The sequence below is a fragment of the Blautia sp. AM47-4 genome, from assembly GCF_003479865.1.
Taxonomy (GTDB): Bacteria; Bacillota; Clostridia; order Lachnospirales; family Lachnospiraceae; genus Fusicatenibacter; species Fusicatenibacter saccharivorans.
In genome coordinates, this window is the sequence record NZ_QUHY01000001.1 from 1 (window position 1) to 57,671 (window position 57,671).

A 57,671-nucleotide genomic window follows, 5' to 3' on the forward strand; every position below is an offset into this window, starting at 1 on the left:
AGCCACGTAAGTTGTTGCAGGTTGTAGGTCATACACCTATGGATGCAATTACGAAAGAGGGAAATCTGATTAGCACGGATGTGTTTTCAACTTACAGAGATGGAAAGCCGATTGGAACAGAGGAGTTCCTCTTGCTCGATACAGTGACATGGGAATACTGCGGAATTAAGATGTAGAATCCGATACGTAATTGGATGCATATTATAACAGACATTATTACGATGATGTCCGGGGAACGAGTGAAAGTAAAAACGAAATCGTATCAGAATGATATGGTGACATTTAAAAATAAAGATGACGTTTTAACTGCACTGATTCACTTAGGCTATCTGGCATACGATCGAAGAGAACAGATGGCGTACATTCCAAATGAAGAAATCCGCAGCGAGTTCACGGATGCGGTAAAAGAACATCAGTGTATCATTGAGAAGTATGAAAAATAAAAAGGAGTATGAAAAAATGTATTACGTACCAGACGGAACCAAAACATGTGGTTATTATGAATGCAAGAAATGCGGCAACCGCTTTTTATCCCTTCAGACGATGGAAAAAATCCCATGCCCGGACTGCGAGGCGGAGGTGGATTATGAAATCGGACCTGGCGAATCTTTGGAGGATGTGCTGGACACCGCAGTGCTGCTGCAAAAAATTGAGGGCGAAGAGGAAGTGGAAAAGATGGATGCACTCTTAAGTCTTGCGATTACCGGCGGAGATTTTGACTGGATCTGACATAACAGAGCTTTTTTCAAACACGCTCCAGACAGGTAGCGGATATTTGATGAATGCCAAGTCTGGCGTTCGCTCTGAATTTTCACAGAATTTTACCGGAGTTTTTCCGCGATTTTAAAAGAAAACAAAGAAATTTCAAAGGTTCATGAGAAAAATGTTCAGAAACAACCGAAAAAATATCGGTGAAATTGTGTAAAATTGACAGAACCGATGCAAAAGACCGGAAATCATCGAAAAATTTAAGGATTGACAAAAAGCGGGAATTCCGCTAGAATGTGCCTATGTTGAAAAACAGCAGAGAAAAAGAATAGAGTAAAGATAACGCAACGGAGCGGTTCTGGGAATAGAATCGCTCCGTTTGTAATTTTCTCCCTTTCTCCAAGGTTTTATTTCTCCCAAAAAACACTCTCAGAAAACCGGAAAACGCTCTGTCTGTTTTTCAAGATAAACTCCATATAAGTAATGGATTCGCGAAGGCGCGGTACGAAGGGAAAGCTTCGTGCCGCGTTTTTCAATCCAAAGGAGAAACGTCAGTAAAGAGTTCGCAACGGGGCGATCTGGAAGGAAGACTTCCAGGTCGCCTTTTGATTTTACCGGAAAGGAGAAAGTCCGATGGAAAACACAAACGTCTTATTTGACCGAAAGCGTCTGGTCCGGCTGATCGTTCCCTTGATTGTGGAACAGGTGCTGGCCGTTACCGTCGGTATGGCAGATATGGTGATGGTATCCGGGGCCGGTGAAACGGCTGTTTCCGGAATCTCACTTGTCAATACGATCTGTGTACTGCTGATCGTGATTTTCACATCGATGGCAAGCGGCGGTTCCGTTGTCGGAGCACAGTTCCTCGGAAGCGGGGATAAGAAAACAGCGTGTCACGCAGCCGAACAGCTCGTGATGATCTGCGGACTGATTGCACTTGTTATCTGCGGCATTTCCTTTTTCGGAAACCGTTGGATTCTCCGGGTAGTCTACGGATCGGTGGAAGAGCAGGTTATGGCCTACGCGGTGGAATACTTCTTCATTACATCGCTTTCGTTTCCGTTTCTTGGAATCTACAATGCGGGGGCGGCGCTTTTCCGGGTTATGGGAAACTCAAATATTTCAATGGTTACTTCCATCGTGATGAATGCGCTGAACATCATCGGAAATGCTGTTTTTGTTTTCGGCTTTGACATGAAGGTCATCGCAAACAGCCGTCACAAAAAGACGGGGCCGCAGTATGACGGCATCGAGCAGGTCAGCATGGAAGAAATTTTCGAACGGTCGGATGTGATCTCCATTCACTGTCCGCATACGAAGGAAACAGAAAACCTGCTGAACCGTGAAGCATTTGCCAAAATGAAGGACGGTGTCATCATTATCAACACCGCACGGGGAATCATCATCGATGAGGAGGCGCTTCTTGAGGCGCTGGAATCGAGAAAGGTTTATATGGCAGGACTCGATGTTGTCGCAAATGAGCCGCCGCAGTATCAGATTCCGCTGATGCAGTCGCCGTACACCTTTATTACTTCCCATATCGCCTGGCAGCCGAAGGCAGCAAGACTCCGCGCAGTAGATCTGGCGGTGAAAAACTTCCGGTCTTACCTGGAGGGAATGCCGACGAGTGTGATTAATTAAAAACAGCGGATTGTGAAAACAGCTGCAAAAAAACGACTGTAAAAACAGCAGAGCTGCGGAACAGTCCAGGCATGAAAGAAGAGGTTAGAAAATCTGTCAGAAAACAGATTTCTATATAGAAGCAGCAGAGCCGGTAAATGAATGGAAGAGAAAACCGGGAAGGCGGATAAAAAAGAAATCCGCAGCCGGAAAAATCAGAAGCTGTACAGGAGCCGGTTCGGAAAGGGAGGGAAAATCATGAAAAAGCTGGAAATTGTAATTCGTCCGGAGAGCCTCGAAAACCTGGAGCTACTCCTCGAGGAGCAGAAGGCAAACGGTATGATGATCACAAATATCCTTGGATATGGAAACCAGAAGGGATATCGTCAGATGTACCGTGGAGCGGAAATCGTGGCCAAAATGCTTCCGAAAGTTAAAGTGGAGACCGTTGTGGAGGACGACAAGGCTCCGAAAATCGTTGATTTTGTTGTGAAAAACCTGTCAACCGGAAACTACGGCGATGGAAAAATTTTCGTTTACGATGTCGAAGATGCAGTGCGGATCCGGACAGGTGAGCACGGCGAACAGGCACTTTAAAAAATCTGAAAGCTACCGTTTCAAGATGACCGTTTCAGAAGATCTGCAGACGGGAACAGGTAAGATGGGAATGAGGAGGAACTTATTATGGAAAACACACAGGTATTACTCAATATCGTATGGACCATGGTCGGAGCCTTTCTGGTGTACTTTATGCAGGCCGGATTTGCCATGGTGGAGACAGGATTTACAAGAGCGAAAAACTCCGGAAACATTCTGATGAAGAATATGATGGATTTCGTGCTCGGCTCTATTTTCTTCTTTATCATCGGATTTGCGCTGATGTTCGGAGGAAGCAATGCTTTTATCGGAACAGCAGGTTTCTTTAACCCGAAATCGCTGGCAGATGCAGATGGCATGTTCAACGGACTGCCGATCGGCGTATTCATGATTTTCCAGACCGTGTTCTGTGCAACATCGGCCACGATTGTATCAGGTGCTATGGCAGAGAGAACCAAATTTATCTCTTATCTGATTTACTCTGCAGCGATCAGCGTTTTCATTTATCCGATCACCGGACACTGGATCTGGGGCGGCGGCTGGTTAAGCCAGATCGGGTTCCATGATTTTGCAGGATCTACGGCAGTTCATATGGTCGGCGGTCTGTGTGCCCTTGCCGGTGCAAAAATGGTCGGACCTCGTATCGGAAAATACACAAAAGAGGGAAAACCGGTTGCTATTCCTGGTCATAACCTTCCGCTTGGAGCACTTGGTGTCTTTATCCTCTGGTTCTGCTGGTTCGGATTTAACTGTGGATCGACCACAGCAGCAACCTACAACCTTGGCGATATTGCCATGACCACAAACCTTGCGGCAGCAGCAGCAACACTTGTTACCCTGATTGTTACCTGGGTACGTTATGGAAAACCGGATATCAGTATGACAATGAACGGCGCACTGGCCGGACTGGTAGCTATTACAGCAAGCTGTGATGTAGTGAACGACTACGAGGCATTGTTCATTGGAGCAGTTGCAGGTGTCGTTGTTGTATTCGCAGTTGAATTCTTTGATAAAGTCGTAAAAATCGATGACCCGGTTGGTGCAATCAGTGTACACGGTGTCTGTGGAGCACTCGGAACCTTATTTACCGGTATTTTCGGCGAGGGATGCAGCTTTATCACCCAGCTGATCGGTTTTGTAGCAGTTGCGGCATATACCCTGATCCTGGCGTTCATTCTGTTCTTCGTCCTGAAAAAGACCATCGGACTTCGCGTAACCGAGAAGGAAGAGATCGACGGACTGGATATGCACGAGCACGGATGCAGCGCTTATGCAAACTTCCACTTCCACAATGACAAATAAAAAGAATCGATGAAAAAGGATCAATAAAAAGGTGGTGCGGATATGAAAAAGCTGACAGTTATTGTCAAACCCGCGAACCGGGAGGATGTCATCGACATCATGGAATCGTGTGCCGTGTACGGCGTGATGGAAACGGATATCACCGGATATGGAAACCAGAAGGGTTACCGGGTGATGTACCGCGGAACCATGAGCGGACCGAATGTACTGATGAAATGCAAATTCGAGACCGTCGGTGACGATAAGACAATTGAAGTATTAAAAGGCTTCCTGGAAAAGAAGCTGTGTACCGGAAATATCGGAGACGGAAAGATTTTTGTCGAGAAAGTGGCAGACGTCATCCGGGTTCGTACCGGCCAGCGCGGCGAGGAAGCATTATAAAAACAAAAGACAGTAAAAAGGTGCAAAGAGGCAGCCAGAACAGATCGTTCAGCTGCCTCTTCTGAGTTAAAAAAGCCGGAACGGGAGGAATGCTGCATGGTAAGATACATCATAAAACGTTTATTCATTGGAGTGGTGACGATCTGGGCACTGATCACCATTACCTTTTTCCTGATTCGGATTATGCCGGGCAGCCCGTTCGAGGCAGACAATCTTTCCCAGAGCGCCATTGAGCAGCTCGAATCGACCTACGGGCTGGATGAACCCATGTGGAAACAGTATATTCTTTACATGGAAAATCTGATGCACGGAGATCTCGGCATTTCCTATAAAAAGAACGTTTCTGTTAATACACTGATCGCAAGAGGATTTCCGTACACGCTAAGCATCGGACTTCTCTCTATCGCGGTATCCGCTTTCATCGGTATTCTGATGGGTATCTGGATGGCGACGAGCAAGCGGCTGGCAGTGAAAAACACCTTGCTTGGAATTGCGACGCTGGGGGTCAGTATCCCGGGATTCGTCACAGCGATCCTGCTGATGATGGTTTTCGGTGTCTGGTGGCCGGTACTCCCGATCGTCGGTCTTGGTTCTCCGGCCAACTACATTCTTCCGGTGGCAGCACAGTCATTCGGACAGATCGCTTCGATTGCCAGACTGACCAAGAGTACGTATTCCGAGGCGATCCAGATGGATTACGTAACGATGGCAAGAGCGAAGGGACTTAGCAATCTGTACATCACCGCGCGTCACGTCCTTAAAAATGCACTGATCCCGGTTGTCACCTATTTCGGACCGGCCATCGCATTTCTGATCACAGGAAGCTTTGTTGTAGAATCTATTTTTTCCATTCCCGGAATCGGACGTGAATTTACGAATGCGATCACGAACCGTGATTATACCGTAGTCCTTGGCTTCAGTGTTTTCATCGGTGTGATTATCACCGTTGCCAACCTGGCGGTGGATATCATTTGTTCCCTCATTGACCCGAGAATCAAACTGACAAACTAGGAGGTGACTGTTATGGACTGGTTTTCACCGATTGATCCATCCAAAAAGAACAGCGAGTTTATTGCCGTGGAGAGCAAAAGCTTCTGGAAAGCGGCATGGGGAAGATTTAAGAAAAATCCAATGGCAGTTCTCGGACTGGTCGTCATCCTCCTTCTGGCGGTGGTTTCCATTTTCGGACCGATGATCAGCCCCTATGCATACGATGCACAGGACGCAGCCAATCAGTACGCGGGCTTTTCGGCACAGCACATTTTCGGAACCGACAAATTCGGCCGTGATGTATTTACAAGACTCTACTACGGAGGCCGCATCAGCCTGGCGATTGGTTTTGGAGCAGCCGTCATCAACACCGTACTCGGTGTGGTGATCGGTGGACTGTGCGGCTACATTGGTGGAAAATTTGATAACTTTGTGATGCGTATTGTGGATATCATCTACGCAATGCCATCTATGATCTACGTTATTCTGATCATGATGGTTCTCGGATCGAATGTACGAAGCATTCTGATCGGTATCTGCATTCCGGGCTGGATCGGCATGGCACGTCAGGTAAGAGGCCAGCTGATCGCCTTAAAGGAGCAGGAATTTTCCATGGCAGCACTCGTCATCGGAGCAAGCGATGCGAGAATTCTGTTCCGCCATCTGCTGATCAATGCCATCGGGCCGATCATCGTACAGATTACTTTCCTTGTTCCGAACGCCATTTTCACCGAAGCCTTCTTAAGCTTCATCGGAATCGGCATTTCCGCTCCGATGGCAAGCTGGGGTTCCATGGCGCAGGATGCCCGACAGGTGCTCACCATGCACCCGGGACAGCTGCTTTTGCCGACCATCTGCATCTGTATCACCATTTTCTCCCTGAACTTCCTCGGCGAGGGAATCGGCGATGCCTTTAATCCAAAGAAAACCAGGGGGTAAAGCGTATGAGTTTACTCGAAATCAGCCATCTCACAACAAAATTTGAAACGCAGCAGGGAACCGTCAGCGCAGTCCGCGATGTTTCCTACCATCTGGAAAAGGGCGAGGTGCTTGGTATTGTCGGCGAGTCCGGTTCCGGAAAAAGTGTCGGCATGCTGACCCTGATGGGGCTTCTGGCATCGAACGGCAGAGTGGAAGAAGGAGAGATCCTTTTCGACGGAGAAAACATTTCTCCGCCGCACACAAAGGACCGGAAAGAAAAACGAGCTTATGAAAAGAAAATGCAGCAGATCCGCGGAAACCGCATCGGCATGATTTTCCAGGATCCGATGACATTTCTGAATCCGATCCTGAAAATCGGAATTCAGATGACAGAGGGAATTCGAAAGCATCAGAATTGCTCCAAAAAAGAGGCGGAAGCGAAAGCCATTGAGCTGATGCGGCAGGTTGGAATTCCAAGTCCGGAAAAACGGCTCGATCAGTATCCGTTCGAATTTTCCGGCGGTATGAGGCAGAGAATCATCATTGCGACGGCTCTGGCGTGTGACCCGAAGCTGATTATCGCAGATGAGCCGACAACCGCACTGGATGTGACCGTACAGGCACAGATTCTGGAGCTTTTGAAAAAGCTGACGAAGGAAAAAGGAACCTCCGTTATTATGATTACCCACGACCTCGGCGTTGTCGCTTCTATGTGCGACCGGATTGCCATTATGTACGCCGGACAGATCGTAGAAGAGGGAACCGTCGATGAGATTTTCTACGAACCGCATCATCCGTACACGAAAGGTCTTCTGAACAGTATCAACAATTCGGCAAAGGATAACGATAAACCGCTCGTTCCGATTCCGGGAACACCGCCGGACCTCTTAAAGCTTCCGAAGGGCTGCGCATTTATGAGCCGCTGTCCTTACACTATGAAGATCTGTGAGGTACAGGCCTCTCCGGTGACAACCTACAGCGAGACGCACTGCTGCAGATGCTGGCTGGAATGTATGGATGAAACAAAAATCACAGTTTCCGGGGAGGAGGCGGCTGCCAATGAGTGAAAATGTACTGGAAGTAAAAGACCTGTGTAAATACTTTGATGTGAACAGAGGAATGAAGGGAGCGCAGAAGGTCATCGCCGTAGATGGTATTTCCTTCGAGGTAAAAAAGGGGGAAACCTTCGGATTGGTCGGAGAATCCGGCTGTGGAAAAAGTACACTTGGCCGCACGATTTTACGGATCTATGAGCCGACAAAGGGCGAAATCGTTTTCGAGGGAGAAGATATCTCCAGGCTTTCCCGGAAAAAGATGCTTCCCTACCGGCAGAAGCTGCAGATGATCTTCCAGGATCCGTATGCATCCTTAAATCCCCGTTTTACTGTCGGTGAGATTATTGAGGAGCCGATGGTAATCCATCACATGTACGATGAAAAAAAGCGAAAAGAACGCGTGCAGGAGCTGTTGGAAACGGTTGGATTAAAACCGGACCACATCCGGAGATATCCGCATGAGTTTTCCGGCGGCCAGAGACAGCGAATCGGAATTGCGAGAACGCTGGCACTCGAACCCGACTTTATCGTCTGCGACGAACCGATTTCGGCGCTCGATGTTTCCATCCAGGCACAGGTCATCAACCTTTTGGAGGATATTCAGAAAAAAGAGGGCATCAGCTATCTCTTTATCGCACACGATCTTGGCATGGTAAAGCATATCAGCCACCGGATCGGTGTCATGTATCTGGGACACATGGTAGAGATCGGAGAATCCAATGATGTTTACCGCCGTCCGCTTCACCCGTATTCGAAGGCACTGCTTTCCGCAGAGCCGATTCCGGATCCGAAGACCGCAAGAAGCAGAAAACGAATCCTGCTGGAAGGCGAAATCCCGAGTCCGATCCATCCGCCGAAAGGATGCCCGTTCCACACGAGGTGCCCCTACGCTATGGAAGAATGCAGCCAGGCCCGCCCGGCAACGTATGATATTGAGGGCAGGAAAGTGGCTTGCTTCTTATATTCCCCGCGGTATTTGAGACAGAGGGAGGGTCTGGCAATCGAACCGCTGCTGGCCGGAGCAAAATAGAACCATTCCGGTGCGCAGGTTCGGGAACAGAGGTTCCGGGGACCGGAGCTGTGTTTCAAACAAGCATCAGCAGCAAAAGGAGGAGAACATTATGAGAAAATTATGGAAAACAACAGCGACACTGGCAGCGGCTGTTCTTCTGGCAGGATCCCTTGCCGGATGCGGAAGCAGCGGAGGAAGCAGCAGCTCTTCCGGAGGAGGCAAAAGCGGCAGTACTTCCGATATGATTGTGACAACAATGAATACCGAGGCCGGAAGTCTGGACAGTGCAGGAGAGAGCGGTTTATGGTGGTGGTCCTACGATGATGTGTGTATGGCCCCGATCATGGAAATGAAAGAGGACGGTTCCTGGGATTACATTCTGGCAGAAAGCGTTGATGTCAATGAGGATATGACACAGTACATCGTACACCTCCGCAGCGATGCAAAATGGAGCAACGGAGACGATGTGACAAGTGCCGATTTCAAAAATACCATTGTCCGCGCACTGGATCCGAACTGCAAGAGTGGTTATTCCTCAATGCTTTACCCGATTGCGGGAGCTGAGGAGATGTACAACGGAACCGGCGATGAGAGCGGACTTGGCGTAGACACCAGCGATGATAAGACCATCGTATTCAACTTAAAGGAGCCGTGCGCTTACTTCGAACAGCTCTTTGTACTTCCGGTTTATATGCCGACGCATCGTGAGCTTCAGACCGAGACCAACGGCGACTGGGCAATGGGAAATGACATGGATGCACTGGTAAGCTGCGGACCGTACTACCTCGCAGAGTATGTACCGAACCAGTACAGCGTTTATAAGAAAAATGAAAATTACGTTCAGGCAGACCGGATCAAAACCGATACGATCAAAAAAATGGTTATGGACGATACACAGTCCATCATCAATGCGTATAAATCCGGTGAGCTGAACTTTATCTCAGCAGATTATACCGTTATGGACGAGTATAAAGACAGCGATGAGCTGATTACTTCTCCATCTCAGACTAGTTATTATGTACTGTTCAATGTAAATGAAGCACCTTTTGACGATGTCCGCGTCCGCCAGGCGTTCTCTATGGCAGTCAACCGCGATGAGGTAGCTTCCGCGTGCGGTTCCTCTTATGAGGCAAGTGATTTCTTCGTAGCAAAACATCTGAAATCCTCCGCAAGCGGCAAGGACTGGGCAGAGGAAGTAGAGGAAGATCCGATCGGCTTTGATCCGGACAAAGCAAAAGAGCTTCTGGCAGAGGCCGGTTACCCGGATGGAGAAGGCTTCCCGGCCATCACCTACAAATACCCGAGCCTCCAGCTTGACAGTGATATGGCACAGGCCCTGCAGGCACAGTGGAAAACAAACCTTGGCATCGAGGTGGAGCTTCAGGCAGAAGAGCAGCAGGTACAGGTAGCAGAGAGAAGATCCGGTGATTTCCAGCTTGCCCGCATGAGATGGACTGCAGACTTTACTGATCCGTTCACCTTCCTTTCCATGTACCGCTCCAACGACAGCTACAACGATAACAAGACCAACTGCCCGGAGTATGACGAACTGATGGCACAGTCGAATGAGGAAAGCGATCCGACCGCCAGATTTGAGCTGCTGCACCAGGCTGAGAGCGTACTGATAAACGACTACTGCTTCGGCGTACCGGTACTGAATTCTTCCAATATTTATCTGGTAAGCACCGATATCACAAACTTTGAGATTGACCCGTCCAGAAACATGATCCGTACCAAATATCTGGTATTGGGAGACAGCTCTTCTGAGTCTTAAGCAAAAAATCGGAAAACGGGAAGGCTCCGCAGATGGCTTAGCAGCTGTTTCGAGGGGAGCCGTAAAACGGTAATTTTCCGGAAAAAAAACAATAGAAGCCGTGAAAACAGGAGGAAATGAATATGGAAGTAAATAAAATCATCAGCCACGCATTACAGAGTATGCCGCCGAGCAAACGCCAGAAAGCATTTGCGAAGGATACCTCAAAACTGATCCATATGGGATTAAACGAAAACAATTACGGAATGTCACCGAAGGCAGTGGCGGCACTGGAGGACTCTATGGCGGGAAGCCATTTTTATCCTGATTTTGCAGCAGTACTGCTGAAACAGAAGGTGGCGGAGCAGTACGGATTAAAAGCAGAAAATGTACTGACCGGCGCCGGATCGAGTGCGATGATCGATATGATCGGACTGACCTTTCTGGACGAGGGAGATGAGGTTCTGTTTTCCGCTCCGACCTACGGGGCATTTGCCGATATGGCATACTTAAACGGCGGTGTGCCGGTTTCCGTACCGGTAACCGAGGAGCAGAAATTTAATCTGCCTGCCATGAAAGAAAAAATCGGTGAAAAAACAAAAATTGTGGTGATCTGCAATCCGAATAACCCGACCGGAACGTATGTGCGATCGGGGAGCTGGAGGCATTCGCAGATACCCTTCCGGAGGACGTGCTGCTGGTGATGGATGAGGCATACATGGAGTTTGCTACCGAGCCGGACTGCTGCAGTATGGTTGATTATATGAAAGCGCATCCGGAAAAACCGATTCTGGTTCTCCGCACCTTTTCCAAATATTATGCGATGGCAGGCCTTCGTGTCGGCTATGCGCTGGGATCCGAAGAGCTGATTGGAATCATGCGGAAATGTTCCGCTTCCTGGAACCTGAATGTCTGTGCCCAGAAAGCGGCAGTGGCAGGCCTGGCAGACCAGGAATATTATCAGGAGCAGAAAGCCAAAATCGTGGAGGGAAGAGAATATCTGGAAAAAGAGATGGCAGCGCTTGGCTGCAGGGTTTATCCGTCCCAGTCGAATTTCATCTACTTCGATACCGGAAAAGATCCTGCCTGGATTCAGGAACAGCTGATGGAAAAGGGCATCCGTATCGGCGCTTTTGAGATGAGCCGTGTGAGCGTGGGAACGATGGAAGAATGTCAGCTGTTTCTTCAGTACCTGAAAGAGATTCTGGAAACGGCAAAGGAATAAAAAGCCGGCCGGATGCGGCATGGTATGAAGAGAGACTCTGAATGGTTACAGAGACCGTACAGAGAAAGAAACAGTACCTAAAAAAGAGAGAAGAGAACGGGTTTTCATAGTGAAAAATCCGGTCTCTTCTCTCTTCTTTTGCAGGAATGACAAAAATACAGAGAAAAAACAATCTTTAGGAAATTAAGGCTTGCCATTCGATGAAAATTGGAATATTATATGTGCAAACGCCTATAGATGAAAAACGATGTTACACATCCTGAAAGGGGAAAAAAGATATGCTTTTTAAAACATACCAGAAGATTACGACTTTATTTAAACAACATCATGGCTATATGAGCTTTTCAGACCTCCGCGATCATCAGGTGACCGTACTGCAGCTTGCAGAAATGGAAGAGGAAGGAAGTCTTGAACGTTTTGCACGCGGATGGTATTGGTGCAAAGAGTGTGGCTATGAAAAGCCAAAAGACTATCAATATATAGAAATTGCAAAGGTAAACCCGCGCGCGGTGATCTGCATGGACAGCGCTGCATGGCTTGCCGGAATGCTGGAGAAGGAGCCGGAAACCATTGCGGTTGCCACATCCCGCACAGACCGGAAGAAGATGGAGCTGGAAAATTTTGAAATCAGACGTTTTTATTTTCAGAATGCCGGTCTTCCGGGCGAGATCTGTGAGAAAGAAACAGAGTTCGGATCCTACCGCTATTATGCGCCGAAAAGAACCTTCTGCGACTGTCTCCGTCTGAACAACAAAATGCCGGAAGAGGTAAAAGAAGAAATTTTAACCTGGTGTCGGAAACAGAATTATCCGAAGGAAGAGATCCTTGCCTATGCAAACAAGCTTCGCGCTGTAAAAAATATTGAGGAAGAGTACCGGGAATAAGAAAAAGGATACGAAACCGCAAAGAGGCTCCCGCCGGAAAACCACCAAATGGATTCCGGCGGGAGTTTTTGTTTTTTTGCTCAGATACAACTTATGACGGATCGGAAGAAAAGGAAGCGAGCTCGGCGAGCAGCAGATCATAATAATGTTCGGCATAGCGGCAGAGATAATCGGGCGCGCCTGATACGAACCGGTCTCTAAAAAGGAAGCAGCTGCACAGGTACGGCAGATTGGCCGGAAACGGCATTGCCGGCATTTTGTGCTAAGCGAAAGATTCCGGGCTTTTGCGGAAACCGTTTCCCAGGCTGCCAAAAAGCCGAGATCAAAGACCGGTGCCGACAGCTCTGAAAGCATGACACAGGGGAAAAGCCGGCCCTGCCAGTTGATAAAGAAGGAGCAGTTCCCGGCAAGACAGGAAATGTGACCGTCCCCCCGCGGGAAAGCCGGGTCGTTGACACGACGGACGGATTCCCGGACATATTGCCGGAAAATATCGGCATCCAGCTGCAGCTTCAGTGCCTGAAAGGCCAGTGCGGCAGCGTCCCCTGGGTGCAGGCGTACCTGCGCATCGAAGGGGAGGGAGCGTTCCCGGACGGCGGGCATCATATAGTGATCGGCGTGGACAGGGACACCGAGCTCTTGTCCGAGGGCAAAAATCCTGGAAAAATCCTGCGGATTCTTTTTGGTCACAGAGCAGCTGATTTTCACATCCACGTTTCGTGCGCGGAGCAGCCGGACTGCGCGAAGAGTCTGATCGAAGCCCTGTGGAAAATGGCACAGACGGTCGTAGGAAGCGGCATCGGCACCGTAGAGTGTGATGTTGATGCGGCGCGGCGGGTATGTGGCAAAAAAATCAGCCCAGGCTTCGTCCAGCAGAGTTCCGTTTGTATTGATGGTAAGAATCATGCCCAGGTTTCGAAGCCTGCGATACAGCGTTTTAAAATCCGGAAAGAGCAGCGGCTCCCCGCCGGTCAGAAGAAGAAAAACAGTACCGGCCTTCTGCATCTGCTCTGCAAGGCGAACCCATTCCTCCACCGTGCGAAGCCGTCCCTGCCGTTCCATTTCCGAACGGGACAGCCGGACATAGCACATGTCGCAGTTCATATTGCAAAGCGGCAGAAGCTCAAGCGCGCCAGTAACGGGAATGTGCTTCTGGCGGGCTTTCTGGAGAAGGGAACGCTCAAAGGTCGAAGCGTCGTCCATATAGTTCATAAAAATTCCTCCGAAAAACAAAACCGGTCCAGAGCGTGTCTGAAAAAGCATTTCCGACACGCTCCGGAGGACCAGAGATGAACCGAATCAGACAAGTCCCCTGCTTCTATTGCGTGAAGCAATAAGCAGTGGGGTGGGATTTGCTTGTATCAGGAGTGGTATAAGCCACTCCTGATAAGCAGCGAAGCAGCTATTCGGCTATGAACAAGTAGCGAAGCGGATTGCGAATATACGCTTTACCTGGAAACAGAAAGAAAAGGATCGAAACGGTTGGTTCGATCCTTTTACAGTCGTTTGAAAAAATATGATGTTGTGGGAACAATCAGGATTTTGCGGTCGCCCAGGAATTGATGTCTAAGTTGGTGGTACAGTGGATATTATTGCCGTCTTTACCTCTCCAGATGACTACAGGAACAGGACTCTGATCCCTCCAGGGCCGCGTATCTTTCATGAAACCAGTTAAAAAGTCGTCACGTACAGGTGCTTCGTGAGCAGCACCACAGGCATGATAGCTACCCAGCTTTTCATCGCCTTCATCCCAGATGTCATTGTGATTTGAATCAACATAAACGTTATAAGGATAGATAAGATATAAATTTTTATCTCCGGCATTACATTCAAACTTATAAACCTTTCCACTATCTCCACAAGCCGCCACATACTCATTTGCAACAAATTCCTGAACCTCGATTACAGGTTCCATCCACTCTCTTCTCATAATGAAACAACCTCCTCTAATAATTGATATTTTAAAGTATCATGCACAAAGTTTAACACGGAATCTTGAATTTTTTCCTCCGGAGCCTCATACTCTTCTGCCGCCTGTGCAACGACCTCCGAAATGGTATGCGGCTGCAAAAATGCATTCCAGAGGAATACGGCGGTATCGTTTGGAACCATTACAGCATTCGAAATCTGACACGCAGCCCCGACGGGAATGATCGCGTATTCTCCTGCGATTTCACGCAGTAGATAATCGGCGCTGACACGATATTTCGTTTCTTTTATTTTCTGTAACAGATCCGACCAGGTCGGAGAAGCCATTGGTTCCATCAAAACCTCCTCTTGCAAAGTGCCGTGCCTTTTCGGGCGAACACCATTTCTGCCGTCAAACCGGTAAAATAGGAGAAAGCGCGCAGAAATGCAATTACAGTTATCATTACAAGTAATTATAAGAGAAAAAGGTGGAAAAGTCAAGGAAAAGCAGGAAAGAAAAGGAAGTAAAAAAATTACAAGTTACATTACATAACAGGAGTAAACAATTGACTGAGCATCTTTTTTTTGCTATCATAAATGCGGAAAAAGGGATCGTGACACGATGTGTGGAAAATGGAAGATCACAGAGAAAAAAGAGGAGTTTTTATGGAAAAAACATTTCAGACAGGAAGCTTTTCCTTCCGGCTGCGCTTTCCGGAGGAGCTGGTCCTTCCGGCGGATATGGAAAAGTTTGCGGTGGAAAAGGAGTCGACAGACTATACCTATACCATTACTATTGTCGATATACTTCCGGAGGCGGAGGGTGAGTTACTTGTAAACCGGGTCGATTTGCAGGTGTTTCGTAACGGGGAAGGGCTGGAGAGCCGCCTGATCGGTGTGAAAGGAGAAGAGCGTCCCTATGCACTGTATCGTGAGACGGCACAAAAGCATGCACAGGTGTTTGTCGGGAGATGGTATCTGGATGGAGTTGCAAAATATGAGGTTGTATTTCTGTCTCTTCTTGCACTGGAACGCCGCCTGTCGGAGCGGCCATGCCTGATTCTGCACTGTGCATACCTGGAGTATCAGGGGAAGGCCATGCTCTTTTCAGCACCATCTGGAACGGGCAAAACTACGCAGGCGGGCCTTTGGGAGCAGTACCGGGGAAGCCGCACCGTAAACGGTGATAAGGCATTGCTTGAATACGATGGCAAAATGTGGACAGCAAACGGCTGGCCGGTCTGCGGAACGTCGGAGGTCTGCGAAAACAAAAAACTGCCAGTCGGATGCATCGTGATGCTGAGCCAGGCGAAGCTGAACCAGGCGTGGCGGCTTCGCCCGGCAGAGGCATTTACAAACCTGTACGGACAGATCACCATGAACCGCTGGGACAGGGAGGGAATGGTGCACAGTCTCGACCTTCTCGAACAGCTTGCTGGAAAAGTTCCGGTGTATCATCTGGCGTGCGACATTTCAGAAGATGCGGTGAAAACGCTGGAGCAGGAGATCGGGGCCGGTTCGTTCGAAAGTGAAACATATGCAGCTGCACTGCACAAAAACATGATTCAGAAAAGGGAGAAACATGCATGAAAATGATGGATACACGTGCCTATGTCGGAATGCTGAAAGAACTTGTAGAGCAGGGCAGAGAAGTGCGTATGGTGATTTCCGGGAGCAGCATGGCGCCGTTTCTGATTCATGGACGCGACAGTATTTTCTTCCGAGCGCCGGAGCGGGAACTTTGGAAAGGTGATATCGTATTTTACGAGCGGCCGGGCGGACAGTTTGTCGTGCATCGGATCTGCCGCGTTCATGCAGACGGTTATGACATAATCGGGGATGCACAGACGGAAATCGAGCATCATGTGCAACGGAAGCAGATCTTTGCACGGGTGACAAAAGTGGAGCGAAAAGGAAAAATACTTGTACCGGGAACGTTCTGGTGGGAGTTTTTTGCACAGGTCTGGATTCGCATCATCCCGCTTCGCCCGATTCTGATGCATGGATATGCCCGGTTATTCGGTGTGGATAAAAAGAAAAATGATGCGTGCAGAGAAAATGAAAGGAAAAGAAGATGATTACAGAAACAGAAACCGCATTCCTTGCGGTGATTTGTGCGTTTTTGACAGAAGAAAAAGCATCGCCGGCGGAAATTCAGGCGCTGACAGAAAAACAATGGAATCATCTGTTTGTCCTCGCGGCACAGCATTCGCTGCTGTCAGCGGTCTACGATGTTGTGGGCAAAACACCGGAATTTGCAGAGCTTTCGGACGAGCTTCGCAGACAGGTAAAAACGCAGGCGATGCAGAGTATTTTGCAGCAGGTTTCGCGTACAGCGCGGTTTCTTTCCGATGAAAAGGAGCTGACGCAGCTGGGCGTGCAGCCGCTGGTGATGAAAGGAATTGTGTGCAGAAATCTCTATCCGAAGCCGGATCTGCGCCCGTCCGGGGATGAGGATCTGCTGATTCCGGAAAAGGATTTCTCGGCAGTGGATGCCTATTTTATGCGGAAGGGCTTTGTGCGGGACAAAGAAACCGCAATGCCAAATGATGCCAAAGACGGTGATGCCCCGGAAGAGATGGGCTACATTCATCCGAAAACAGGGGTCTTCTATGAAATACATACCAGGCTGTTCAGCACAGAATCCTCTGCCTATGGTTATCTGAACCGTGCATTTTCCGATGTTTTTGCGCATCCATCCAGGGTGGAAGTGCAGGGTCAGAGTATTTTTACCTTAGAAGAAACGCATCATCTTTTCTATCTTCTCTGTCACAGCTTCAAGCACTTTCTTCACGGCGGCGTCGGGATCCGTCAGATCTGTGATATGGTACAGATGATTCGTATATATGGAAGAAAAATAGACTGGGAAATGTTCTGGCAGCTGTGCGAAGAGTATCATATGACGTGCTTCTGTATCAATCTGCTGGATATCGGCGAGCGGTATCTGGGCTTTTCTTATGAAGCAAGTGGGGCAGTCCGTGCCGCAAAGAAGCTTCACCCGGATTCCGAAGCGCTTCTGATCGATATTCTCGATGCCGGTTCGTTCGGAAAATCGAGCGCGGGACGGATCCACAGTGCAAACATTACCCTGTATGCGGCAGAAACCGGAATGGAAAAGCACACAGCCGGGGGAATCTGGAAATCGCTGGTTCCGGAAGCTTCCTATATGAAAAACAAGTATCCCTATGCGGCGAGGTATCCGTTTCTGCTCCCGGCTGCATACGTGGAGCGAATCCTGAAATGGCTGGGGCAGGGAGAAAAAGGACAGAAATTGAGCATTGAAGTGGGTGCGGGACGTGTCGAGCTGCTGAAAAAATACGATATGATCCGTACCACAGACGGGAAAAAGAGAGGAGACGCGCATGCAGGAAGAATCCAAAGAGAAAAGTAAAGACGCTCCCTTCGAGTCTCTCCGCATCCTGTCGGAGCGATGGAAAAACGGAACGTTCTCGGAAATCATCGATGACTGGAAATGGATTTTTGGCTACAGCGCGCGCTATAAGGGTGCGATTGTTTTTTATACGATTCTCGGTATCTTAAGCACTTCGCTTGGGCTTGTCGGCAGCGTGGCAGGAAAATACCTGATCGATATCATCACCGGATACCAGATACAGAAGCTCCCGCTGCTGCTTTGCATCATGATCGGAAGCACCGTGTTCAGCCTTGGGTTTGAGAGTGTCATCAACCGCATTTCAACGAAGCTTGGTATCGCCATCAACAACGACATCCAGGCGGATATTTTCGACAAAATCGTCGATGCGGACTGGCTGGAAATCAGCAAATACGCAAACGGTGACGTACTCAACCGTTTCAACGGCGACATTGGAACGGTCAGCGGCAACGCAATCAGCTGGCTCCCGACGATTATCATTGCCGTGTATCGGTTTATTGCCACCTTTTTCGTGATCCTGCATTATGACTGGGTCATGGCACTGATTGCTTTTTTAAGCGCACCGTTCCTGCTTCTGATGTCGCGGTTTATGATCCGCCGCCAGCGGGAATACAGCAAAGAAGTACGCGAGATGAGCAGTAATCTGATGAGCTTTGAGGTAGAAGCGTTCTACAATTTTGATACCATCAAATCGTTTGGCATTGCGCCGTATTACAGCAAAAAGATGCGCTGGTGGCAGGGACTTTTCAAAGACATCAGCCTGAAATATAATCTGTTTACGATCAAAACCAATATCGTAATGTCTATTCTCGGGAGTGCGGTGGAGTTTACGGCGTTCGGATACTGCCTGTTCCGTCTGTGGACGCACGACATTACCTATGGAACCATGACACTGTTCCTGCAGCAGCGGAGTAACCTTTCCGGCGCATTTGGAAACGTGATTTCGATTATTCCGTCCTTCCTCAACAGCTCCGTCTCGGCGCACCGGATCCGTGAGCTCGTAGAGCTGCCAAAAGAAGTCCATATCCCGGAGAGTGCCGCGCTTGATCCGCTGGCAAAGGATGGCTTCCGGGTACAGATGCACGGGGTAGAATTTTCCTATATAGAAGGAAACAAAGTAATCACCAGATCGGAGTTTCAGGCCGCTCCCGGCGAGATTGTAGCGTTGGTTGGCCCGTCCGGCGAGGGAAAAACAACGATGATCCGCCTGATTCTCGGCCTTATCCGCCCGCAGGAGGGGGAAACCGTGATCATTGCCTCAAACGGAAAGACGGTTCCCATGAACGCCGAAACGCGTCATCTCTTCGCCTATGTTCCACAGGGAAATACGATCCTTTCCGGCACAATCGCCGAAAATATGCGCATGGTAAAAGAGGATGCGACCGACGAGGAGATTATCGAAGCACTCAAAATCTCCTGCGCCTGGGATTTCGTCCAGCATCTTCCGGATACCATCAACAGCCGCGTCGGGGAACGTGGCCGCGGTTTCTCCGAAGGCCAGTCCCAGCGGCTTGCTATCGCCCGTGCCGTCCTCCGCGATGCCCCGGTGCTGCTTCTCGATGAAGCCACCTCGGCACTGGATGTCACGACGGAACGAAACGTCCTCCGAAACATCATCCGTCAGCGTCCCAACAAAACCTGTATCGTTACGACGCACCGTCCGAGTGTCCTCGGCCTCTGCCAGAGAGTCTACCGTGTCATGAATGGAACCGTGACCGAACTCGATGGGGCAGAAGGGGCAAAGATGGTGGAAGATTTTTGACAGAAAAAAGACACAAAAAAGACACAAAGGTCGGAAGAGTGATACTTCAAAGTCAAATCAGTTATAGAGTTGCAAGTCAAAATCCTGCTATAATACAACCATCAAAGGTCACACAACACGATACGTGAAAAGGAGAAAAAGTATGAAGAAAAAAGTGTTAGCAGGCATTCTTGCGGCAACCATGGCATTTTCCATGGCAGCATGCGGAAGCACAGGATCCAGTTCTGATTCCGGTTCCTCCGCAGCTTCCGGAAGTACGGCAAAGACAGAGGAAAAAGGCGAGCCGTACACTGTAACTATGGTACTGCAGGGCAGCCAGCAGCAGGATGAAGAGAGAATCGAAGAAAAAATCAACGAGATTCTGGAGCCGGAGCTGAATGCAAAGCTCGATATCGTTGTTCTTCCGTGGGCAAGCGCATCTCAGCAGTTACAGCTGATGCTTTCCGGCGATGAGAAAATCGATCTTCTGTACACAAATGCAACAACAGCTGTACAGTATATGCATTCCGGCCAGATCATGGATATGTCTGAACTGATTGACAAATACGGCACAAACCTGAAAGATATCTATGGCGAGGATATTGCAAAAACAAATCAGATTGATGGGTTTGTCTATGGCGTTCCGAACCAGATCGAACGAGGCAGCATTCCAGCCATCTTCATGAGAAAAGACCTGGTAGAAAAGTATAATATCAATACCGATGAAATCAAAGAGCCGAAGGATATGGAGAAAGTATTTGAGACCGTACAGGCAGGCGAGCCTGATATGACAATGCTGTTCTCCAGCAACAACAGTGATACGCCTCTGAGCCGTCTGTCCCGCGCTGATGGACTTGGCGATGCCAACACGGGCGCTCTGATGGATCAGACCAACAGCACAACCGTAGAAAACTACTTTGCAAGCGACTGGTACAAGGAGACTGCAACTATGCTGCATGACTGGTATCAGAAAGGCTATATCAGCAAGGATGCCGGAACAAACACAGAAAACTGGAGAACCGTATGCAAAGCAGGAAATCTCTTCTCCTTGTTCTTTGCTTATCATCCAGGTACCCCGGTTGAGTTCCAGAGCTCCACAGGATATGAGTTTAAAATCGTACCGTTCTATGATCAGCCGATCATCAACTCATCCTCTTACGGCGGAATTATCTTCTCTGTAGCACAGAACTCCGAAAATCCGGAAAAAGCAATGCAGGTTCTCGATTATATCTATGGCAGCCCGGAGGTCATGAACCTTCTGAACTGGGGCGAAGAGGGAACCGACTACGTAGTAGAAGATGAAGAAAACGGAATCATCAACTACCCGGACGGTGTAACAGCAGACAATGCAGGCTACAGCTTTAACTGTGGATGGGAGCTTCCGAACCAGTTCATCGCATACAAATGGGATGGATCTGACCCGCAGCTCTGGGACAAAATGCAGGAGTTCAACGCTTCCGGTATCGAGTCGAAAGCACTGGGATTTGTCTTTGATAACAGCGAATATGCGGATCAGGTATCAGCCCTGAACAACGTAATCAGCCAGTACAACGGCGCACTTAGCAGCGGCTCCGGAGATCCGGAAGAACTGCTTCCACAGTTCCTGGAGGCACTGGACGATGCGGGAATCGATGATGTCATTGCTGCAAAGCAGGAGCAGCTGGATGCATTTCTTGCAAAGAAATAGGCTAATTTGTAAAAAGAACACGACCGGGGCGGAAGAAAATCCGGTGTGATACAGTAACCGAGGCTCCACTCTTACTAGAAAAGATGTGGAGCCTTCTCTGTGAAAGAACCTGAAAAAACAGCCCTCATAAAAGGAGACACGCTTTATGAAAAAAGCAGAGGTTAAAAAAGGAAAAAAGAAAAACGTGCTGAAGGAATACTGGCCGCTTTATCTGATGATGCTTCCGGCACTTCTGTATCTGCTGATCAACAACTATATCCCGATGGCAGGTATGGTGATTGCGTTTAAAAAACTGAATTTTGCGAAAGGTATCTGGCAAGCCCGTGGGCAGGACTTAAAAACTTCAAGTTCCTGTTTGCTTCCAAGGATGCATGGATTATTACAAGAAACACGTTGCTGTATAACGTTGCATTTATTCTTGTAAACATGGTAGTCGGAATTGCCATTGCGATTCTGATTACGGAGGTAAGAAACACAAAGCTCAAAAAGATATATCAGAGTGCGATTCTTCTTCCGTTCCTGATGTCCATGGTTATCTTAAGCTACATCGTATATGCGCTTCTGAGTGCAGAAAATGGTCTTGTCAACAACTCGATCCTTCCGTTGTTCCACATTGACCCGATTCAGTGGTACCAGAAACCGAAATACTGGCCGGCGGTCCTGATCATCGCGAACTGCTGGAAGGGCGTAGGATACGGATGCCTGATCTACATTGCATCGCTGATCGGTATCGATCCTTCCTTCTATGAGGCTGCCAGACTGGACGGCGCAAGCAAATGGCAGGAGATTACGAAAATCACACTGCCGAGCCTCGTTCCGACCATCATCACCCTGCTGCTTCTCAGCATCGGAAGAATTTTCTATTCCGATTTCGGTCTGTTCTATCAGGTACCAATGAACTCCGGTGTTCTGTTCCCGACCACAAACGTTATCGATACCTATGTATACCGCGCCCTGATTGAGCAGGGAAATATCAGTATGTCATCTGCAGCCGGTGTATACCAGTCTCTGGTAGGCTTCTGTGTCGTAATGTTGAGTAACTGGATTGTCCGCAGAGTAGACAAAGACCAGGCATTATTCTAGGAGGATGGAAGTATGACAAATTCAAAAAAAGCAAAACGTTTCCAGTTCTGGATTAATGTAGTACTCATTCTGATTACGTTATCCATTGTACTGCCGTTTGTACTCGTATTTATTTCCTCGCTGACCGATGAAAACACACTGATCCGCAACGGATATTCGTTCTTCCCGGAGAAATTTAGCTTTTATGCTTACTCCTATATCATCCGTCAGGGTGAGAAAATCCTGAGAGCGTACGGAATCACCGTTTTTGTAACGATTGTTGGTACCGCTGCAAATATTGCGATGTCCGCTCTGTTGGCATATCCGCTTTCTGTTAAAAAACTGCCGTACCGCAGAGCAATTACCTTTTTCGTATTCTTTACGATGCTGTTCAACGGCGGACTGGTGCCGACCTACTTGATGTATGTAAATTATCTTCACATCAAAAACACGATCTGGGCGTTGATTGTTCCGGGCTTCCTGTTAAGTGCAAACAACGTGCTGATGATCCGAAGCTACTTTAACACCAGTATCCCGGACGCGCTGTTCGAGGCGGCCAAAATCGATGGCGCAGGACACATGAAGATTTTCACCAGCATCACACTGCCGCTTGGAAAACCGATTCTGGTAACCATGGGACTGTTTTCCGCACTTGGCTATTGGAATGACTGGACAAATGGTTTATACTATTTATCAGGAAATGAAGGCCAGAAGCTTTACAGTATCCAGAACCTGCTGAACCAGATGATCACCGATATTCAGTACCTGGCAAGTGGAAAAGTAACTGGAAATATCGGTGCCGAGGTGGCAAAGCTGCCGACAACCTCGATCCGTATGGCAATCGCATTTATCGCCATGCTGCCGCTGTTTATCATCTATCCGTTCCTTCAGAAATACTTCGCAGAAGGTATCACACTTGGTGCGGTAAAGGGATGATTTTCCATGCAGGAATAAAAAAGAGAAACATTTCGGTGTTTCCGACATAAATCAGAAAAACAGTACAGACTCATGGAAACATGAGGTGTACTGTTTTTCTGCTGTATTATATTCAGAAAAAAGATCAGTTCGTAAAATCAAACACGGAAAAATTTCGAGTGTACCGGAACAGAAAAAGGAGGAAACTTCATGCGTATTTCAAAACAGACGAAAAAAACAACACTGGCGCAGCAGGGGCGTTATCTTTTGATCTGCCTGCTGAGTATGCTGCTGCTTTTTCTGGCTGGGAGCGTGCTTATTCTGAACCGGACGCAGCGGCAGGTATATGAGCAGCTGGAAGAGATTTCAAAGCTGTATACGGATGAGCTGGATAACCGTTTTTTTCGAATCAGCCGAAACCTGTTCTCGACTGTAATGGACAGCTCCAACCCGGATTCTGCTTTCTGGAAATATATGGATCTGATGGAGAAGGATCAGTATGAGGAATATGTCATTACGCAGCTGCGAAGGAATTATGTATCTGCAGCGTGGGATTTTGGAACGGATTACAATGTTTTTCTCTATACGCAGAAGGATGACAGCTTATATCAGCTGAGCATTTCCTCCGACGGGCTTTACACCGTTGATCCCTATTTGCAGGAAGCGCTGAAGCGCAGGATCAAAAGCCTGTCGCAGCAGGCGTATGCAGTCAAGAAAAAATGGACCGTGATGTGCCAGGGAGACGATATTTATATGCTCAAGGTAGCGCAGAGTCAGGGCGTCGGACTCGGCTGCTACGTCAATCTGAAGACAATTCTGGAACCGTTCTCTGAACTGTCTCTTGGGAAGAGCGGCTATGTCAGCCTCGTTGACCAGAACGGAAAAAGCATCGGAATACTGACGGAAAAAGGAATTGTAACGGACGATTCGAAAATTGATACTGACAATTACACCTTCCGGCAGGAGCTTTCACAGGCGCCGTTTGAAATCCGGATTAAGATTTCCTGGACGGGAGTCTTAAATCTGATGACGGGAAGTGTGTTTGCCCTTCTCGGCGTTGCTTTTCTGATGGTCATTGCGGGTTCCATGCTTTTGTTCCATCTGGAAAGCAAAATTCTAAGGCCGGTCGGTATGTTTACGGAAAATCTTCAGAAATATGACAATGGGGACCTCACCTATCAGATGTCGGAAGGAAACCTGGTAGAGCTGGAGCAGATTGACGATAAATTCCGAAACATGATTCACCAGATCCGCCGGTTGAAGATCACGCTGTATGAGCAGGAGCTGCAAAAACAGAAAATCGAGATGGACTACCTGAAAATCCAGATCCGCCCGCATTTTTATATGAACTGTCTGAACTTTATCTACAGCATGATCGACTTCGGTCAGTACGACCATGCAAAGTCGATGAGCCGTATTACGTCCGATTATCTTGCGTATATTTTCCGGAATACAAGCGAGATGGTGCCGGTAACGGCGGAGACGAACCACTGTGAAAATTACCTCAAAATTCTGCTGCTGCGCTATCCGGAAAAATTCACCTATTATTTTGAGGTTCATGAAGAGGTGGAAAACGCAGTAATCTTCCCGTTCCTGATTCAGGTGTTTGTAGAGAATGCGGCAAAACATGCCCTGACGCTGGAGAAGGTTCCGCTGATTTCCGTGACGGTTTACCCGGAGGACCGCGGAGACGAAAAGTATGTCAACATTTATATTTCGGACACTGGAAACGGCTTTCCGGAGGAGACGCTGCAAAGGCTGAAAGCAGGGGAAGATATTTCCGAGCATGGAAAGCATATCGGAATCGAAAACTGTCTGAAACGATTCCACTATTATTATGGCGATTCCGGCGAGATTCATTTCGATAACAGTCCGCTCGGCGGAGCGATTGTAGATATCCATATTCCATACAGGACAGGGGGAGAAGAACATGAAACTATTGCTCGTGGATGATGAAGAGTACGTGATTGAAAGTATCAAAAGAAACCTCGATCTTACAGAGACCGGGGTGAGCGAGGTGTACACTGCGTTTTCCGTACAGCAGGCGAAAAACATCATGGGAATGGTGGACATTGATATCGTGATCAGCGATATCGTGATGCCGGGCGGAACGGGATTCGACTTTGTGGAGTGGGTCAGAAAAGAGGAGCTGAAGGTCCAGGTCATATTCCTGACAAGCTATGCGGAGTTTGACTATGCCAGAAGAGCGATTCAGCTGAACAGTGTCGATTATCTGCTAAAGCCCATCGATTTTGACAAGCTGAAGGAGGCCGTACAGCGTGCGGCGGAATCCGTTGCGAAAGAAAAGAAAATACAGGATCTCAGGCAGGAAAGCATCAAGTGGAACCAGAACAGAAAAATTCTGCAGCAGGATATCTGGAAAAATGTGCTGAAAGACGGCTTCTCCGAGGAAAAATTCTGCGAAACGGCAGCACAGCGTCAGCTGCCATACGGACCGGGACACTATTTCCGGCTGATTTGTCTGATGCCGGAAATAAAGAGCAATAAGCGGGAGATGTGGGATACCGCGACCATGGAGTTTGTGATCGAAAATGTGCTGTCGGAACTGTATGAGGAAACGGATATTGCGGTAGATACTGTTTTTTACCAGGAACCGGGCAGCTACTGGATTGTTACACAGTCAAAGGAAAAAGCATTCCCGCAGGACAGTGAGCGGGACTGTGAAATTCTGCGGCAGTTTGTTGCGTGGATGAATGAAAAAATCTATCTGGAGCTGTGGTGCGGTGCCGGACAGTGGGAATCTGTACTGGGGATGCAAAAGCAGAGCCGGAATCTTCAGAAAATGCGGGAGGGAAGCCTTTCCGTGCGGAACGAGGTGCTGTTTCTGAATGAATTTCAGGCTCCGCAGACCAGCTACGAAAATAAGGAGCTGGATGTGTGGAAAGCTCTGCTTTCGGAGGAAAAACCGGAGGAGCTGCTGGAGCGGCTGCAGAAATACCTTGACCGGACGGAACGGGAAGGAATGATTACCAGAGAATTTCTGGTAGCGCTCCGTACCGATCTGACCCAGGTGGTATATGCATGGCTTTCGGAACGGGAGATCAAGGCGTATGCACTGTTTGCAGATGCGGATATGGAAAACCTGCATCGGAATTCCCTTTATGGCAGAGAAGAGATGATGGAATATGCCGGGGTACTGGTTCGGAAAGCAGTTCAGTACAGACAGTACATCAACAAATCAGATTCGGTCACGAGTCAGGTATGCGCTTATATCGATGCACATTACCGGGAGGAGATTCACCGGGAGGAGCTTGGGGAGCTTGTCTTTTTGAATACGGATTATCTGTCCCGGATTTTTAAAAAAGAAAAGGGTATTTCGATCAGTAATTATATCATCCAAAAGCGGGTGGAGGAGGCAAAAAAGCTTCTGACACAGAGCACGCTGCCGATCAATACGGTGTCGCTGTATGTGGGGTACAGCAATTTCTCGTACTTTACGAAGATGTTTAAGGACAATACGGGATACGCACCGCTGGAATACCGAAGAAGCTTTAGTGAAAAATAGCGGAAAGCCACCCTTCACATGTCCGGGAAATAACAGAGGATTTTATCACTTTCTTACGCACCGGAACAGCAGCAAACAGGTCGGAATAGTGAAAGAAAAAGGTCGGATCAGGGGATATTTTTTTCAGGTCAGATGTGGTAAAATTTCAGTATAAGATTCAGAAAAAACGGAAAAGCGATATTTTTCTGACATTTTAGGGGTTTCTGAAGAAGCAGATACAGCAAAAACGAGGTATGGAGGAGAAAAAATGACCGAGCAGAAATTAAAAGAGCTTCTGGCCGACATGACGCTGGAAGAAAAAGTGAACCAGATGAGCCAGGTGGTGGGCGCCTTTTTCAATAAAGATATGGACATCACGGCGATGGGACCGATGGCAGATAAAGGCTTTACGCCGGAAAATGTAGCGCTTTCCGGTTCCATCCTGGGTTCCATGGGCGCAGAAACATTAAAGAAAATCCAGAAGGATTTCGTGGAGCAGCACCCGCATCATATCCCGATGCTGTTCATGCTGGATGTCATCAACGGCTTCAAGACCATTTTCCCGATTCCGCTGGGACAGGGCGCAACGTTTGAACCGGAGCTCTCCGAAAAGTGTGCGGCAGTTGCTGCAAAAGAGGCAGCCGTTTCCGGCCTTCACGTAACCTTCGCACCGATGACCGACCTGGTTCGCGATGCGAGATGGGGCCGTGTCATGGAGTCTACCGGTGAGGATCCGTATCTGAACGGCCTGTTCTGTGCCGGAATGGTGCGCGGATTCCAGGGAGACGATCTGAAGGAGCCGTACAAAATTGCTTCCTGTGTGAAGCATTTCGCAGGCTATGGCGCACCGACAGCAGGAAGAGACTACAATACGGTAGAGCTTTCCGAGCATACCTTCCGTGACTTCTATCTGCCGTCCTACAAAGCCGGCATCGATGCAGGCGCAGCGATGGTAATGACTTCCTTCAACACGGTAAACGGTGTTCCGGCAACCGGAAACAAGAAACTGATGCGCGGCATCCTGCGTGACGAAATGGGATTTGACGGCGTTCTGATTTCCGACTGGGCAGCGATCGAAGAGATTATTTACCACGGCTATTGCGCAGACCGCGAGGAGGCAGCTGTCCGCTCAGCCGAGGCAGGCGTTGACATTGATATGATGACCGGTATTTACTGCGAAAACCTGTGCCGTCTTGTAAGAGAGGGTAAGATTTCCGAGGATCTGATCGATGAGTCCTGCATGCGTATTCTGGAACTGAAAAACAAACTGGGACTGTTTGAAAATCCGTATAAAGACGCAGACGAGACGAAAGAAAAAGAGGTAATTCTCTGCAAAGAGCACCGCGATCTGGCAAGAGAAGCCGCAAGAAAATCGTTTGTACTGCTGAAAAACGAAGAGAAAATCCTGCCGCTTGGCAAGGAGAAGAAGATTGCCTGGGTCGGACCGTATGTCCACAGCAGAAACCTGATGGGCTCCTGGTCCTTCATCGGAGATGCAAAGGATGTGACAAATCTGGAAGAGGCCGTAAAAGCGCAGGCAGATACGACAAACATGAGCTTCCATGCAGGCTCTCCGATGCTTGGCTCCGACATCCGCCTGGAGGGCTTCGGCGAGGCGATGGAGCAGTCCACCACGCCGGAAGAGGAAGAAGCAATGCTTCTTGAGGCTGTAAACGCAGCAAAAGAGGCCGATGTTGTCGTTCTTGCGATCGGTGAGGATCGTCTGCAGTCCGGCGAGGCAACCAGCAACGCGAACATCCGTATCCCGGAAATCCAGCAGAGACTGCTTGAGCGCGTTTCAAAAGTCAATGAAAACGTTGTCGTTGTCCTCTTCAATGGCCGTCCGCTCGACCTGCGCGATGTCGTATCGAAAGCAAAAGCTGTTCTTGAAGTGTGGATGCCGGGTACCGAGGGTGCCAATGCAATCGCAGACGTTGTTTTTGGTGCATACGCTCCAAGCGGCAAGCTGACCATGAGTTTCCCGTACTCTGTAGGCCAGGTGCCGGTTCACTACAACGAGTATTCCACCGGAAGACCGCACGTGCCGGGCAAGGACAAAGACCGTTTCCGTTCCAAATACCTCGACATCCCGAACGCACCACTGTTCCCGTTCGGATATGGCCTTGGCTACACCAGCTTTGCAATTTCAGATGTGAAACTGGACAAGGCAGAGCTTGGCATGGAAGATGAGATTAAAGCCTCCGTAACCGTGAAAAACACCGGCGATACAAAGGGAACCGAGACCGTACAGCTTTACATCCACGACGTAGCCGCATCCGTGGTACGCCCGGTGAAAGAGCTGAAAGATTTCTGCAAGGTAACCCTTCAGCCGGGAGAAGAAACCGAAGTCATCTTCAAAATCACAGAAGAAGAGCTTCGCTTCCTGACAGAAAATGAGCGTGTAGAAAGTGAAAACGGTGCTTTCGAAGTCTTCATCGGAAGCGACAGCACGACAGAGAATAAGGCAGAATTTGTGCTGAAAAAATAAGAAGCAATACTGGGATGTAGCGTAAGCGGAATCAAGATGGGGGTCTGAATCGCTACGGAAAGATAAAAGAAAAGCCAGCCACAAAAAGCGAAAAGAATTTTGCTTTTGCGGCTGGCTTTTTTCTGCCGGTACCGTATTGACCCTTCTGTTAAAACAAAGTAAAATAGAAATTGGTATTGGGACGAAAGAGAGGAAAAGAAATGGGGTACTTAGGAAACAAGTTACAGGGGAAATACCACAAAGACACATTCCAGACCGCCGTCAACATGGCGTGGCCGGCGATCGTGGAGTCGTTTTTTATTGCATTTGCGGGTCTTGTGGATTCGCTGATGGTAAGCTCGCTTGGCTCTTACGCAGTTGCCGCGGTCGGCCTGACGACACAGCCGAAGCTGCTTGGCCTGGCGTTTTTCTTTGCACTGAATGTGTCGATTTCCGCCCTTGTTGCGCGGCGGCGAGGGGAACAAAGACAGAGTGCGGCGAATGAGACTCTGGTAACTGCGCTTGTATTTATTATCCTTGCGGCAGCTGCATTCAGTGTTGGATTTGTGGCGTTTGCAAGTCCGATCATCCATCTGTGCGGCTCAACGGCGGAGACGCATAACGGCGCAGTAACATATTTCCGTATCATCATGGGCGGTATGATTTTTAACTGTATCCAGATGGGGATCAACTCGGCACAGCGCGGTGCGGGCAATACAAAAATCACGATGCGCACAAATGTAACATCAAATACGATTAATATTATTCTGAATTATCTTCTGATCAACGGCCATTTCGGGTTCCCGGCACTCGGCATTCAGGGTGCGGCACTGGCAACCGTCACAGGAACGGTTGTCGGATGTGTGATGAGCATCCTTTCCATCACAAAGCAAGACGGATTCCTGAACCTTGGCTATATTCTGAAGAACAAAATTAAACCGACGATTGCAGCGTTCATCAGCCTGGTCAGGGTCGGGTACAGTGTGTTTTTCGAACAGGTTTTCATGCGGATCGGCTTTATGATGACGGCGATCATGGCGGCCAAGCAGGGAACCGATGCGATGGCGGCACACCAGGTCGGCATGAATATTATGTCGCTTTCGTTTGCGTTCGGTGACGGCCTTCAGTCCGCAGCGGTTGCACTGATCGGCCGGAGCCTTGGCGCAAAAAAGCCGGATCTTGCGAAAGAGTACGGCAGAACGTGCCGTCTGATCGGCGCGGGCATCGCAGTATGCCTCGTTGCGATTTATCTCTTCGGCGGAAGATGGCTGTACAGTCTGTTTTTCGAAGAACAGCATATCATTGAAATCGGTGTCAGCATCATCCATGTCATTATTTTCGTCGTCATTTTCCAGATCTGTCAGGTTATTTACATGGGATGCCTGCGCGGTGCGGGAGATACGCTTTATACGGCAGTTGCATCCATGATCAGCGTTACATTTATTCGTACGATCGTTTCGTATCTCGGCGGTTACACGCTGGGGCTTGGCATCGTCGGAATCTGGTTCGGCGTGCTGGCGGATCAGATGTCACGGTTTATCTTTGCGACGATCCGATTCAAACAGGGAAAATGGGTGAAAATTAAGATTTAATCGAATCAAGCAGCGAAGCGGATTGCGAATATCCGCTTGACGTAACGATTCAGAGCCATGCGAAATGGTACTCTGAATCATTACCAATATAAAACTAAAACAGGAGGAAGCAAAACGATGTACAAATTTGACAGAGAAGCCTATGACAGGCGGATGGAGTGGTACCGCGACGCCCGTTTCGGCATGTTTATCCACTGGGGGCTTTACGCCATCCCGGCGCGCGGAGAATGGGTGCGGAGTACCGAGCAGATTCCAAAAGAAGATTACATGAAATATTTTGAGGAGTTCAATCCTGTTGATTTCGAGCCGCGGAAATGGGCCAAGGCGGCGAAAGAGGCCGGTATGAAATACGTGGTTCTGACTGCCAAGCATCACGATGGATTCTGCCTGTTTGACAGCCAGTATACCGATTTCAAATCCACCAACACGAAATGCGGCCGCGACCTCGTTGCAGAGTACGTTGATGCCGTCCGCGCAGAAGGACTGAAGGTCGGTTTGTATTTCTCCCTGCTCGACTGGTTCCACGACGATTTCCCACATTACGGCGACCGGAACCACCCGATGCGGAACAACCCGGCATACAAAAACGATGACCGCGATTTCGACCGCTACCTGACCTACATGCACAATCAGGTACGCGAGATCTGCACAAACTACGGAAAGCTCGATGTGCTGTGGTTTGACTTTTCCTACGATACGCTGCGCGGCGAAGCATGGAAAGCGACGGAGCTGATCAATATGGTGCGGAAGCTCCAGCCGGATGTCATCATCGACAACCGTCTCGAGGTGAGCGGAGAGGGCTACGGTTCTCTGGCGGCCGGAAATCCGACCCCATACCACGGCGACTTTGTGAGCCGGAGCAGATGATTCCGCCGAATGGCATCCAGGATGTAAATGGAAACGATATCGCCTGGGAATCCTGCGTTACGATGAACAATCACTGGGGCTATTGTGCCAACGACCACTTCTTCAAACCGGCACCGATGCTGATCAAAAAGCTGGTCGAGTGCGTATCGAAGGGTGGAAACCTGCTTTTGAATGTCGGCCCGGACGCCAGGGGAAATATCCCGGAGGAGTCGATCGAACGGCTGGCTGAGATTGGAAAGTGGATGAAGAAAAACGGAGAGAGCATTTACGGCTGCGGAAAAGCCGGTATTGAGAAACCGGACTTTGGCCGTGTGACGCGCCACGGAAACCATCTGTATTTTCATGTCTATGAAAATACCGTTGGGCCGCTGCCGCTGCCCGGCGTGAAAAAAGAAGAAATCCAGGCGATCCGCTACGTCGCAACCGGCGCGGAAATCCCGGTTTCCACAAGCTGGGTACACAGCGATTATCCGACCATGGCATTCGCCGATCTCGGCGAAGACCCGGTATTGCCGGATGGAGTCGATACAGTCATCGATGTGATTCTGAAAAAGTAGAGGGTAAAATCGGATTTGATTCTGGAGCGTGTCTGAAAAAGCATTTCCGCAATCTGCAGGCTTCACTTTGCGGTATCTTTTTTTCAGACACGCTCTAAAAGTCTTACAAGTTCTTACAAAATTCTGTATTTTTCGTTCCGCTGATTGACAGTTCTGGCAGAAGAATGCATACTGAAAAAAACACAAGATCACAGCCCGTGCTTCGAAATTTAACTGAATCAAGCAAGTAGCGAAGCGGATTGCGAAGATCCGCCTGACTCCTTTTCCTGCGCAGGGAAGGATAAGAGCTTTCGGAGTGAGAAAAGGGCAGTCTGTTTTTAGAAACGAAGCAAGAGAATCACAGTTTCGTTTTACAAGAAAAAAAGAGGGGGAATAAAACATGATTCGTCTGAACCACGTCAGCAAAATTTACGGCGATGGAAGCAAAAAAGCCGTCGATGATCTTTCCTGGGATATCGAAGATGGAAAGATCACCGGATTTATCGGCCCAAACGGAGCCGGGAAAACGACAACATTAAAAATGATCACCGGCATCCTGGCGCCGTCCGAAGGAACGATTGAAATCAATGGAAAAGATATTCAGAAGGATCCGCTCGAAGCCAAGCGCCAGTTCGGCTTTGTGCCCGATGACCCGGATGCGTTTCTTCGCGTCAGGGGAATTGAATACCTGAATTTCATGGCAGATATCTACGGTGTCGGAACGGAAGAACGTCAGCGTTTTATCGAAGAAACCGCAAAACGCTTTGAGATGGAAGAGAACCTTTCGAGCCGTATCATGAGCTACTCGCATGGCATGCGTCAGAAAATCATGGTGATGGGCGCACTGATCCACAAGCCGCCGGTCTGGATTCTCGATGAGCCGCTGACCGGCCTTGACCCGCGCTCCGCGCACGAGCTCAAACAGATGATGCGTGAACACGCCGATGCCGGAAACGCCGTGCTGTTTTCCACCCATGTGCTGGAAGTAGCGGAAAAACTCTGCGACCGCATCGCCATCATCCATCACGGCCGCCAGGTATACCTGGGTACCCTGGAAGAATTAAAAGCGGCCTATCCGGATCAGACACTTGAAAATATCTTTCTGGAGATCACCGAACATGCGTAACTTATGGATTCTCACCCGTTTCCTTCTGAAAAGCGGACCAGGAAAAAGCAATCAGAAGAGCGGAAAAAAGAAAGCATTTTCGGACGGAGGACGTATCGTTGTATACCTTCTGCTTGGTGTCTGCCTCCTTCCTGTGTCGGTCTTACTGTTTCTTCTGGGATATTCCGGCTATACCTTCCTGCAGCCGCTCGGGCTGGAAACCCTGCTGATCGAGTTCGTCTGTGCCATTGGCATGATGGTCATTTTCTTCTATGGCCTGCCGCTGTTTCTGAGCGAGTATTACATGGACTCTGACCTCGTAAAGCTTTTGCCGCTGCCGTTTACCCCGGCGCAGATTGTCGGTGCGAAAGGCTTCTGCTGTCTGCTGAACGAATACTATCTTATTGTACTGCTGTTCTTTCCGTTTCTGTTAGGGTACGGGATCAGCGCCAAAATGGGCATTTTTTACTGGATCAATATGATCCTCGCCTGCCTTATTTTCCCGGTTGTGCCGCTCGTTTACGCCGCAGTTTTGACGATGCTCGTGATGCGTCTTTTCAAAAATATCCGAAACAAGGATTTCTTAAGCTACCTCGGATTCGCCGCATCCCTGATTTTTGCGATCGGCATCAACGTATTTTCGCGCAGTATCGGAAATTTTGAAATGCAGGATATCATGAACCTGATGGAAAGCCAGAAGGGCACTCTGCGCGCCTTCCGGACCATTTTTCCGAACCTGCCCTGATGACCGGAAGCCTTGCAGATGCATCCTTTCTCAAAATGATACTCTACATCGCTACAACAGCCGTCATCCTTGCTGTCTTTTTCGCTCTCGCCTGGAAAATCTACCTCCCGGCTGTCCTCGGCATGAGCGAGACCACCAGCGAAAAACGCATTTTATCCAAAGAAGAAGTGACCCGAACCGTCAAAAGCAAAAATCCGGTCCGCACCTATGCGATGATTGAATGGAAAAAACTGTACCGCACACCGGCCTGGTTCATGAATTGTGTTCTGATGCCTCTCATCTGGCCGGTCTTCATGCTTGGTATTGCCTCATTTCAATCATTTCCAGCCTTGGCATGGCTAAAACCACCGGCCTTTGGACCCGGCTTGTCGCCGATGGCACCATATTCCGCCTCCTGAAAGGGGAACTGCCTGTCGCAGTTGCCGTCCTTACCGCCGCCGGAATCGCCGTCATGATGTCCATGTTCTGCGTGATCTCCGCCACAGCGATGTCCCGAAAGGGCAGCGAATACATCTATATGAAATGCATTCCGATGAGCTATCACGACCAGATCCGTGCCATGCTGGTAAGCGGCATCCTGATCAGTCTCCTTGGCACCTTGCCGTACGCTCTGGTCTTCAACATGATTGCTGTCGTCTTCGGTCTGCACCCGGCGACCCTTCTTTACACCACGGTGATCACGGTTTTATTTACCCTGTTCGTCAACTATGAACAGCTCCTTTTTGACCTTGCATTTCCGAAATTAAACTGGGAAAACGAAACCGCCGCCATAAAATCCAACAACCGCTCCCTGATCTCCGTCCTCATCGACCTCACCGTCGGCGCAATCCTGATCGGAGCCGGCTACCTGCTGTACGGAAAACTTCACCTCAACATCCACATCACCACGAGCGTGATGATTCTGCTTACCGCAGTCCTGACCTTCGCCATGCGAACCGCCCTTTTTAAATGGGGCGTTCAAGTGATGGAACATCTGGAAAGCGCTTAACAGTTTCGAGACATAATAACAATATTAAAATGTGATAGAAAAGAGATTTCAGCCAATGTGCGGATCTCTTTTTTTGCGCTCCTTTCCAATTTCGCTGTGTATTTTCTTTTATCGATTATGCTTCATTGTACTACTAAAAGACCTGTGTGGGCAATCCATTGCCGCCATTCCCCGAAAATTTTAAAAGACGGACAAAAAACAGAGGATTTCTCTCTGCATTTTGTCCGTCTCTCTACAATGTATTTATTGGATTCTCCGTTTACAAAAATGATTTCGGAAATGATGAACTAATTCATCGCCTCACCCTTCAGCAGTCTGCTGATGTGCTTGTACAGAAGCATGGTTACCAGTGATACCACAACACCTTTGATGATATTAAACGGTACAACGGCAAACAGAACAAAGGTCGGAAGGCTTGTAATTGCTTTGTTGACTGCAGATCCCATTCCCACAAGGGCATCCATCGGCATTCCAAAGGCTGCTGCATAAGCCGGAAGCAGTACAAAAGCGTTCAGAAGACCGCCGGCTGCTGCCAGAAATACAGTTCCGACTGCCATACCGATCATGGCATTTTTCTTGGTTTTCTGTGTTTTGTAGATCCATGCGGCCGGCATAACATACGCGCAGCCGATCAGGAAGTTTGCTACTTCGCCAACACCTGCGGTGGTACTTCCTTTCATAACAAGGTTCAGCAGAATCTTAATCAGCTCAATCGCAGCTCCGGCAAGAGGTCCCATCGCAAAGGCTCCGATCAGCACCGGAACTTCGCTTAAATCAATCTTGTAGAAACTCGGGGCAAACGGAAGCGGGATGTCAAAAAACATCAATACGACTGCGGCGGCGCCGAGCATTGCCACCTGTACCATGTAACGGGTTTTTCCGATTTGCGACATCTTTGATGTCTGTTTTGCTGTTGTCTGTGCATTCATAACTGCATTTCTCCTTCTTTCTGGAGATCTTGACCGGTTCTGCCGGAAGTAACGAGTCCAAATACGCTCCACGAATTTGAACTCGTTTTCGCGGCAGTCGCCAAGGTCTCGTGCAAGCACGGACTTTGGCTCGTTGCCCGCGAAAAAAAGTGCCCTGAATTCCTTTTCTTGAATTCAGGGCACACAAATATTTCCATGCAAATAAACTTTATTTCATCTTCTTTCATCCAGACTTTAACTGTTGGTCCCGGAGTTGCACCGAGTCAGCCGCTGTTTGATATCGCAGCGGGTCGCGGACTATACCGCCAGTAGGGAATCACACCCTGCCCTGAAGATCTCCGTATTTTGTTTTTACAGGAATATTTTATTCATATTCACACAATTTGTCAATACTTTTTTTAGACAATACATTATCTGGTTAGTTTGCTACGCCCATCTGAATTTTTCCTGTGCTCTTATTTTTCAGCACACGCAGATAGCAGATCCGCATATCTCCCTTCAGGACGAGACGGATCTCAGATGCGCCGTCCGTCTGCGGTCTGTCTGCGAGGGAAATTTCAATATCCTCATAAACCGGCTCGCGGTACCGGTTGCGCTCTTTTATTTCTTTCTCCGCATAGCGGTCCAGTTTCGGAGCACTGCGGAACTCGCAGGTTCTTGTGTCACCGGTAAAGCTTCCCATTGAAACACTGTCCACAAAGGCTTCCACACTGCCGCCGCGTTCACTCTTCACATGAAGTGCCAGAACAGCAGCATCGGAAAGATCACAGTCACGGTAAACGAGAACACCTTCTTTCGTCTCATCCTGCACGCGGACTGCCTTGAAATTGAAGTGGCCTTCCGTCAGATACATGTTCTCGTAATCATCGTAGTGGTCTGCCGCGGTAAATGCACTCAGATCGCGTACTCCCCTTTTTCCGCCCGGAATAAAGATTTCTGTGGAAACGGCTTTATCCTTGCAGGACGCGCCTGCATAGATTTCATACGTTCCCTCTTCTACCATCAGTCTGCGGTTGATGACATCGTAGAAGCGAAGCTCCTCTACCGGGATTTCCAGTGCAACGTGTCGCGTCTCGCCCGGGGCAATGTTTTTCACACGAACAAAATCAAGCAGCTGGCAGATTGGTTTCTTCACGCAGGATTCCAGAGCGGAACCGTAGATCTGGACGACCTCGTCGCTTGCGGTATCGCCCGTATTTCTCACATCGAGAGAGATCTGCAGCAGACGGTCGTCTTTTAAGGAAACCTTATAGTTCTCATACGCAAATGTGGTATACGTCAGGCCATAGCCGAATGGATACAATACCTTCCCGTCGAAATAGCGGTACGTTCTTTTTCCTTTGATGATGTCGTAATTGTCAATGTCCGGCAGCTGATCGATACTCTCATACCAGGTCATATTCAGACGACCGGCCGGTGCATAGGTTCCAAGCACAGCTTCTGCCATTGCGCTTCCCATATCCTGGCTTCCCGTTGCAGACATGATGATCGCCGGCAGTTTTTCCATCGCTTTCTGAAGTGTGTACGGATAATTCGTAAACAGCACCAGAACGGTATTCGGATTGGCCGCTGCGATCCGGTCAAGCAGCATCTCCTGCTCATCTGGCAGCTCCAGTGTGTTGCGGTCGATCTCCTCTTTTGCATTGATCACGGAGTTACAGCCGAGCGCAAGTAAACCTGCTTTTTGCCCCGGACTGCAGCAACTGCTTTTTCAATTCCGTTTTCGACAACCTCCATCGTAATCGGAATTCCCTCCGTCTGCTCGAAGGAGAAAAATCCCTCCACATCTCTATAAACCGGGTAATGGAAACGGTTGGTCAGCACAACGCTGCCATCCTCCTGCGGCTCCACGTGGAAAATCTCCATCACAAACCAGTCGAAGGCTTCCTCGCGGTCTGCCGCGATCTGTCCCATTTTCGGCTTTTCTCCCTGCGACTCTGAGAGTCTTGCGCCGAGGTATTTTCCGGTACGGACACTCTTGAACGTATAGCTTCCCTCACCCCAGTATTCCTTGATAAACACATCCGGCTCATCTGCCATCTGAAGTGTTCCGTCTTCTGCTACGGCAAGACCTTTTCCATCACAGCGGAAAACAACGCGATCCAGACCATCCGCGAATGTAATGTTCTCCTGCTTCAGTACTTCCATCCCCTGCAGGAAGGTTGTGCGGTATGGTGCCGTTCCGCCGTACCAGTCCTGATACCATGCATCACCAAGCGGTCCGACAATGGCAATATCTTCTGCTTTCAGAGCTTTGTCAAGCGGCAGCGCCCCGTTCTCATTTTTCAGAAGTACGATCGATTCACGGCTCAGCTCTTTGCAGATTTCACGTGCCTTCGGGGAATCGATATCGTCCTCGGTCACGCGGTCATACGGATTCAGGTTTTCCCGATCATAAACGCCGAGACGAAGCTTCGTCTCCATCATACAGCGAATAGAGCGGTCCATATCCTTTTCTTTCAGAATGCCAAGCTCATATGCCTCGCGTGCCGCCTGCTCTACCATACGCGGATCGTCAGACATGGCATCCACACCGGCTTTCAGCGCCGTTGCGATCGTCTCCGCATGCTGTCCGAAATAGTGATGCAGATTCACGACAAGTCCCATCGCACCGCCGTCGCTGACAACGTGACGGAGACCGTACTGTTTTTTCAGAATATCGGTCACTTCCGGATTCAGGATACCGATCGTTCCGTTGATCTTGTTATATGCCGTCATAATGCCCTCTGCGCCGCCATCCTCAATACATCTGCGGAATGGCTCCAGATACAGCTCATATTTGTTCCGCGGGTCAATGGAAGAATTTTTCCATCCGCGGCCGACCTCCGTATTGTTTCCATAGAAATGCTTTAAGGTCGCTGCACAGCGCAGATACTTCGGATCATCGCCCTGCATTCCCCGGATATAAGCACCGGCCATTTTTCCGGTCAGCACAGGATCCTCTCCGTAACCTTCTTCGTTTCTTCCCCATCTCGGATCGCGCTCAAGATCAACGGTCGGAGCCCATCTGCTGAGTCCATGGCCCTCATGGCGGTGCCATACGACACGCGCCTCCGTTCCCGTCACTTCACCGGCCTGCCTGATCAGCTCCGGGTCCCAGGATGCACTCATACCGATCGGCTGCGGGAAGGATGTTGTCACATCCGGTTTTCCAAGACCGTTCTGATCGTTTCTGCCCTCAACGCCGTGTGCCGCCTCACCGCCCACAGAGACTCCCGGGATGCCAAGGCGCGGCAGATCCGGGGAAGAGCTGGCGAGGTATCCCAGTTTTTCTTCGACCGTCATTTCTTTTAACAGCCAGTCGATTCTTTCCTGATCCGTCAGTGATGCATCCCAGAACGGTGTGTTTTTGTTTACCTGAAACTCCTTCTTTTCTGTCATTTTTCAAAAACCTCCCTATGATTTTGTCTCATGAAATTGTTTGCAGATTTTCCATATACTGTTATCTTTTTACAATGTTTCACATTTCCCATTACTGTCGCTGTATTTAAAAACATGGCCTGACATTTAATAATATCAGACCATGTTTTTGTGCCGCCTTCCGTTCAACGGCAAAACCTTATGTTTTTGCTTTACTTACTCTACATCAACAAGTTTGGTAGCAAGGAACTCTGTCATAGCTTCTTCTGCATCTGCCAGACCATTGTCTGTCAGCTCCTGTACCATGCTCTCCCAGTTTCCATCAAACTCATCTTCGGTACCAGTTACGCATTTAACAAGTCCCGGCCAAGCAATTTCGTCCAGAATTGTCTGTTTCTCAGCAAGTTCCTGTGGCTGCTGATATGCCCACAGTGCAGAGTATGGAAGAAGATCGAACTCTTCCGGCTGTGCAAACATATCGGTCAGCATCTCAAATCCCATCGCTTCGCATCCTTCTTTTTCTGCTGTATTGTAGTTTGCAATAACAGACTCTTTGGTAGTTGGAGTGTATGGGAATCCGTCTTCAGAGTAGGAACCTGTTCCGTAGATCGGGAATCCAGTGTAGTTGTCAATACCGGTATTCTTTGCATAATCCGGATCAGACTGAGCTTTTGCAACTTCTTCATCGGTACGATATGGCTGTCCGTTATCATCGAGGAAGTAGTTCTCGCCTTCAATACCCCAGTGATACAGGATCTGCCTTCATCGGAGCACAGATAGTCAAGGAATTTGATGGCACGAACCGGATCTTCACAGCTCTTGGTAATTCCAATACCCCAGCCAACGGTAGTTCCCTGATACAGAAGGGCTTTTTCTACCTGATCTTCTCTTAAGGTTACAGGAAGTCCAACATAAGTCTGATCTACTTTTCCATCTGCTACCAGAGTAGCTTCGCACTGGCTGTAATGCCATTCAGCATCGGTGATAGCAACAACACGGCCGCTGGCAACTTTTGCAATATAGTCATCATCTGTCTGCGTTGCAAAGTTCGGATCCAGGATACCTTCGTTGTACATACGGCACAGCCATTTGAAGTATTCTTTCTCTTCATCTGTTACATGTTTGTAATGTACGTTGTACTCGTCGTCAATGATCCACTGTCCATTATCCGGGGATGCATCAGCGATCAGTCCTGCCGGGTTTCCAAGGGTAATCATCCAGTGCCAGTCAGAAGCACTCATGGTGATACCGATCATATCCAGACCATCTTCTGTTTTTGGATGTGCTGCAAGATAGCTCTTGATCATTTTTTCATACTCATCCAGTGTCTTCGGATATTTATAATCGTTTTCTTTTAATGCAGCCCACTGAATCTGGCAGCTTCCGCCTGTTGTCAGGGTTTTCTGGTTTACACCTGCGTAGGAAAGCTGATAGATTCCAGGATCATCCTGGCTCCATTTCAGTTTTTCCAGCTCTGCTCCGTACATTTTTTTGATGTTTGGACCATATTTTTCAATCAGGTCTGTCATATCAATCAGCGCGCCTGCCTGATACAAATCCGTTGCTGAGCCTTTTGCATAAATCATGTCCGGATACTCATCATTTGCGATCATCAGCGCAACATCTTCTTTTGCATCACCCTGGGATGCTACCGGATAGGAAACATCAAGTGTAACGCCTGTTGCCTCTGTGATTGCTTTTGCTACCGGGTTATCCCAGTTGCCGTTTTTACCATCAGCGTTAAAATACTCAAAGGTAATCGGAGATTTGTCATCTGCATCATCTGCTGTCTCGCCTGAAGAACTTGCCTCTGCCGCTGATCCAGTCTCTGTGCTGGAACCTCCCTTGCTGCTGCCACTGTCGGAACCGCATCCTGCGAGCATTCCGGCCACCATAGCAGATACTAACATGAGTGATACTACTTTTCTTTTCATAAAAGCCCTCCTTAAAATGGTTTATGTCATCCTGCACTCTTTCTTTCACCTGGCAGGAATAAACATCATCTTTTTCTAAAAATTTTTTAATACTGTTTTTTATCAGTCTTTAACAGAACCAAGTGTCATACCGCCGATAAAGTATTTCTGAAGGAACGGATATACAATAACGATCGGCACAGTTGCTACAATCGTTACGGCCATACGTACGGACATTGGTGTTACGGCCGTCTGTACATTGGTTCCTGCATGAACGTCCATTTTCATGGTCGCCTGGTTCATAATCTCATACAGTTTGTACTGCAGAGTCGGGAGTTTTTTCGCATACAGGTAAGTATCCATGAAGGAGTTCCACTGTCCTACTGCATAGTACAGACCTACGGTTGCGATAACCGGTTTACAAAGCGGCATAACGACTTTATACCAGATCTGAAAATCGTTTGCTCCGTCGAGCTTTGCTGCCTCCTGCAGGGCCATCGGCAGTCCGTCGATATAAGAGCGGACCAGAATCATATTATAAACCCACATCAGACCAGGCAGAATGTATACCATGAAGTTATTGCCCAGCTTTAAGGTACGGATAATCAGAAGGTATTCCGGAATCATTCCGCCACTGACATACATGGTAACAACGAACAGAAGCTGGAATGGTTTGCGGAGTACGAAGTCTCTGCGGCTTAATGTGTAAGCAACCATCGAGGTACATACAATACCTACGATTGTTCCGATGATGGTTCTTGTTACAGAAATCACAGCCGGCATTGCAATGCCGCCGTCTTTAAATACATATTTATAGTTGCTTAATGTAACTTTCTCGGAATGATGAAGTTTACATTCTTAATGGTATCCGTAGAATCGTTAAACGAAATCGCCAGTACGTTCAGGAACGGATAAATGGTGATGATGACGAGGAATACGAAGATTACCGCCAGTACGTAGTCAAATTTTTTTGCTTTCTTGTTCATATTCGCGTCCTCCTACATAAGTTTATCTTCGCCTACCAGACCGGCAATCTTATTGGCGATCAGCAGCAGGGTAACGCTGACTGCAGACTGGAATACACCGATTGCGGTACCAAGACCGTAGTTGCTGTTTCCGATACCTCTCTTATAAGAGAACCAGGAAAGTACCATCGTGTGATCCTCAACCAGCGGGTTACTAAGAAGCATCTGACGCTCCATACCTACGTTCAGGGCGCCACCGATACTCATAATCAGCAGTACGATGATGGTCGGTCGGATACCCGGCAGAGTGATGTGCCAGATCTTCTGCAGACGGCTTGCACCGTCCATATCAGCGGCCTCGTAAAGACCAGGATCAATACCTGCCATGGCGGACAGATAAATAATTGCGTTCCAGCCAACCTCTTTCCAGCAGTTAATCAGGATAATGGTTACCCAGATAAGCGGTGAGTTGGAACTCATCAGGTGCAGGTTCTTGCCGAAGATACTGTCAACAACACCGCCGTCGTTGAAAATATTCTTTGCAATACTTGCAATAATAACCCAGGATACAAAGTGCGGCAGATAAGAAATGGTCTGCGTTACTTTTTTGAACTTCATAAAGAACATCTCGTTCAGAAGAACCGCAAATGCGATTGCTGCGATCGTTCCAACCGCGATGTCAAGGAAGCTTACTCCCAATGTGTTGATTAATGTCTGTGTGAACAGACGGTCTTTGAATGCATCTGTAAAATTTTGAAATCCAACCCAGGTTCTCTCCCAGATCGGAAGTGCAAATGTCGCAGGTTTTACCTCCTGAAATGCCATGGTCCATCCCCACAGTGGAATGTACTTGAAGATAATCAGCCAGACTACAAATGGTACTGACATCACAAGCAGCCAACGCTGTTTCCACAAGATTGCAGGGGTAATTTTCTCTCCTTTTTTCTTTTTCATTTTTTCCTTCGCCATACTCCCCATCCTTTCCGTTGTTTTGTGCGTTTTTATTACGCATTTTCTTTGATTATTTGTGATGTTTACACTATATCAAATAAAATCCCCGTTTGATATTGTGTATTTTGTCCACTTATATTGACTTTTTTTATCTTTTTCCACATTTTCAGTTGCTATGGCAGGCATTTTTACTAATTTATATGCGTTTGTTTTTATTTTTTACACCAGCTTACAATTCTACCAATCAGTGTTTTTTTTTGTAAAAAAAGCAGGAAAACGTAATGGGGGATTACATTTTAAGAAAAATGTCAGTTTTTTATCCAAATAATCTCCGTTTTCTCTGCTATGATAAACACCATAGAACCAAGAGGGGAAAAACGAGATGAGCCAATACAACATATTAGTCGTAGACGACGACCGGGAAATCGTAAGATCTCTCGGCAAACTATTAGAACTGGAAGGCTACAGGGTAAAAAAAGCCTACAACGGCATGGAGGCACTCGACATCCTCATGACCGAACAGATCCATCTGATCCTGCTCGATGTCATGATGCCCAAAATGAACGGCCTTTCCGCTGATGAAAATAAGAGAAAAAAACAACATCCCGATTATCATGCTTTCCGCGAAAACCGAAGAGAGCGATAAAGTCATCGGACTTTCGATGGGCGCCGATGATTACGTGACAAAGCCGTATAATACCGCCGAACTCATGGCCCGTGTTAAATCCCAGCTCCGCCGTTACTTCTCCTTAGGCGCCGCAAACGGAACCACACAAAGCCAGGATATCCTGAAAAACGGCGGTCTGCTGCTGAACCGGAACACCAAAGAACTCCTGGTGGACGGTGAACCTGTTCGCCTGACCGCAACCGAGTACAAAATTATGGAGCTTCTGATGGAGCATCCCGGCTATGTATTCTCAGCCGAAGAAATCTACAGCCAGGTCTGGCAGGAGGATGCTTACAGCGTAGAAAATACCGTCATGGTTCATATCCGGCGCATTCGTGAGAAAATCGAAATTACGCCGAAAAATCCAAAATATTTAAAGGTGGTGTGGGGAATTGGATACAAAATTGAAAAAATTAACGGAGACTGAAAAACGCATCCTGCTGTGGATGCTTCTCGATCTTGCTATGGTACTGATTTTGTGCGGAAGGCTTCTGCGGAAATGGGCCAGTGAATTCGAATGGGGAATGTGGCGCAACATCGAATGGGGTATCGGCATTGGAGTGACGGTAGTCGGCGTTTTGGGCATAGCCGCAGCCTTGTATCTGGTATGGAAATTCCGAAAAAATACCGGGAACTCGAAAATGACTGCTTTTGCCGGCAGCGAACCGGAAAAAGCGGGAAAAACAGCAAAAAGCAGCGAAGGGGCAGCCGCAGATAAGTCCGAGACAGATGAAATAGAAAAATCCCGGCAGATGCAGTTTGAGGCAAGAGCCGCTGCGGAAGCAGAGAAAGAGCAGCTGTTTCTGAAAAATCCGAAAAGGTGCCAAATGAGCTTCTGGTTCTTGTCGGAGGATTTGCTTTTTTCGGATGGCTTCAGCCGCTCCGGCACAGCTATGCCAGATACCGCATTGTTGCCGAATGGGGTACTGTAATAGAGTGTGTGCAGACAGGTCTTCTGTTTTTTGGAATCTGTGGCGTTTTCCTTCTCAGTGCCGGCATTCTTGTCTGTCGCTATGAAAAGAAACAACTGAGAGAAATGTCCTTTTTTTGCAGAGAAAGGAAGCGTTACAGAGATCGGACCAGCCTGGAACGGCAGCTTGCCGGTCAGAGTAAATGGCCGTTCCGTGTGGCACTGATTGCGGAACTTCTAATCGTGATTACCATGATCACCGGACTGATAAACGGAATGGATGGCGAGGTGCTGTTTGTCATTCTTCTCGGGCTGACCACGCTGATTTTAATTCTGTTTGCCTGGAAAACATACCGCAGTCGCCTGAACCGGGAGATGGGCCTTTTGATGGAACAGATCCATACGATGGCAGAAGGCAGCATGGAAAGCCGGATCCATGAAATATCCGAAAAATCCCTGCTGTATCCGGCGTTTGCAGAGCTGGAAAATATTGAGAGCGCTATGCAGAAGAGCGTAGAAAAACAGATGCAGGCGGAGCGTCTCAAAATTGACCTGATTACCAATGTATCGCACGATCTGAAAACACCGCTCACCTCGATGGTCGGCTATACGGATCTTCTGAAAAAAGAGGATCTGACACCGGCGGCACAGGATTACGTCGAAGTGATTTCTGTGAAACAGGAACAGCTAAAGGAGATGATCCAAAGCCTCTTCGAGCTCTCCAAATCGACAAGCGGAACCGAAAAATTCCAGATGGAAAAAATGGATATGAAACGGTTGATCGAGCAGACCCTCGCCGATATGGACGATGCGATTGCGCAGAGCAATCTGTCGTTCCGCACGGCGCTCGGAGATGAGCCACTGCCGTTCCTTGGGGATAATGGGAAAATGTACCGCGTGATACAAAACCTCGTGGAAAATATCCTGAAATACAGCCTGGGCGGAACGAGAGTTTACATTGACGCAGGGAAGGAAAAAGGGGAGATTTTCGTGACGATGAAAAACATTTCCGCCTATGAGATGAATTTTGAAGCGGAGGAAATGATGGAACGCTTTGTGCGCGGCGACGAATCACGGACGAGCGAGGGGCACGGCCTTGGCCTTGCGATTGCATCAAGCTACACGGCCAACATGGGCGGCCGCATGGAGCTTGCGGCAGACGGCGATCTGTTTAAAGTCATCCTGCGTTTCCCGGAGGCAGGCGAGGATTCTGCAGCGGGAGAAACAGCCACAAAAACCTGACTTGCATAAGAATGAGACAGAAGCGGGATTGCAGCAGGAAGGATCTGCAGAAGGATTCTGAGAGAGTATGTAATCCCCGGGAGGAAAAAAATGGAGACAATCAGTATTATCATACCATGCTACAACGAAGAGGAAGCAATTCCGGTTTACTACGAGACGATGGTACGTCAGATGGATGAGATGGAAGAACAGCAGAAGGTTCAGTTCGAGCTGATCTTTGTTGACGACGGCTCGAAGGATCACAGCCTGTTTGAGATGCGCCGGCTTGCGCAGAAGGATATGCGCTGCCGTTACCTCTCGTTTTCGAGAAATTTCGGAAAAGAGGCAGCCATGTACGCCGGACTGCAGGCGGCCAAAGGCGATTACGTAACGGTGATGGATGTCGACCTTCAGGATCCGCCGTCCCTTCTTCCGAAAATGTACGCGATGCTGCAGAGCGGCACCTGTGACTGTGTAGCGGCACGCCGCAGTTCACGGGAGGGCGAGGGAAAAATCAAATCCTTCTTATCAAATGCCTTCTACGGTGTGATCAACCGCCTTTCCAGAACAGAGATTGTAAGCGGTGCACGGGACTACCGTCTGATGAGCCGCAAAATGGTGGATGCCGTGCTGGAAATGAGTGAGTACAACCGCTTTTCCAAAGGGATTTTCGGATGGGTCGGTTTTCACACAGAATGGCTGGAATTTGAGCACGAGGACCGCTGCGCCGGAACATCAAAGTGGCCACTTCGAAAGCTCCTTGCGTACTCAATCGACGGCATCACAGGTTTTTCCGTAGCCCCGCTGTCACTTGCATCTGTCATGGGCGTGCTTTTTTTCCTGATTTCTATGATTCTGATCGTGTTCATCATCGGAAGAACGCTGCTGTTTGGCGATCCCGTTGCGGGCTGGCCGTCGATGGCATGCATCCTTTTTCTGGTGAGCGGTGTACAGCTTTTCTGCACGGGCATTGTAGGCATTTATCTTTCCAAGACATATCTTGAAACAAAGCACCGTCCGATCTATCTCTTAAAGGAGACGAGTGAAGAGACGGTCAAGATGCACAGTGTGCAGCCGGTGAAAAAGCAGGAGAGTGCTGCAAAGAGAAGAAAAGATACCCATACGGCAGAAAAGAAAAACGTGTATTTTCCAGAGTATGCCGACAAACGCCATGCGTCTGAAAGAGGAGAAATCCGGGCATGAAAAAGGAAATCTTAAAGGAAATAAGAGAGCCGGGAAAATCACGGAAAAAGAAAGGCCAGCCGAAAGGACGGCGGAACGGCTTCTTGGAAGGTCTTACCGGAAAGGATTTTACGGCGGCTGGTCTGTTTTTCTTTTCTTTGCTTTTGTGCCGGCTGTTCGTCCTGCAATACGGCGTATTCGGCTCCTCGATTGACTGGATCAGCCAGCACAGCACCCTTGCCGATTACTTCCGGAAGCGGTTTTACGCGACCGGAAACCTCTTCCCGGATTTCGCATGGAATCTGGGAGGAGGTCAGAATATTTACCATTTTGCCTACTACGGACTGCTGAGTCCGACCATGCTGTTATCCTACCTTTTCCCGTTCATCCCGATGGACCTGTGGGTGATGGGTTCCTCCGCGCTGCTGTATGCGGCGGATGCAGTGCTTTTTTATCAATGGATCAGCAAAAAGGGTCTGCATTACGGCAACTGTCTTTTTACATCACTTTTCTTTACGTGTTCTACCGCACTTCTATATCATTCCTATAATCAGCTTATGTTTGTCAATTATATGCCGTTTCTGCTGCTGGCTCTGCTGGGCGTGGACCGCCATTTTCAGAAGAGAAAGAGCGGTCTTCTGATTCTTTCCGTTCTTGGGATGATTCTGACCAGCTTTTATTTTTCTGTCGGCGGGCTGCTTGCGCTCACGGCGTATGCGGTGACGGAGTATTTGAAATGCGGTACAGAAAATGCTGCGTATGAAGCGGAACAGGAGAATCGAAAAGTGTCGCGGAATCAAAAGGCCGGGGTAGAGAAAAAGCAGATGGCAGGTGAAAAATCTTCAGGAACAGTTGAAGCTTTGGCGGGTTTGCGGAGCTTTTTTGGCGCAGCAATCCGCTTTGCACTTCCGGTCCTCGCAGGAATCCTTCTTTCCGGTATTCTTCTGATCCCATCGGCTGCAGCCTTGTTCGGCGGCAGCGGCGGGGGCGGACGCGGCACTGCAGCGGGCGGCATCGCAGGACTTTTTACCGATCCGGCGATGTGGAAACCGCAGTTTCTGATCCTGCGTCTCTGCTACACGCCGTATGGTATTGGCCTCTCCGCATTTGCGGGGGTGGCGCTTTTGGGCAGGGTGATCGGAAAAAGTCGGTTGCGTGAGAAACTGTTGTCCTTCCTTTTGCTGGTATTTTTTTGTATTCCCCTGTTCGGCTATCTGCTGAACGGCGGCCTGTACAGCAAAGATAAAGTATTCATCCCGTTTCTTCCGGTCCTCTGTGCAGAAGTCGGGCTTTATGTGGAAAACCAGCTTATCCGGAAGCGGGAGTGTGGAAAAAATCAAAGCACCGGGAATTTCAAGGGGAAAGCCATGACAGAGTTGCGCGAATTACTTCCGTATCTCATAGTCCTGATTCTGATATGGAATGCAAAGCAAGAGACGTACTTTGAACAATACTGGCATCTCGGCATACTGGATGTGTTCTGTGTGACAACATGTTATCTGGCATGGCGGTGGTTTCCGGTAAAAAAACGGCTGCGGGGCAGAGAGCTTCCGTTTCTGCCGCTCGTCTTTAGTGCTGTGATTCTTGTATTCGCCGGAAAAGCAATCAATCAGGAAAAGAATGTGATGATCCCGCGTAAAACGTATGAAGCTCTGACAGACAGCAAAATTGCAGCGGCTATTCGCGAGATCCGTGCGGAAGATCCCGGCTGGTATCGCATGGAGCAATATGGAGACGGCGGACAAAACCTTGCGAACGTCAACCGGATCTGGGATATCGGGCAGAATGTTTCAACGATTTATTCCTCGGCATACAATGCAGAATATAAGAGATTCCGGGACGAGACGTATGGGATTAATGAAGCCTTCCGCAACCGCATGATGCAGACGGTTTCTGATGATCCGCTGTTCTGGCAGTTCATGGGCGTGAAATATGTTCTGGCAGAAACACGGCCGGAAGGGTATGAACTGTACCGGGATTACGGGGACTTTCAGGTTTATCGTGCCATATCCGCAGCGCCGGTTGCCTACGTGACAGACCAGGTGGTTTCCGAGACGGAATACAAATCGTTACCTTATCCACAGAACCAGGAAATACTGGAGACGGCAGCCGTGATCCCGGATCAGGAAATGCGGAAGACAACAGCGGCAATCCCGGATCAGGAAAAATCGGCGGAATCTGTGGATAATTTCAGAGCCGCTGCAGATTCAGATACAAAGAATGGTTCTGTAGGACCCCTGTTTCACAGTTGTTTTCAGAAAGTGAACCTTGAAATTCCAGAGACCGATCAGGAAGATCTGCGCATTCAGAAGACAGCGGACGGATATGAGATTGAGACGAAAAAATCCGTGACCGTCTCAGCAACGCTGCCGGGTGCCGCAGAGAGAGCGACGCTGCTCGCCGTTTCTTTCGAGGTGGAGAATCAGAAAGCGAGTCATGATATGTTCATCCGCATCAACGGCCAGACCAACCGCCTGACCGGCATCAACCATACGTATGCCAATGGGAATACACAGTTTAACTATCTTGTAACGATGAAAGAAGATGGAACTGCATTCATTCGGATGGGAAAAGGCCATTATATCCTGAAAAATTTTGAGACATGGACTGGTATGGCACAGCCGTTGGAAAAAACGGAGCAGTTGTACAGTCAGGCGGTTACCCTGATTGGCGGAACAACAGCAACATACGGCGGCGACGGCATCACAGGCGTGGTTTCCGCGGAAAGAGACGGATACCTCATCACCAGCATTCCATACGATGAAAATTTTGTGCTGAAAGTGGATGGGAAAGAAACAATGCTGTTCCGCGCAAACACGGCATTTCTCGGCGCAAAAATCCCATCAGGCGAGCACAAAATTGTTCTTGTGTACCATGCGCCCGGACGGGCGGCTGGCAGTTGGTGCAGCCTGATGGGAGGAATGCTGGCACTCATCCTTGTGATCTGTGAAAAAAAGAAACAGCAAAACGGCAGCGAACGGGCAGGAGAGAGCAAAATGTTGCAAAAACAGCGGAAATATTATATCATCAGAGTGTAAAAATAGTTGTAGTGACGCTTGGTGGAATGGAGCATATCTTTACAGCCGCAGGAAGAACTGGCAGCGTTTGCCCGTTTTGGAAACGCCGTTGCAAGCCTTTGTGTGGAGAAAAAAGGTGCTAGAGCGTGTCTGAAAAATCATTTCCGCAATCTGCAAGCCCCACTTTGCGGTATATTTTACCCTCATTCGGTTGCCGTAGCCCGCTACGCCGCCCTTATTCGGATAAAATCTCCCACGAACTGGGACTCGCAGCTCACGAAATGATTACCGGGGCCGGTCTGAATACGACGCAGGATGAAGTACATTTCCTTCCGTTCTGGGAAAATGGCGTCCGTTTCTTCACGATCGAAGGACCAAATAAAGAAAAAGTGGAATTCAGCCAGTATTTGTAACGATTCCAAGCCATGCGAAATGGAAGAAAAATCGCGAATCATGCTTGCATGAATATCCGTTTGACCAGCAAAGCCTCTGCCGGGAAGCAAAATTTTTGCCCGGCAGAGGCTTTTTTACTTACTCTGAAACAAATACTACCGGATAGTCAAAAAAGCGCAAATTATCCCTATAGAGTAAAGGAGATGCAAAATTTATCTGCAGTTACAAAAACGGGGTGGAGTTTTTATGGAAACAGGGCAGGAAATCATTGTGCTTTCTGCACGTGAGTGGTAAAATAGAATAGATAATATATAATCTGTTTTGAATAAAAACAGGATATTTTAGATAACATATAATCTGTAACAAGAAGGGGAAAAAATGGAACAATTTATATGGGAAACTCCGGAAGAACTGGATCAAAAACTTGCGCAGCGAGTGAGAAAAATCAGAAAGAGACGTTCAATTACGCAGGAAAAATTAGCATCTATAAGCGGAGTGAGTTACGGCTCAATCAAAAGATTCGAAACGACAGGACAAATTTCCCTGTTATCTTTAACGAAAATTGCAATCGCACTGGATCTTGCAGATGAGCTCAGAAATATTTTCACGCAGGTACCGTATAAAGATATTCAGGAGGTTATCAATGAAACAAGATAAAGTACTGCAGGTGTGTTATGAGGATCAAACGGTGGGAACATTAGCTATGACGGCAGACCACAAAGTGGCATTTCAGTACAGTGATGAATGGCTGGAAACCGGATTTTCGATCAACCCATTTTCATTGCCTTTGCAAAAACAGGTATTTGTTCCAGTTAAGGATCATTTTGAAGGATTATTTGGGGTTTTTGCGGACAGTCTTCCAGATCATTGGGGCAGATTACTGTTGGATCGCCTGTTACGGGCACATAAACAAAATCCGGATGAACTGACCGTACTGGATCGTCTGGCGATTGTGGGCACATCGGGGATGGGAGCGTTGACATATCACCCGGAAAAGAATTTTCCAGAGGAGCAGAGCAGTGCAGATCTGGACAAACTGGCGGAAGAGTGTCAAAAGATACTGAATACAGAGTATTCGGATAAACTGGACGAATTGTATCTGCTGGGAGGTACCAGCGGCGGAGCAAGACCTAAAATCATGACAACCATTGATAATGAAGAATGGATTATCAAATTTCCAGCGCATGTGGACGGAAAAGATGCAGGAAAAATGGAATATGACTATTCCTGCTGTGCCAAGGCCTGCGGAATTATGATGAGTGAAACGAGATTGTTTCCATCAGAAAAATGTAAAGGATATTTTGGAACTAAAAGGTTTGACAGGAGAAACTGTTTGAAAGGGAAAAAGAAAGTGCACATGTTGACGACAGCTGCAATTCTGGAATTGGATTTTGAGCAGCCAAGTCTGGACTATCATGGATTAATGAAACTGACAAAAATCATGACACGCAATTGCGATGAAGATGTTGAAAATATGTTCCGCCGAATGTGTTTCAATGTTTTTGCACATAACAGAGATGATCATTCGAAGAACTTCACGTATTTGTACGAAGCAGACGAAGATAAATGGCATTTAAGTCCGGCATATGATCTTACTTACAGTAATACGTATTATGGCGAACATACTACGTCAGTAGATGGAAATGGAAGAAATCCAGGCAGAAAAGAGTTACTGGCGGTAGGAACTGGTGCAGGGATGAAAAAGACAAGGTGTGAAGAGATCATAGACGAAATTGAGAAAAAAGTAAAGGAAATGTTGGAAGAATATCTTTTGGGTAAGTGATTCTCTTTGCATTCAAAAAATTTTAAACAGCAAGTTATTAACAGTTAAATAAAAAAGAGTTGCCCGACAAATGAACACTATAAGTACCTTGCTACGAGTTTTATTTTCGTAGCAAGGTACAAGATAGTACAGAGATAAAAATATGTCTCATTTGTCGTTTAACTCTTTACATTGCGCTTTTATTTCTTCTATCGAATCCTTCAATAACTTTAATCTGGCAGGCTACTTTCTAAACAAAGTCGTCCCCATCCCACCCGCCGGTTCGGGTATTCGCTCTCGGATGCGATGGGTTTTGCACCTGCAATGAGATAAGCTTTCAGTTTTTCGCCATATAAAAACGGGTCATTTCCGCGCAGAATGCCCCATTCCATCATAAGCGCGGCGCTTCCCGATACAAAAGGCGTGGCAAACGAGGTGCCGGTGAAGGAAGCATAGCCGCCGCCGGAACGGGGAGCTGGGATATTGACACCCGGGGCGGCGAGATCAGGTTTAATTTCGTGGAGAATACGGGTATAGCCGCGGCCGGAGAAGCTGGCATAGGAGGAAAGGCGGGGATCGTAGGCACCGACCGTGATGGCGGAGCGGGCGGTGGAAGGGATGGTGAGTGTGGTGTCGGCAGTGGGGGAGAAGAAGCGTGTCTGTGAACCGACGGCGTTTCCGCCGGGAAGCCAGAGGTCAAAGGAACCGGAGATCAGGCGGCCGGGGGTGAGACGCAAGGTCCAGATGCCGTTTTCGACGGACAGATGGTTTCCTGCGCCTTGAAAGGTCAGGTAAATTTCCTGCGCTTGGCTGTAGGGGGATGGCATGCCATAAAACAGGAGAAGTTCTGTCGGACCAAGCGTCAGACGCGCCGTGCCGAGGACAGGAGAGAGCGTGCCGGAGCGGATGCCGCCGGGGGAAATCAGTTCGATCGAGATTTCATCCCCATAAACCTTCCAGATCTGGAGACTGAACGAGGATTCATAAGCACCGACCTGAAATTCAACGGAGACAGCGCGGTCAGCCGTTGCCGAGACCGCAGACGTCGCAGCCGGATCAGATGTCGGACGGACTGTTTGCGTCTGACCGGACGACTTGCGGTCCGACTTTAGGTTCCCGGTATAATGGCGTCCGGTATCCCCTTCATTTCCTGCCCCGATACAGATCACGTTCTGCCCTAAATTTGACACTGCATTCAAATACGTTTCAAGTAAGGAATCCCCGCTGTGCGAACCGTAATTATTCCCGAAGCTCAAATTAATCACAAGCGGCCGCTCCACCAGAAGTGCATATCTTACGCAGAAATCTACCGCCTGCAGCAATTGCGATGTCCGCGGCAGATCCGCCGGATCAGGATTCCCAAGCTTTACGACCACGAGTGTTGCTTCCGGTGCCACGCCCCGCATGGCCGCATCTGCCGAGGATCTCCCATTTCCCGCTGCGATTCCGAGCACCGCTGTCCCATGCCCCGTCACATCGCGGGACGGCACGAGGGCAAACCGTTCTTCCGGCGTAGAAGATGCAAGTGCCTCATTGATCTGCTGCCGTGTATATACCGACCCAAGAGCATACCCCATCGGAGGATTCCCCGGAATCGTCTGATCCCATAAAATTGCAATTCGGCTTGTCCCGTCCGGTGCGCAGAAATCAGGATGCGCATAGTCCACGCCTGAATCAATGCATGCAAGCAGCACCCCATTCCCAGACAGACCCATAACCCCCTCCTGCACAGGCGTAATACAGGATATGCTCCGCACAAATGCATCTGCGAAATAAAGTAATTTCGGTTTCTCCAGATAGGTAATCTGCGGCAGTCCTGTCACGTAATCCATCAGGGACTCCGGAACCAGAAGAATGGCATACGAAAACAGCAGCAGCGTCACACGAACTCCCTGCTCCTCCAGAAAAGCCAGGTCTCCCTGATACTGTACAATTACTTCCCATGTTTTGCTGTAAGAGTTATAACCTGCCGAAAGCTCCGGCACACGCCGCCGTTCGACTTCCGTTGCGGCCAGCGCAAGGTTCAACAGGTTTTCCCTTTTTTGATCAGTCATTACAAAAACTCCGTCCAAAATGTTGTTAAAATCTATTCCGCTTTTCCTGGAAATATGATATAATCGCCATCGTACAATAGGGGTACAGATCTGCTTTTTGGAGTGCATCGAAAAATGGTTTTACGATGCCGCCTGGCGGGTCTTTACTATTTTACGCGAAATGCTTTTGCATTGAAGGGAGAGAACATGAAAATTATCATTGTGGGCTGCGGAAAAGTCGGAACCGCACTGACCGCCCAGCTGAGCCGCGAGGACAACCTTGTGACGGTCATCGACACAGACAGTATTGTCGTCCGCAACGTCTCCAACACCTACGACGTTATGGGAATTGTAGGAAACGGAGCAAGCTATCAGGTGCTTCAGGAGGCGGATATTGAGCATGCGGATCTGATGATTGCCGTAACCAAAAGTGATGAAATGAACCTGCTTTGCTGTGTCATCGCCAAACAGGCGGCAGACTGTCACACCATCGCCAGAGTCCGAAACCCGATGTATCGGGAGGAGAGAGAATTTATCCGTAAAAAGCTGGGTCTGTCCATGATCATCAACCCGGAGCACGCGGCCGCCATGGAAATGGCAAGACTGCTGCGGTTCCCATCTGCGATTGAGATCGACAGCTTTTCCCGCGGAAGAATCGAAATGCTGCGCTTTAAAGTGCCGGAAACATCGAAAATTGTCCATATGTCGCTGCGTGAGCTGGCCGGAGCGCTTCAGTACAGTCTGCTGGTCTGTGCTGTTGAGCGAAACGGCGAGGTTTACATACCGGATGGAAATTTTGTGATCCAGGCAAAAGACAGCCTTTCCATCATTACCACACCGCAGAACGCAGAGAGCCTGTTTAAGAAAATCGGTGTTCATACAAACAAGGTACACAATACGATGATCGTTGGCGGCGGTGAAATTACGTATTATCTCGCAAAATCACTGGCAAATATGAACGTCGATGTCAAGATTATCGAGAAAAATAAGGATCGCTGTGAGGTTTTAAGCGAAGCACTGCCGGATGCAACCGTTATTTACGGTGACGGAAGTGACCAGGAGCTCTTAAAAGAGGAGCGCATCCAGAATATGGATTCCTTTGTGGCCTGCACCGATATGGATGAGGAAAACATCATTCTGTCGCTGTATGCGAAAGAGAAGGTATCCTCAAAGGTTGTAACGAAAATCAACCATCTGGAATTTAATGATGTTATCCACAGCCTGAACCTGGACAGCCTGATCTACCCGAAACACATCACCGCAGAGTACATTCTGCAGTATGTCCGGGCAATGAAAAACTCCATCGGAAGCAACGTTGAGACGCTGTATAAGCTGATGGAAGACCGTGTGGAGGCTCTTGAGTTTATCGTGAACCAGAATTGCCGTATGATCGGCATCCGTCTGCAGGATATGAAAACACGGCCAAACCTTCTGGTAGCAGCGATTAACAGACGGGGAAAGGTCATCATTCCGGGTGGACAGGATTCCTTTGAGGCAGGAGATTCCGTCATTATCGTAACAACGGAAACCGGTCTTCAGGATATCCATGAGATTCTGGCAGAGTAACGGGGGAAGCGGATTATGAACTATAAAATGATTCGTTTTGTCATCAGCTGGGTGCTGAAAGTGGAAGGTATGCTGATGCTGTTTCCGGCGCTGGTCGGAGCCATGTATCAGGAAAAGACAGGCTTTGCGTATCTTATCTGGGGACTGCTCTGCATTGCGGCCGGTCTGATCCTCTGCTTCAGAAAACCGTCCAATATGGAAATCTATTCCCGCGACGGATTTGTCTGCGTTTCGTTAAGCTGGGTTGTCCTTGGTGTTTTCGGAGCGGTGCCGTTTGTAATTACGGGGGAAATTCCGTTTTATATCAATGCACTGTTTGAGATCGTTTCCGGTTTTACAACGACAGGAGCCAGCATTTTGAGCGATGTGGAAGCCCTTTCACACGCCAGCCTGTTCTGGAGAAGCTTTTCTCACTGGATTGGCGGTATGGGCGTTCTTGTGTTCATTCTTGCATTGCTTCCGATGAAGGGCGGTTCCGTCATGAACCTGATGAAGGCAGAGAGCCCGGGACCGACCGTTTCCAAATTTGTTCCGAGAGTGCGCGGAACCGCTAAAATTCTGTATCAGATTTATCTTGGCATGACACTTTTTACCATTGCTGCCCTGCTGCTTTCCGGCATGAAGACATTTGATTCTGTCACACTCGCCATGGGAGCTGCCGGAACAGGAGGCTTTGCCGTGTTGAACAGCGGTTGTGCAGTGTACACACCACTGCAGCAGTGGATTCTGACAATCGCCATGATTGCGTTCGGTGTGAATTTTAACTTTTATTATCTGATGCTTTGCAAAAAGGGAAAGGCCGCCATTTCGTCCCAGGAGGTAAGAGCGTATTTCCTGATTATCCTTCTGGCAGGAGGCGTGATTTCCTGGAATACCTATCCGATGTACCATTCCATCGGTGAGACAGTACGGACCGCCTTTTTCCAGGTCGGATCGATTATCACGACAACGGGTTATTCCACGACGGACTTTGATCTCTGGCCGGAGCTGTCAAAATGTATTCTGGTGATGCTGATGTTCATCGGAGCCTGCGCCGGTTCAACGGGAGGCGGAATCAAGGTTTCGCGAATCCTGATCCTCTTAAAAACCGTGAAAAAAGAGCTTGGTTCGATCGTACATCCGCGCAGTATCAAACGCATCCGTTTCGATGATCACCCGGTAGAGCATGAGGTTCTGCGGGCGATCAACGTATTTTTGATTGTTTATCTTGTGATCTACAGCTTTTCCATGCTGATCATCAGTGTGGATGGATTTTCCTTCGAGACAAACTTCACGGCAGTTGCCGCAACACTGAACAACATCGGACCGGGTCTTGACCAGGTAGGACCGACCAGCAACTTCTTTGGATACGGTCCGGTTTCCAAGCTGATTCTGATTTTTGATATGCTGGCAGGCCGTCTGGAACTGTTTCCGATGCTGATTCTTTTCTATCCGTCTACCTGGAAGAAGAGAGGATAAAGCGGTTCACCGGGAAGAAAAGGGACTTTGCGTCGGCGGGAAACTGCCGGGAGCAGAAGGAAAAGAAAAAATGGTTACGATTCACAGGGTTTTCCAAAAAAACAGAAAGACGGAATAAAGTCAGGGTGCATTTCCTGACCACAGGCAGAAAGGAAGGAACTTATGAGTAACTGGGAAAAGAATGTAAGAAAAGTTGTGCCGTATGTACCGGGCGAGCAGCCGCATGAGGCTGACATGATTAAGCTGAATACGAATGAGAATCCGTATCCGCCGTCACCAAAAGCCGCAGAGGCGATCAGACGGGTAGCAGAAGAGGATACCCTCCGTCTCTATCCGGATCCGACCGCGGCAGAACTGGTGCAGGCGATCGCGGATGTCTACCACGTA

General features: G+C 48.5%; 48 protein-coding genes, 6 pseudogenes and 1 riboswitch (1 of these 55 running past the window's edge). Of the genes and pseudogenes, 41 read left to right on the forward strand and 13 right to left on the reverse strand.

Features of this window, described 5'->3' with window-relative positions:
- Positions 1-194 precede the first annotated feature (194 nt).
- From DW965_RS00005 to DW965_RS00070, 13 genes and pseudogenes are all read left to right on the forward strand, one after another.
- Positions 195-443 carry a hypothetical protein gene (locus DW965_RS00005; RefSeq protein WP_147341985.1) on the forward strand — a complete coding sequence of 83 codons (249 nt, stop codon included), beginning with the start codon at positions 195-197 and terminating at the stop codon, positions 441-443.
- Between the two features lie 16 nt (positions 444-459).
- The gene (locus DW965_RS00010; RefSeq protein ID WP_055221876.1) at positions 460-729 is read left to right on the forward strand and encodes a hypothetical protein; all 270 of its coding nucleotides are present in this window, start codon (positions 460-462) and stop codon (positions 727-729) included.
- A 612-nt stretch (positions 730-1,341) separates the two neighbouring features.
- Positions 1,342-2,349 carry an NAD(P)-dependent oxidoreductase gene (locus tag DW965_RS00015; protein WP_117761475.1) on the forward strand — a complete coding sequence of 336 codons (1,008 nt, stop codon included), beginning with the start codon at positions 1,342-1,344 and terminating at the stop codon, positions 2,347-2,349.
- Between the two features lie 237 nt (positions 2,350-2,586).
- Positions 2,587-2,925 carry a P-II family nitrogen regulator gene (locus DW965_RS00020; RefSeq protein WP_119197920.1) on the forward strand — a complete coding sequence of 113 codons (339 nt, stop codon included), beginning with the start codon at positions 2,587-2,589 and terminating at the stop codon, positions 2,923-2,925.
- Positions 2,926-3,012: 87 nt separating this feature from the next.
- A complete protein-coding gene (locus DW965_RS00025) occupies positions 3,013-4,227 on the forward strand; it encodes an ammonium transporter (RefSeq protein WP_119197854.1) in 1,215 nt (404 codons plus the stop codon).
- Between the two features lie 42 nt (positions 4,228-4,269).
- Entirely contained in the window at positions 4,270-4,608 is a 339-nt protein-coding gene (locus DW965_RS00030) for a P-II family nitrogen regulator (RefSeq protein ID WP_022462439.1), read from the forward strand.
- Positions 4,609-4,704: 96 nt separating this feature from the next.
- A complete protein-coding gene (locus DW965_RS00035) occupies positions 4,705-5,619 on the forward strand; it encodes an ABC transporter permease (protein WP_118601248.1) in 915 nt (304 codons plus the stop codon).
- A 12-nt stretch (positions 5,620-5,631) separates the two neighbouring features.
- A complete protein-coding gene (locus DW965_RS00040) occupies positions 5,632-6,537 on the forward strand; it encodes an ABC transporter permease (RefSeq protein ID WP_119197855.1) in 906 nt (301 codons plus the stop codon).
- A 5-nt stretch (positions 6,538-6,542) separates the two neighbouring features.
- Complete coding sequence (locus DW965_RS00045; protein WP_119197856.1) at positions 6,543-7,586, forward strand: ABC transporter ATP-binding protein; 1,044 nt, start codon at positions 6,543-6,545, stop codon at positions 7,584-7,586.
- Positions 7,579-8,604: an ABC transporter ATP-binding protein gene (locus DW965_RS00050; RefSeq protein ID WP_119197857.1), complete on the forward strand. Its 1,026-nt coding sequence runs from the start codon at positions 7,579-7,581 to the stop codon at positions 8,602-8,604. The genes DW965_RS00045 and DW965_RS00050 overlap by 8 nt, the downstream gene beginning before the upstream one ends.
- A 91-nt stretch (positions 8,605-8,695) precedes the next feature.
- Positions 8,696-10,360 (forward strand): peptide ABC transporter substrate-binding protein, encoded by a 1,665-nt coding sequence (locus DW965_RS00055; RefSeq protein ID WP_119197858.1) that lies wholly within the window; start codon positions 8,696-8,698, stop codon positions 10,358-10,360.
- Positions 10,361-10,605: 245 nt separating this feature from the next.
- Positions 10,606-11,564, forward strand: a pseudogene (locus DW965_RS19475) (pyridoxal phosphate-dependent aminotransferase).
- Between the two features lie 278 nt (positions 11,565-11,842).
- Positions 11,843-12,448 (forward strand): type IV toxin-antitoxin system AbiEi family antitoxin domain-containing protein, encoded by a 606-nt coding sequence (locus DW965_RS00070; RefSeq protein WP_117804661.1) that lies wholly within the window; start codon positions 11,843-11,845, stop codon positions 12,446-12,448.
- Here the strand turns inward: DW965_RS00070 and DW965_RS00075 are convergent.
- From DW965_RS00075 to DW965_RS00085, 3 genes are all read right to left on the reverse strand, one after another.
- Complete coding sequence (locus tag DW965_RS00075) at positions 12,347-13,660, reverse strand: radical SAM/SPASM domain-containing protein (RefSeq protein WP_243036222.1); 1,314 nt, start codon at positions 13,658-13,660, stop codon at positions 12,347-12,349. The two genes, DW965_RS00070 and DW965_RS00075, sit on opposite strands and share 102 nt — an antisense overlap.
- A 322-nt stretch (positions 13,661-13,982) precedes the next feature.
- Positions 13,983-14,378, reverse strand: a complete 396-nt coding sequence (locus tag DW965_RS00080; protein WP_117804660.1) for a hypothetical protein — start codon at positions 14,376-14,378, stop codon at positions 13,983-13,985.
- Positions 14,375-14,713 carry a PqqD family peptide modification chaperone gene (locus DW965_RS00085; protein WP_117804659.1) on the reverse strand — a complete coding sequence of 113 codons (339 nt, stop codon included), beginning with the start codon at positions 14,711-14,713 and terminating at the stop codon, positions 14,375-14,377. Before DW965_RS00085 ends, DW965_RS00080 begins: the two co-directional genes overlap by 4 nt.
- Before the next feature lie 309 nt (positions 14,714-15,022).
- On the opposite strand from DW965_RS00085, the gene DW965_RS00090 reads away from it, so the two are divergent.
- The 16 genes and pseudogenes from DW965_RS00090 to DW965_RS00165 all read left to right on the forward strand — a co-directional run bounded on the left by DW965_RS00090 (position 15,023) and on the right by DW965_RS00165 (position 34,957).
- Positions 15,023-15,946, forward strand: coding sequence for a hypothetical protein (locus DW965_RS00090; RefSeq protein WP_117761466.1), 924 nt, complete (start codon positions 15,023-15,025; stop codon positions 15,944-15,946).
- Positions 15,943-16,434, forward strand: coding sequence for a S24/S26 family peptidase (locus DW965_RS00095; RefSeq protein WP_117761465.1), 492 nt, complete (start codon positions 15,943-15,945; stop codon positions 16,432-16,434). Before DW965_RS00090 ends, DW965_RS00095 begins: the two co-directional genes overlap by 4 nt.
- The gene (locus tag DW965_RS00100; protein ID WP_119197861.1) at positions 16,431-17,747 is read left to right on the forward strand and encodes a nucleotidyltransferase domain-containing protein; all 1,317 of its coding nucleotides are present in this window, start codon (positions 16,431-16,433) and stop codon (positions 17,745-17,747) included. Before DW965_RS00095 ends, DW965_RS00100 begins: the two co-directional genes overlap by 4 nt.
- Positions 17,719-19,509, forward strand: coding sequence for an ABC transporter ATP-binding protein (locus tag DW965_RS00105; protein ID WP_119197862.1), 1,791 nt, complete (start codon positions 17,719-17,721; stop codon positions 19,507-19,509). Before DW965_RS00100 ends, DW965_RS00105 begins: the two co-directional genes overlap by 29 nt.
- A 142-nt stretch (positions 19,510-19,651) precedes the next feature.
- Positions 19,652-21,175: an ABC transporter substrate-binding protein gene (locus DW965_RS00110; protein WP_119197863.1), complete on the forward strand. Its 1,524-nt coding sequence runs from the start codon at positions 19,652-19,654 to the stop codon at positions 21,173-21,175.
- 145 nt (positions 21,176-21,320) lie between these two features.
- Positions 21,321-22,258: pseudogene (locus DW965_RS00115) on the forward strand (ABC transporter permease).
- Between the two features lie 12 nt (positions 22,259-22,270).
- Complete coding sequence (locus DW965_RS00120; protein WP_022461198.1) at positions 22,271-23,173, forward strand: carbohydrate ABC transporter permease; 903 nt, start codon at positions 22,271-22,273, stop codon at positions 23,171-23,173.
- Positions 23,174-23,362: 189 nt separating this feature from the next.
- Complete coding sequence (locus DW965_RS00125) at positions 23,363-25,105, forward strand: sensor histidine kinase (RefSeq protein WP_119197864.1); 1,743 nt, start codon at positions 23,363-23,365, stop codon at positions 25,103-25,105.
- Positions 25,083-26,678 carry a response regulator transcription factor gene (locus DW965_RS00130; RefSeq protein ID WP_119197865.1) on the forward strand — a complete coding sequence of 532 codons (1,596 nt, stop codon included), beginning with the start codon at positions 25,083-25,085 and terminating at the stop codon, positions 26,676-26,678. Before DW965_RS00125 ends, DW965_RS00130 begins: the two co-directional genes overlap by 23 nt.
- A gap of 247 nt (positions 26,679-26,925) precedes the next feature.
- Positions 26,926-29,145: a beta-glucosidase BglX gene (bglX, locus tag DW965_RS00135; RefSeq protein ID WP_119197866.1), complete on the forward strand. Its 2,220-nt coding sequence runs from the start codon at positions 26,926-26,928 to the stop codon at positions 29,143-29,145.
- A 200-nt stretch (positions 29,146-29,345) separates the two neighbouring features.
- On the forward strand, positions 29,346-30,716 hold the full coding sequence (locus DW965_RS00140) for an MATE family efflux transporter (protein ID WP_117510371.1): 1,371 nt from the start codon (positions 29,346-29,348) through the stop codon (positions 30,714-30,716).
- A 117-nt stretch (positions 30,717-30,833) separates the two neighbouring features.
- Positions 30,834-32,140 (forward strand): annotated as a pseudogene (locus tag DW965_RS21870) (alpha-L-fucosidase).
- Between the two features lie 379 nt (positions 32,141-32,519).
- Positions 32,520-33,245 (forward strand): ABC transporter ATP-binding protein, encoded by a 726-nt coding sequence (locus tag DW965_RS00150; protein WP_055221955.1) that lies wholly within the window; start codon positions 32,520-32,522, stop codon positions 33,243-33,245.
- A complete protein-coding gene (locus DW965_RS00155) occupies positions 33,238-33,969 on the forward strand; it encodes a putative ABC transporter permease subunit (RefSeq protein WP_117812976.1) in 732 nt (243 codons plus the stop codon). Before DW965_RS00150 ends, DW965_RS00155 begins: the two co-directional genes overlap by 8 nt.
- Positions 33,969-34,367, forward strand: a complete 399-nt coding sequence (locus tag DW965_RS00160; RefSeq protein ID WP_119197867.1) for a hypothetical protein — start codon at positions 33,969-33,971, stop codon at positions 34,365-34,367. The genes DW965_RS00155 and DW965_RS00160 overlap by 1 nt, the downstream gene beginning before the upstream one ends.
- 53 nt (positions 34,368-34,420) lie before the next feature.
- Positions 34,421-34,957: a hypothetical protein gene (locus DW965_RS00165; RefSeq protein ID WP_119197868.1), complete on the forward strand. Its 537-nt coding sequence runs from the start codon at positions 34,421-34,423 to the stop codon at positions 34,955-34,957.
- A gap of 287 nt (positions 34,958-35,244) precedes the next feature.
- Here DW965_RS00165 and DW965_RS00175 read toward each other — a convergent pair whose 3' ends face one another.
- From DW965_RS00175 to DW965_RS00205, 8 genes are all read right to left on the reverse strand, one after another.
- Positions 35,245-35,886 (reverse strand): ECF transporter S component, encoded by a 642-nt coding sequence (locus DW965_RS00175; protein WP_022461231.1) that lies wholly within the window; start codon positions 35,884-35,886, stop codon positions 35,245-35,247.
- A 211-nt stretch (positions 35,887-36,097) separates the two neighbouring features.
- Positions 36,098-36,226, reverse strand: a riboswitch (FMN riboswitch).
- A gap of 78 nt (positions 36,227-36,304) precedes the next feature.
- On the reverse strand, positions 36,305-37,537 hold the full coding sequence (locus DW965_RS00180) for a glycoside hydrolase family 3 C-terminal domain-containing protein (RefSeq protein WP_119197870.1): 1,233 nt from the start codon (positions 37,535-37,537) through the stop codon (positions 36,305-36,307).
- Positions 37,534-39,267: a glycoside hydrolase family 3 N-terminal domain-containing protein gene (locus DW965_RS00185; RefSeq protein ID WP_119197871.1), complete on the reverse strand. Its 1,734-nt coding sequence runs from the start codon at positions 39,265-39,267 to the stop codon at positions 37,534-37,536. The genes DW965_RS00180 and DW965_RS00185 overlap by 4 nt, the downstream gene beginning before the upstream one ends.
- Positions 39,268-39,462: 195 nt before the next feature.
- The gene (locus DW965_RS00190; protein WP_119197872.1) at positions 39,463-39,747 is read right to left on the reverse strand and encodes a hypothetical protein; all 285 of its coding nucleotides are present in this window, start codon (positions 39,745-39,747) and stop codon (positions 39,463-39,465) included.
- Positions 39,729-41,180, reverse strand: a complete 1,452-nt coding sequence (locus DW965_RS00195) for an extracellular solute-binding protein (RefSeq protein ID WP_119197873.1) — start codon at positions 41,178-41,180, stop codon at positions 39,729-39,731. Before DW965_RS00195 ends, DW965_RS00190 begins: the two co-directional genes overlap by 19 nt.
- A gap of 102 nt (positions 41,181-41,282) precedes the next feature.
- The gene (locus DW965_RS00200; RefSeq protein ID WP_243036224.1) at positions 41,283-41,942 is read right to left on the reverse strand and encodes a carbohydrate ABC transporter permease; all 660 of its coding nucleotides are present in this window, start codon (positions 41,940-41,942) and stop codon (positions 41,283-41,285) included.
- Positions 41,943-41,980: 38 nt separating this feature from the next.
- Positions 41,981-42,145 carry a hypothetical protein gene (locus tag DW965_RS19480; RefSeq protein WP_243036226.1) on the reverse strand — a complete coding sequence of 55 codons (165 nt, stop codon included), beginning with the start codon at positions 42,143-42,145 and terminating at the stop codon, positions 41,981-41,983.
- Between the two features lie 12 nt (positions 42,146-42,157).
- The gene (locus DW965_RS00205; protein ID WP_118595914.1) at positions 42,158-43,093 is read right to left on the reverse strand and encodes an ABC transporter permease; all 936 of its coding nucleotides are present in this window, start codon (positions 43,091-43,093) and stop codon (positions 42,158-42,160) included.
- Between the two features lie 364 nt (positions 43,094-43,457).
- Here DW965_RS00205 and DW965_RS21875 point away from each other — a divergent pair.
- The 5 genes and pseudogenes from DW965_RS21875 to DW965_RS00230 all read left to right on the forward strand — a co-directional run bounded on the left by DW965_RS21875 (position 43,458) and on the right by DW965_RS00230 (position 50,093).
- Positions 43,458-44,169, forward strand: a pseudogene (locus DW965_RS21875) (response regulator transcription factor).
- Positions 44,135-44,674, forward strand: coding sequence for a hypothetical protein (locus DW965_RS00215; protein WP_119197874.1), 540 nt, complete (start codon positions 44,135-44,137; stop codon positions 44,672-44,674). The pseudogene DW965_RS21875 and the gene DW965_RS00215 overlap by 35 nt, the downstream one beginning before the upstream one ends.
- Positions 44,675-44,778: 104 nt before the next feature.
- Complete coding sequence (locus DW965_RS00220; RefSeq protein WP_147398758.1) at positions 44,779-45,894, forward strand: sensor histidine kinase; 1,116 nt, start codon at positions 44,779-44,781, stop codon at positions 45,892-45,894.
- A gap of 90 nt (positions 45,895-45,984) precedes the next feature.
- Entirely contained in the window at positions 45,985-47,076 is a 1,092-nt protein-coding gene (locus DW965_RS00225; protein WP_118595911.1) for a glycosyltransferase family 2 protein, read from the forward strand.
- Complete coding sequence (locus DW965_RS00230; RefSeq protein ID WP_119197876.1) at positions 47,073-50,093, forward strand: YfhO family protein; 3,021 nt, start codon at positions 47,073-47,075, stop codon at positions 50,091-50,093. Before DW965_RS00225 ends, DW965_RS00230 begins: the two co-directional genes overlap by 4 nt.
- 39 nt (positions 50,094-50,132) lie before the next feature.
- Here DW965_RS00230 and DW965_RS21880 read toward each other — a convergent pair.
- Positions 50,133-50,294 (reverse strand): annotated as a pseudogene (locus DW965_RS21880) (DUF6783 domain-containing protein); the annotation flags it as partial.
- On the opposite strand from DW965_RS21880, the gene DW965_RS21885 reads away from it, so the two are divergent.
- The 4 genes and pseudogenes from DW965_RS21885 (at position 50,265) to DW965_RS00250 (ending at position 52,248) form a co-directional block, all read left to right on the forward strand.
- A complete protein-coding gene (locus tag DW965_RS21885; RefSeq protein ID WP_334295208.1) occupies positions 50,265-50,357 on the forward strand; it encodes a DUF6783 domain-containing protein in 93 nt (30 codons plus the stop codon). The pseudogene DW965_RS21880 and the gene DW965_RS21885 sit on opposite strands and share 30 nt — an antisense overlap.
- A 14-nt stretch (positions 50,358-50,371) precedes the next feature.
- Positions 50,372-50,485: pseudogene (locus DW965_RS21890) on the forward strand (VOC family protein); the annotation flags it as partial.
- A 358-nt stretch (positions 50,486-50,843) separates the two neighbouring features.
- Positions 50,844-51,122 (forward strand): helix-turn-helix domain-containing protein, encoded by a 279-nt coding sequence (locus DW965_RS00245; protein ID WP_055227803.1) that lies wholly within the window; start codon positions 50,844-50,846, stop codon positions 51,120-51,122.
- Entirely contained in the window at positions 51,109-52,248 is a 1,140-nt protein-coding gene (locus tag DW965_RS00250) for a type II toxin-antitoxin system HipA family toxin (protein ID WP_055227801.1), read from the forward strand. The genes DW965_RS00245 and DW965_RS00250 overlap by 14 nt, the downstream gene beginning before the upstream one ends.
- 209 nt (positions 52,249-52,457) lie before the next feature.
- On the opposite strand, the gene DW965_RS00255 is transcribed toward DW965_RS00250, so the two are convergent.
- A complete protein-coding gene (locus DW965_RS00255; RefSeq protein WP_117510362.1) occupies positions 52,458-54,281 on the reverse strand; it encodes a S8 family peptidase in 1,824 nt (607 codons plus the stop codon).
- A 171-nt stretch (positions 54,282-54,452) separates the two neighbouring features.
- Here DW965_RS00255 and trkA point away from each other — a divergent pair, with 171 nt between their 5' ends.
- The 3 genes from trkA to hisC form a co-directional block, all read left to right on the forward strand.
- Positions 54,453-55,826 carry a Trk system potassium transporter TrkA gene (trkA, locus tag DW965_RS00260; protein WP_334295209.1) on the forward strand — a complete coding sequence of 458 codons (1,374 nt, stop codon included), beginning with the start codon at positions 54,453-54,455 and terminating at the stop codon, positions 55,824-55,826.
- Positions 55,827-55,841: 15 nt separating this feature from the next.
- Positions 55,842-57,284 carry a TrkH family potassium uptake protein gene (locus tag DW965_RS00265; RefSeq protein ID WP_119197878.1) on the forward strand — a complete coding sequence of 481 codons (1,443 nt, stop codon included), beginning with the start codon at positions 55,842-55,844 and terminating at the stop codon, positions 57,282-57,284.
- A 162-nt stretch (positions 57,285-57,446) separates the two neighbouring features.
- Positions 57,447-57,671: the 5' portion of a histidinol-phosphate transaminase gene (gene hisC, locus DW965_RS00270; protein ID WP_117510360.1), read on the forward strand. 855 nt of this gene lie beyond the right edge of the window; only the first 225 of its 1,080 coding nucleotides appear in the window; its start codon is at positions 57,447-57,449; its stop codon lies beyond the right edge, outside the window.

Excerpts from the sequence above, each read along its gene's own strand:
- DW965_RS00005 (WP_147341985.1), top strand. The coding sequence starts at position 195 with ATGCATATTATAACAGACATTATTACGATGATGTCCGGGGAACGAGTG.
- DW965_RS00010 (WP_055221876.1), top strand. The coding sequence starts at position 460 with ATGTATTACGTACCAGACGGAACCAAAACATGTGGTTATTATGAATGC.
- DW965_RS00015 (WP_117761475.1), top strand. The coding sequence starts at position 1,342 with ATGGAAAACACAAACGTCTTATTTGACCGAAAGCGTCTGGTCCGGCTG.
- DW965_RS00020 (WP_119197920.1), top strand. The coding sequence starts at position 2,587 with ATGAAAAAGCTGGAAATTGTAATTCGTCCGGAGAGCCTCGAAAACCTG.
- DW965_RS00025 (WP_119197854.1), top strand. The coding sequence starts at position 3,013 with ATGGAAAACACACAGGTATTACTCAATATCGTATGGACCATGGTCGGA.
- DW965_RS00030 (WP_022462439.1), top strand. The coding sequence starts at position 4,270 with ATGAAAAAGCTGACAGTTATTGTCAAACCCGCGAACCGGGAGGATGTC.
- DW965_RS00035 (WP_118601248.1), top strand. The coding sequence starts at position 4,705 with ATGGTAAGATACATCATAAAACGTTTATTCATTGGAGTGGTGACGATC.
- DW965_RS00040 (WP_119197855.1), top strand. The coding sequence starts at position 5,632 with ATGGACTGGTTTTCACCGATTGATCCATCCAAAAAGAACAGCGAGTTT.
- DW965_RS00045 (WP_119197856.1), top strand. The coding sequence starts at position 6,543 with ATGAGTTTACTCGAAATCAGCCATCTCACAACAAAATTTGAAACGCAG.
- DW965_RS00050 (WP_119197857.1), top strand. The coding sequence starts at position 7,579 with ATGAGTGAAAATGTACTGGAAGTAAAAGACCTGTGTAAATACTTTGAT.
- DW965_RS00055 (WP_119197858.1), top strand. The coding sequence starts at position 8,696 with ATGAGAAAATTATGGAAAACAACAGCGACACTGGCAGCGGCTGTTCTT.
- DW965_RS00070 (WP_117804661.1), top strand. The coding sequence starts at position 11,843 with ATGCTTTTTAAAACATACCAGAAGATTACGACTTTATTTAAACAACAT.
- DW965_RS00075 (WP_243036222.1), bottom strand. The coding sequence starts at position 13,660 with ATGAACTATATGGACGACGCTTCGACCTTTGAGCGTTCCCTTCTCCAG.
- DW965_RS00080 (WP_117804660.1), bottom strand. The coding sequence starts at position 14,378 with ATGAGAAGAGAGTGGATGGAACCTGTAATCGAGGTTCAGGAATTTGTT.
- DW965_RS00085 (WP_117804659.1), bottom strand. The coding sequence starts at position 14,713 with ATGGAACCAATGGCTTCTCCGACCTGGTCGGATCTGTTACAGAAAATA.
- DW965_RS00090 (WP_117761466.1), top strand. The coding sequence starts at position 15,023 with ATGGAAAAAACATTTCAGACAGGAAGCTTTTCCTTCCGGCTGCGCTTT.
- DW965_RS00095 (WP_117761465.1), top strand. The coding sequence starts at position 15,943 with ATGAAAATGATGGATACACGTGCCTATGTCGGAATGCTGAAAGAACTT.
- DW965_RS00100 (WP_119197861.1), top strand. The coding sequence starts at position 16,431 with ATGATTACAGAAACAGAAACCGCATTCCTTGCGGTGATTTGTGCGTTT.
- DW965_RS00105 (WP_119197862.1), top strand. The coding sequence starts at position 17,719 with ATGCAGGAAGAATCCAAAGAGAAAAGTAAAGACGCTCCCTTCGAGTCT.
- DW965_RS00110 (WP_119197863.1), top strand. The coding sequence starts at position 19,652 with ATGAAGAAAAAAGTGTTAGCAGGCATTCTTGCGGCAACCATGGCATTT.
- DW965_RS00120 (WP_022461198.1), top strand. The coding sequence starts at position 22,271 with ATGACAAATTCAAAAAAAGCAAAACGTTTCCAGTTCTGGATTAATGTA.
- DW965_RS00125 (WP_119197864.1), top strand. The coding sequence starts at position 23,363 with ATGCGTATTTCAAAACAGACGAAAAAAACAACACTGGCGCAGCAGGGG.
- DW965_RS00130 (WP_119197865.1), top strand. The coding sequence starts at position 25,083 with ATGAAACTATTGCTCGTGGATGATGAAGAGTACGTGATTGAAAGTATC.
- bglX (WP_119197866.1), top strand. The coding sequence starts at position 26,926 with ATGACCGAGCAGAAATTAAAAGAGCTTCTGGCCGACATGACGCTGGAA.
- DW965_RS00140 (WP_117510371.1), top strand. The coding sequence starts at position 29,346 with ATGGGGTACTTAGGAAACAAGTTACAGGGGAAATACCACAAAGACACA.
- DW965_RS00150 (WP_055221955.1), top strand. The coding sequence starts at position 32,520 with ATGATTCGTCTGAACCACGTCAGCAAAATTTACGGCGATGGAAGCAAA.
- DW965_RS00155 (WP_117812976.1), top strand. The coding sequence starts at position 33,238 with ATGCGTAACTTATGGATTCTCACCCGTTTCCTTCTGAAAAGCGGACCA.
- DW965_RS00160 (WP_119197867.1), top strand. The coding sequence starts at position 33,969 with ATGACCGGAAGCCTTGCAGATGCATCCTTTCTCAAAATGATACTCTAC.
- DW965_RS00165 (WP_119197868.1), top strand. The coding sequence starts at position 34,421 with ATGATGTCCATGTTCTGCGTGATCTCCGCCACAGCGATGTCCCGAAAG.
- DW965_RS00175 (WP_022461231.1), bottom strand. The coding sequence starts at position 35,886 with ATGAATGCACAGACAACAGCAAAACAGACATCAAAGATGTCGCAAATC.
- DW965_RS00185 (WP_119197871.1), bottom strand. The coding sequence starts at position 39,267 with ATGACAGAAAAGAAGGAGTTTCAGGTAAACAAAAACACACCGTTCTGG.
- DW965_RS00190 (WP_119197872.1), bottom strand. The coding sequence starts at position 39,747 with ATGGGATTTGAGATGCTGACCGATATGTTTGCACAGCCGGAAGAGTTC.
- DW965_RS00195 (WP_119197873.1), bottom strand. The coding sequence starts at position 41,180 with ATGAAAAGAAAAGTAGTATCACTCATGTTAGTATCTGCTATGGTGGCC.
- DW965_RS00200 (WP_243036224.1), bottom strand. The coding sequence starts at position 41,942 with ATGCCGGCTGTGATTTCTGTAACAAGAACCATCATCGGAACAATCGTA.
- DW965_RS19480 (WP_243036226.1), bottom strand. The coding sequence starts at position 42,145 with ATGAACAAGAAAGCAAAAAAATTTGACTACGTACTGGCGGTAATCTTC.
- DW965_RS00205 (WP_118595914.1), bottom strand. The coding sequence starts at position 43,093 with ATGGCGAAGGAAAAAATGAAAAAGAAAAAAGGAGAGAAAATTACCCCT.
- DW965_RS00220 (WP_147398758.1), top strand. The coding sequence starts at position 44,779 with ATGTCCTTTTTTTGCAGAGAAAGGAAGCGTTACAGAGATCGGACCAGC.
- DW965_RS00225 (WP_118595911.1), top strand. The coding sequence starts at position 45,985 with ATGGAGACAATCAGTATTATCATACCATGCTACAACGAAGAGGAAGCA.
- DW965_RS00230 (WP_119197876.1), top strand. The coding sequence starts at position 47,073 with ATGAAAAAGGAAATCTTAAAGGAAATAAGAGAGCCGGGAAAATCACGG.
- DW965_RS00245 (WP_055227803.1), top strand. The coding sequence starts at position 50,844 with ATGGAACAATTTATATGGGAAACTCCGGAAGAACTGGATCAAAAACTT.
- DW965_RS00250 (WP_055227801.1), top strand. The coding sequence starts at position 51,109 with ATGAAACAAGATAAAGTACTGCAGGTGTGTTATGAGGATCAAACGGTG.
- DW965_RS00255 (WP_117510362.1), bottom strand. The coding sequence starts at position 54,281 with ATGACTGATCAAAAAAGGGAAAACCTGTTGAACCTTGCGCTGGCCGCA.
- DW965_RS00265 (WP_119197878.1), top strand. The coding sequence starts at position 55,842 with ATGAACTATAAAATGATTCGTTTTGTCATCAGCTGGGTGCTGAAAGTG.